The 41,139-nt window shown below is 65.5% G+C and carries 36 protein-coding genes and 1 pseudogene; 14 read left to right on the top strand and 23 right to left on the bottom strand.

Features of this window, described 5'->3' with window-relative positions; translation table 11 throughout:
- From CH276_RS29045 to phoU, 4 genes and pseudogenes are all read left to right on the top strand, one after another.
- A pseudogene (locus tag CH276_RS29045) lies at window positions 1-148 on the top strand (acyl-ACP desaturase); the annotation flags it as partial.
- 122 nt (window positions 149-270) lie between these two features.
- A complete protein-coding gene (gene dusB / locus CH276_RS19020) occupies window positions 271-1,410 on the top strand; it encodes a tRNA dihydrouridine synthase DusB (protein WP_032395893.1) in 1,140 nt (379 codons plus the stop codon).
- A 120-nt stretch (window positions 1,411-1,530) separates the two neighbouring features.
- Window positions 1,531-3,453, top strand: a complete 1,923-nt coding sequence (locus CH276_RS19025) for an LCP family protein (protein WP_094632561.1) — start codon at window positions 1,531-1,533, stop codon at window positions 3,451-3,453.
- Window positions 3,454-3,519: 66 nt separating this feature from the next.
- Window positions 3,520-4,194 (top strand): phosphate signaling complex protein PhoU, encoded by a 675-nt coding sequence (phoU, locus tag CH276_RS19030; protein ID WP_032395895.1) that lies wholly within the window; start codon window positions 3,520-3,522, stop codon window positions 4,192-4,194.
- Window positions 4,195-4,328: 134 nt separating this feature from the next.
- Here phoU and pstB read toward each other — a convergent pair whose 3' ends face one another.
- The 6 genes from pstB to CH276_RS19060 form a co-directional block, all read right to left on the bottom strand.
- Window positions 4,329-5,105 carry a phosphate ABC transporter ATP-binding protein PstB gene (gene pstB / locus CH276_RS19035; RefSeq protein WP_032395896.1) on the bottom strand — a complete coding sequence of 259 codons (777 nt, stop codon included), beginning with the start codon at window positions 5,103-5,105 and terminating at the stop codon, window positions 4,329-4,331.
- 37 nt (window positions 5,106-5,142) lie between these two features.
- A complete protein-coding gene (gene pstA, locus CH276_RS19040) occupies window positions 5,143-6,051 on the bottom strand; it encodes a phosphate ABC transporter permease PstA (protein WP_032395897.1) in 909 nt (302 codons plus the stop codon).
- 3 nt (window positions 6,052-6,054) lie between these two features.
- Window positions 6,055-7,092 (bottom strand): phosphate ABC transporter permease subunit PstC, encoded by a 1,038-nt coding sequence (gene pstC / locus CH276_RS19045; RefSeq protein WP_045196637.1) that lies wholly within the window; start codon window positions 7,090-7,092, stop codon window positions 6,055-6,057.
- Between the two features lie 87 nt (window positions 7,093-7,179).
- Window positions 7,180-8,280 (bottom strand): phosphate ABC transporter substrate-binding protein PstS, encoded by a 1,101-nt coding sequence (gene pstS / locus CH276_RS19050; protein ID WP_032395899.1) that lies wholly within the window; start codon window positions 8,278-8,280, stop codon window positions 7,180-7,182.
- 202 nt (window positions 8,281-8,482) lie between these two features.
- Window positions 8,483-9,388, bottom strand: a complete 906-nt coding sequence (mshD, locus tag CH276_RS19055) for a mycothiol synthase (protein WP_094632559.1) — start codon at window positions 9,386-9,388, stop codon at window positions 8,483-8,485.
- A complete protein-coding gene (locus CH276_RS19060; protein WP_032395901.1) occupies window positions 9,389-10,150 on the bottom strand; it encodes a winged helix-turn-helix transcriptional regulator in 762 nt (253 codons plus the stop codon).
- Window positions 10,151-10,280: 130 nt separating this feature from the next.
- On the opposite strand from CH276_RS19060, the gene CH276_RS19065 reads away from it, so the two are divergent.
- The 5 genes from CH276_RS19065 to CH276_RS19085 all read left to right on the top strand — a co-directional run bounded on the left by CH276_RS19065 (window position 10,281) and on the right by CH276_RS19085 (window position 13,397).
- On the top strand, window positions 10,281-11,060 hold the full coding sequence (locus CH276_RS19065; RefSeq protein WP_045196641.1) for an LmeA family phospholipid-binding protein: 780 nt from the start codon (window positions 10,281-10,283) through the stop codon (window positions 11,058-11,060).
- Window positions 11,057-11,476, top strand: a complete 420-nt coding sequence (locus CH276_RS19070; RefSeq protein WP_094632557.1) for a thioredoxin family protein — start codon at window positions 11,057-11,059, stop codon at window positions 11,474-11,476. The genes CH276_RS19065 and CH276_RS19070 overlap by 4 nt, the downstream gene beginning before the upstream one ends.
- Before the next feature lie 253 nt (window positions 11,477-11,729).
- Complete coding sequence (locus tag CH276_RS19075) at window positions 11,730-12,215, top strand: DUF4395 domain-containing protein (RefSeq protein ID WP_032396296.1); 486 nt, start codon at window positions 11,730-11,732, stop codon at window positions 12,213-12,215.
- A gap of 38 nt (window positions 12,216-12,253) precedes the next feature.
- Complete coding sequence (locus CH276_RS19080; protein ID WP_032395904.1) at window positions 12,254-13,090, top strand: sulfurtransferase; 837 nt, start codon at window positions 12,254-12,256, stop codon at window positions 13,088-13,090.
- A gap of 1 nt (window position 13,091) precedes the next feature.
- Entirely contained in the window at window positions 13,092-13,397 is a 306-nt protein-coding gene (locus CH276_RS19085; protein ID WP_032395905.1) for a DUF1416 domain-containing protein, read from the top strand.
- Between the two features lie 78 nt (window positions 13,398-13,475).
- Here CH276_RS19085 and CH276_RS19090 read toward each other — a convergent pair whose 3' ends face one another.
- Window positions 13,476-14,966 (bottom strand): cutinase family protein, encoded by a 1,491-nt coding sequence (locus CH276_RS19090; RefSeq protein ID WP_094628466.1) that lies wholly within the window; start codon window positions 14,964-14,966, stop codon window positions 13,476-13,478.
- Window positions 14,967-15,348: 382 nt separating this feature from the next.
- Between CH276_RS19090 and CH276_RS19095 the strand changes: the two genes are divergently transcribed.
- Window positions 15,349-15,990: an FABP family protein gene (locus CH276_RS19095; protein ID WP_045200287.1), complete on the top strand. Its 642-nt coding sequence runs from the start codon at window positions 15,349-15,351 to the stop codon at window positions 15,988-15,990.
- A 195-nt stretch (window positions 15,991-16,185) separates the two neighbouring features.
- Here the strand turns inward: CH276_RS19095 and CH276_RS19100 are convergent, their stop codons facing one another.
- The 6 genes from CH276_RS19100 to CH276_RS19125 form a co-directional block, all read right to left on the bottom strand.
- On the bottom strand, window positions 16,186-17,772 hold the full coding sequence (locus CH276_RS19100; RefSeq protein WP_141214749.1) for an ATP-binding cassette domain-containing protein: 1,587 nt from the start codon (window positions 17,770-17,772) through the stop codon (window positions 16,186-16,188).
- On the bottom strand, window positions 17,765-19,456 hold the full coding sequence (gene cydD / locus CH276_RS19105; protein WP_094628482.1) for a thiol reductant ABC exporter subunit CydD: 1,692 nt from the start codon (window positions 19,454-19,456) through the stop codon (window positions 17,765-17,767). The genes CH276_RS19100 and cydD overlap by 8 nt, the downstream gene beginning before the upstream one ends.
- Window positions 19,450-20,487 carry a cytochrome d ubiquinol oxidase subunit II gene (gene cydB / locus CH276_RS19110; RefSeq protein WP_094628468.1) on the bottom strand — a complete coding sequence of 346 codons (1,038 nt, stop codon included), beginning with the start codon at window positions 20,485-20,487 and terminating at the stop codon, window positions 19,450-19,452. The genes cydD and cydB overlap by 7 nt, the downstream gene beginning before the upstream one ends.
- A gap of 9 nt (window positions 20,488-20,496) precedes the next feature.
- Window positions 20,497-22,053, bottom strand: coding sequence for a cytochrome ubiquinol oxidase subunit I (locus CH276_RS19115; protein ID WP_094628484.1), 1,557 nt, complete (start codon window positions 22,051-22,053; stop codon window positions 20,497-20,499).
- A gap of 131 nt (window positions 22,054-22,184) precedes the next feature.
- Window positions 22,185-23,051: an aminodeoxychorismate lyase gene (locus tag CH276_RS19120; protein ID WP_094628470.1), complete on the bottom strand. Its 867-nt coding sequence runs from the start codon at window positions 23,049-23,051 to the stop codon at window positions 22,185-22,187.
- Between the two features lie 34 nt (window positions 23,052-23,085).
- Complete coding sequence (locus CH276_RS19125) at window positions 23,086-24,384, bottom strand: dicarboxylate/amino acid:cation symporter (RefSeq protein ID WP_094628472.1); 1,299 nt, start codon at window positions 24,382-24,384, stop codon at window positions 23,086-23,088.
- 110 nt (window positions 24,385-24,494) lie between these two features.
- Here CH276_RS19125 and ygfZ point away from each other — a divergent pair, with 110 nt between their 5' ends.
- The 3 genes from ygfZ to CH276_RS19140 all read left to right on the top strand — a co-directional run bounded on the left by ygfZ (window position 24,495) and on the right by CH276_RS19140 (window position 26,694).
- Window positions 24,495-25,616 carry a CAF17-like 4Fe-4S cluster assembly/insertion protein YgfZ gene (gene ygfZ / locus CH276_RS19130; protein ID WP_094628474.1) on the top strand — a complete coding sequence of 374 codons (1,122 nt, stop codon included), beginning with the start codon at window positions 24,495-24,497 and terminating at the stop codon, window positions 25,614-25,616.
- The gene (locus CH276_RS19135; protein ID WP_032395912.1) at window positions 25,613-26,251 is read left to right on the top strand and encodes an MOSC domain-containing protein; all 639 of its coding nucleotides are present in this window, start codon (window positions 25,613-25,615) and stop codon (window positions 26,249-26,251) included. Before ygfZ ends, CH276_RS19135 begins: the two co-directional genes overlap by 4 nt.
- Window positions 26,252-26,499: 248 nt before the next feature.
- Window positions 26,500-26,694, top strand: coding sequence for a DUF3073 domain-containing protein (locus CH276_RS19140; RefSeq protein WP_082073787.1), 195 nt, complete (start codon window positions 26,500-26,502; stop codon window positions 26,692-26,694).
- Window positions 26,695-26,785: 91 nt separating this feature from the next.
- Here the strand turns inward: CH276_RS19140 and purM are convergent, their stop codons facing one another.
- The 10 genes from purM to purL form a co-directional block, all read right to left on the bottom strand.
- A complete protein-coding gene (purM, locus tag CH276_RS19145; RefSeq protein ID WP_032376541.1) occupies window positions 26,786-27,886 on the bottom strand; it encodes a phosphoribosylformylglycinamidine cyclo-ligase in 1,101 nt (366 codons plus the stop codon).
- A gap of 86 nt (window positions 27,887-27,972) precedes the next feature.
- Window positions 27,973-29,610 (bottom strand): ABC transporter ATP-binding protein, encoded by a 1,638-nt coding sequence (locus CH276_RS29190; protein ID WP_094628476.1) that lies wholly within the window; start codon window positions 29,608-29,610, stop codon window positions 27,973-27,975.
- Window positions 29,607-30,575, bottom strand: coding sequence for an ABC transporter permease (locus tag CH276_RS19155; protein WP_032395914.1), 969 nt, complete (start codon window positions 30,573-30,575; stop codon window positions 29,607-29,609). The genes CH276_RS29190 and CH276_RS19155 overlap by 4 nt, the downstream gene beginning before the upstream one ends.
- Complete coding sequence (locus CH276_RS19160) at window positions 30,575-31,561, bottom strand: ABC transporter permease (protein ID WP_045200293.1); 987 nt, start codon at window positions 31,559-31,561, stop codon at window positions 30,575-30,577. Before CH276_RS19160 ends, CH276_RS19155 begins: the two co-directional genes overlap by 1 nt.
- 105 nt (window positions 31,562-31,666) lie before the next feature.
- Entirely contained in the window at window positions 31,667-33,307 is a 1,641-nt protein-coding gene (locus tag CH276_RS19165; RefSeq protein WP_045200295.1) for an ABC transporter substrate-binding protein, read from the bottom strand.
- A 142-nt stretch (window positions 33,308-33,449) separates the two neighbouring features.
- The gene (gene purF / locus CH276_RS19170) at window positions 33,450-35,012 is read right to left on the bottom strand and encodes an amidophosphoribosyltransferase (protein WP_032396301.1); all 1,563 of its coding nucleotides are present in this window, start codon (window positions 35,010-35,012) and stop codon (window positions 33,450-33,452) included.
- A 127-nt stretch (window positions 35,013-35,139) separates the two neighbouring features.
- Complete coding sequence (locus CH276_RS19175; RefSeq protein WP_032395916.1) at window positions 35,140-35,526, bottom strand: sterol carrier family protein; 387 nt, start codon at window positions 35,524-35,526, stop codon at window positions 35,140-35,142.
- 5 nt (window positions 35,527-35,531) lie between these two features.
- A complete protein-coding gene (locus CH276_RS19180; RefSeq protein WP_094628478.1) occupies window positions 35,532-36,122 on the bottom strand; it encodes a CPBP family intramembrane glutamic endopeptidase in 591 nt (196 codons plus the stop codon).
- The gene (locus CH276_RS19185; protein ID WP_230596874.1) at window positions 36,119-37,846 is read right to left on the bottom strand and encodes an alpha/beta hydrolase; all 1,728 of its coding nucleotides are present in this window, start codon (window positions 37,844-37,846) and stop codon (window positions 36,119-36,121) included. Before CH276_RS19185 ends, CH276_RS19180 begins: the two co-directional genes overlap by 4 nt.
- 83 nt (window positions 37,847-37,929) lie before the next feature.
- On the bottom strand, window positions 37,930-40,221 hold the full coding sequence (purL, locus tag CH276_RS19190; RefSeq protein ID WP_094628480.1) for a phosphoribosylformylglycinamidine synthase subunit PurL: 2,292 nt from the start codon (window positions 40,219-40,221) through the stop codon (window positions 37,930-37,932).
- Window positions 40,222-40,335: 114 nt separating this feature from the next.
- Here purL and CH276_RS19195 point away from each other — a divergent pair, with 114 nt between their 5' ends.
- Window positions 40,336-41,100 (top strand): nucleoside phosphorylase, encoded by a 765-nt coding sequence (locus tag CH276_RS19195; RefSeq protein ID WP_230596830.1) that lies wholly within the window; start codon window positions 40,336-40,338, stop codon window positions 41,098-41,100.
- The last annotated feature ends 39 nt before the right edge of the window (window positions 41,101-41,139 follow it).

Raw genomic sequence — 41,139 nt, forward strand, 5'->3', positions numbered from 1 at the left:
CAACGACTTCACCGGCCGCGGCGAGAACAAGCGCGAGGAACTCGCCGCGTTCCTCGAAGACCTCGAGCGTCAGGCCACCAAGTTCGAGGAGATGCGCGACCGCTCCCTCGCCCGCGAACGCGCGAAGGCCGAAGCACGCGCGTCGTAAGCTCAGATCGGCTGGTGTGCCCGGTACCGACTTCGGTGCCGGGCACCACTGTTTTCGGGCCGTCGCTCTCGGCCCACCGCCGTCACCATGATCACGTTCCCTCCGTTCCAAAGGCTTCTCTCATGACACTGCAGATCGGCTCGCTGGAGTTGGCCAGCCCCGTCGTCCTCGCACCGATGGCCGGCGTCACCAATGTGGCGTTCCGCACGCTGTGCAGGGAGCAGGAGTTGCAGCGGGCGGGCAGTACCTCGGGTCTGTACGTGTGCGAGATGGTCACCGCACGCGCGCTCGTCGAACGCCAGCCGGCGACGATGCACATGACGACCTTCGGCCCCACCGAAACCCCGCGGTCGCTGCAGCTCTACACCGTCGATCCGGACACCACGTACGACGCGGCGAAGATGATCGTCGACGACGATCTGGCCGACCACATCGACATGAACTTCGGCTGCCCGGTTCCGAAGGTCACCCGAAAGGGCGGCGGTGCTGCGCTGCCCTACAAGCGGAACCTGTTCGGTCGTATCGTCGCCGCGGCCGTCAAGGCGACCGAGGGCACCGACATTCCCGTCACCGTCAAGTTCCGCGTCGGCATCGACGAGAACCACCACACTCATCTCGATGCAGGTCGAATCGCCGCAGGCGAGGGCGCGGCGGCAGTGGCACTGCACGCCAGAACCGCCTCTCAGCGTTACTCCGGCACTGCCGACTGGAACGAGATCGCGCGACTGAAGGAACACGTCTCCGGCATCCCGGTACTGGGCAACGGCGACATCTTCTCGGCGTCCGATGCGGTTCGCATGATGGCGGAGACCGGGTGCGACGGCGTCGTCGTCGGGCGTGGTTGCCTGGGTCGGCCCTGGCTGTTCGCAGAACTCAGCGCCCGCCTGAACGGCAGGCCCGAACCCACTCCACCGACCCTCGGCGAGGTGGCCACCATCATCGCCCGGCATGCCGAGCTGCTCGCTCAGCATCACGGTGAGAGCAAGGGTCTGCGCGAGCTGCGCAAGCATGTGTCCTGGTATCTCCGCGGGTTCCCGGCGGGGTCGGATCTTCGGGTCTCGATGGCGTTGGTGTCCACTCTCGGCGAACTGGACGACCTTCTGGCGCAACTCGATCCGACCGTTCCGTTTCCCAAGGACGCCGAAGGCCCCCGTGGTCGGCAGGGCTCGCCGGGCGCGGTTGCGTTGCCCGACGGTTGGCTCGACGACCCGGAGGACGTCTGCGTTCCCGCCGGTGCCGATCTGATGCATTCCGGCGGCTGATTCACGGCTGACCAGCAGCCCCCACCTCGCACGAGTGGACCATGCCGCTCGAGTCAGTACTATGGCTGGGATTGCCGAGTTGACGGCGCGTGCGTGTGATGGAAGGCCAGGTTCGAATTCGTGGGAGACGATCGAGAGTCGGGCCCGTCTGTGCCCGAGGGTCGCGCCCCATGGGAGCGCCCGCTGTCTTCAATCGGACGTTCCGGACAGCGCCCACCTCGCTCCGAACGTCCTGCAACACCGGACGCAGAGCAACCACCGCAGCCCGGAGACAGCGGCAGGCTCGGCAAACGATCACCGCGTAACGCCGACACCGTCTCGGTCGCCGAGTTGGTGGACAAGATGTCGCGCTCGGGATCGATGCGGCGGGTGCCTGACGAACGTCCCGAAGTCGAAGAGCCGACCGAGGTCATCGCCCCCATCACCGATTCCACTCCCTCGCCTGCCCGGGCAGTGCCGCCGACTCCGCCGCCGCATGCCGCACCGGAACCGGTGGGCGCGCCCGCAGCGGATCGACCGACTCTGACGCGGTTGGCGATGAGTCGGGTACGTCGCCGCCGTCGGGTACGGATGATCGGCCGGAGCCTGGTCTCCCTCGTCGCGATCCTGGCGGTGGCCTTGACCGGAGTGGTGTGGGGATACCTACGCAACACCGATCAAGGATTTCTCCAGGTCGCCGCTCTCGATCCCGATTCGACCGACGTCGTCGACGCCGCAGGCCAGTACGGTGACGAGACGTACCTGATCGTGGGCACCGACACCCGCGCCGGGGCCAGCGGCGAGGTGGGAGCCGGAACCGTCGCCGACGCCGAGGGATCGCGCTCGGACACCGTCATGTTGGTCAACATCCCTGCCGACCGCAGTCGCGTCGTCGCGGTGTCCTTCCCCCGCGACCTCGACGTGACGCGGCCGGAGTGCGAGCAGTTCGACAACATCACCAATACCTACACCGGGGAGATGTTCCCCGAGGCCTACGGCGACAAGCTCAACGCCACCTACGCCCTCGGCGGCCCGAAGTGTCTGGTCAAGACCATCCAGAAGATCTCGGGCCTACGCATCGGACACTTCGTCGGGATGGACTTCGCCGGGTTCGAGTCCATGGTCGACGAGGTCGGCGGCGTCGAGGTCTGCACCGCGCAACCCCTGTTCGACTACGAACTCGGAAATGTCCTTCCCAACGTCGGAACACAACGTATCGACGGCCGCACCGCGCTGAACTACGTTCGGGCCCGCAACGTCGAGTCCGAGGGCAACGGCGACTACGGCCGCATCAAGCGACAGCAGCGTTTCCTGTCGTCGCTGCTGCGGTCCGCGCTCTCGAACAACGTGCTGCTCGATCCCGGCAAGCTCAACGGGTTCGTCAACGCGTTCACCTCGGACACGTTCGTGGAGAACGTCAAGACTCAGGACCTGGTGACACTGGGACGCTCGCTGCAGAACGTGGACGCCGGCGCGGTCACCTTCCTGACCATCCCCACCACCGGCACCAACGACTACGGCAACGAGATCCCGAACGACGACGCGATCGGTGCGATCTTCCAGGCCATCATCGACGACGCTCCGTTGCCCGGCGAGGAACGAGCGGAGCCGGTGACACCCGAATCACCCGCACCTGCCGCCGTACCCGACGCGCCACTGTTGGCCGTGGACCCGTCGACCGTGTCGATTCAGGTGTCCAACGCATCCGACATCGCCGGGATGGCGCAGACAGCGTCCGACGAACTCGCGGTCTACGGATTCCAGATCCTGACGGTCGGCAACTTCTCGGGCACCGCAGCGCAGACCGTGGTGCGCTACTCCCAGGATCAGGAAGCTGCCGCTGCGACGGTCGCGTCGGCGATTCCCGGCGCTGCCATCGAGTTGGCACCGAGCCTGAACAATGTCGTCGAGGTCGTGCTCGGCTCGAACTATCCCGGATACACCCAGTACCCGACGGCGTTCGGTACCGAAATCGATCCCACTCAGGTGGAAGGAACCACCCAGAGTGCGCCCCTTCCGGAGGATCTCTCGTACACCAACGCAGCCGACGACACGTGCGCCTGACTTCATTCATGCTCCGTTAACCCTCGGGACAGGGAACTGGTCGGTGTGAGCTACTAAACTTCGCTCATGCGCGTCGCCTACAACGAACAGATGAACGAGCTTGCCGATCTCCTCGGAGAGATGGCGAGCCTGGCTGGTGCGGCCATGGAAAAGGCCACTCAGTCCCTCCTTCAAGCAGACCTGGTGCTCGCCGAGCAGGTCATTTCCGAACACGACAGGATCACCGAACTCAGCGCGGTGTGCGAGGAGAAGGCCTTCACCCTTCTCGCCCTGCAGGCTCCGGTCGCAGGCGATCTCCGTTCGGTGGTGGCCGGCATTCAGATCGTTGCCGACATCGACCGTATGGGCGCGCTCGCACTGCACGTTGCCAAGATCACCCGCCGCAGGCACCCGAACCACGCCCTCCCCGAGGTCGTCAACGGGTACTTCGCCGAGATGGGTCGCCTCGCCGTCCAGATCGGCGCGTCGGCTCGTGAGGTCCTCGAGACCCGCGATCCCGAGCGCGCTGCCAAGCTGCAGGAGGAGGACGAGGCGATGGACGATCTGCACCGTCACCTCTTCACGGTGTTGATGGACCGCGAGTGGAGCCACGGGGTCGCTGCTGCGGTGGACGTGACCCTGCTCGGCCGCTTCTACGAGCGGTTCGCCGACCACGCCGTCGAGGTCGGCCGTCGAGTGATCTTCCTGGTGACGGGTGAGCTGCCCATCGACCTGAGCCACAACAACATCCCCACCTCGTAGGCCTGCCCTCGTCGAGAACCGAGTAGTGCTGCGCTGCAACGCTACTCGGTTCTCGCATCGGGACAACGAGCGCAGATGTCGAAGAAGCCCCCGCCGAGCCTGTGCTCAGCGGGGGCTTCTTCGTTCGTGTGTGGTTATCCGAAGCGGCCGGAGATGTAGTCCTCGGTGGCCTTCTGCGTCGGGTTGGAGAAGATCTTCTCGGTGTCGTCGATCTCGATGAGCTTGCCGGGCTTGCCGGTCGCCTCGAGGTTGAAGAAGCCGGTCTGGTCGCTCACACGGGCGGCCTGCTGCATGTTGTGCGTGACGATCACGATCGTGAAGTCCTGCTTGAGTTCCTGGATCAGGTCCTCGATGGCGAGGGTGGAGATGGGGTCAAGAGCCGAGCACGGCTCGTCCATCAGCAGGACGTCGGGAGAGACGGCGATCGCGCGAGCGATGCACAGACGCTGCTGCTGACCGCCGGAGAGGCCGCCACCGGGCTTGTCGAGGCGATCCTTGACCTCGTTCCAGAGGTTCGCTCCCTTGAGCGAGCGCTCGGCGATCTCGTCGAGTTCCTTCTTGCCGCGGCCGCCCTGCAACTTCAGGCCCGCAACGACGTTGTCCCGGATCGACATCGTCGGGAACGGGTTGGGGCGCTGGAAGACCATGCCGATGGTGCGACGCACACCCACGGGGTCGACGCCGCTGCCGTAGATGTCCTCGCCGTCGAGCAGCACCGAACCCTCGACGCGCGCACCCGGGGTGACTTCGTGCATACGGTTCAGCGAACGCAGGACGGTCGACTTACCGCAGCCCGACGGCCCGATGAACGCGGTGACGCTGCGCGGCGGTACGGCCAGAGTGACGTCGGAGACGGCGTGGAACTTGCCGTAGTAGATGTTGACGTCCTTGAGATCGAGACGCTTTGCCATGTTCTTCGTTCCTTAGAGTTCGCTGGAGTCGGGTGGGTCAGAAGTTCTTGGGCGAGAAGAACTTCGAGACCAACTTCGCGCCGATGTTGAGTATTGCGACGATCAGGATCAGCGTCAGGGCTGCTCCCCACATGCGCTCAGCGGTGAGCACGCCGGTTCCTGCTTTCTGCAGGTCGACCATCATGAGCGGCAGAGACGTCTGCGGCCCGGAGAAGATGTTGAAGTTGATGGCGGTGGCCGATCCCACCAGGATCAGCACCGGTGCCGTCTCGCCCATCACGCGGGCCAGGGCGAGCATGATGCCGGTGACGATGCCGGACAGGGCCGTGGGAATGACGATCTTGGCGATGGTCTTCCACTTCGGGACGCCAAGGGCGTAGGACGCCTCGCGCAGGTCCTGCGGGACGATGCGCAGCATTTCCTCGGCCGAGCGCACGATCACGGGGATCATCAGGAGCACAAGGGCGAATGCGACGGCGACACCGGAGCGCTGGAATCCGAAGGTGGCGATCCACAGTGCGTAGATGAACAGGGCCGCGACGATCGACGGAACACCGGTCAGAATGTCGACCATGAAGGTCGTCACTCGAGCCAGTCGTGTACCGGCCCCGTACTCGACGAGGTAGATGGCGACGAAGATGCCGATCGGGATGGAGATGATGGCGCAGAACAGTCCTTGCAGGAGTGTTCCGACGATGGCGTGGTAAGCGCCGCCGCCTGCGATGAACTGGGTGACGCCGGCCTGCGAGTTCTGCCACCAGGTGGGCGAGACCACGGCGGACAGACCGCGTGAGATCACCGTGTAGAGCACCCAGATGAGCGGTACGAGTGCGACGAGAACCGAGAGGCTGACGAGGATCGTCGCCGTGAGGTTGGACGCTTTACGCCGTGCGCTGACGCCCTGGAACGTCGGTTCCTTGACGGGCTTGTCCATGGTTGCGGTCACGGGTCAGTCCTTCTTTCCGGCGATGGCGGCGCGGGCACCGGCGTTGACGACGAAGGTGAGGATGAAGAGCACCAGACCCGCGGCGATGTAGGCACCGGCTTGGAGCGGGTTGTTGAACTCGCCCGCGGCCAGCGCGATCTTCGTGGCAAACGTGGAACCGCCGTCGAACAATGTTCCGCCGAACGTTGCCTGAGTGCTGCGGATGATGATGTAGAGCGCGATGGTCTCACCGAGTGCACGACCGAGACCGAGCATGGAGCCGCTGACGTAGCCGGACTTTCCGAACGGAATGACCGTGGTGCGCACGACCTCCCAGCGGGTGGCTCCGAGGGCGAGAGCTGCTTCGATCTGCCCCTTCGGCGTCTGCATGAAGACCTCGCGAGTCACCGCTGCGATGATCGGCAGGATCATGACCGCGAGCACGATGCCACCGGTGAAGATGGTGCCACCGCCTGCGATGGAGACCGAGCCGGTGCCGAAGAGCGGGAACCAACCCAGGTTGGCGTTCAGCCACTCTGCGAACGGGCTGATGGCGGGCGCGAGGACGTACAGGCCCCAGAGGCCGAAGACGATCGACGGAACTGCGGCCAGGAGATCGATGACGTAACCGAGCGGTCCCGCGACTCGCTTGGGTGCGTAGTTCGTCAGGTAGATGGCGATGCCGAGTGCGACAGGCATCGCGAGGATCAGCGCGAAGAGAGACACCGTGACGGTGACCAGGAAGAGATCGAGAACGCCGAACACCATGGCCGAGGTGTTGGAGGTGTCCCACGCGCCGTTGTAGGTCAGGAAGTTGACCGTGTTGTTCGACAGTGAAGGGATGGCACGCCAGAGCAAGAAGATGCCCACGGCGGCGATCAGGGCGATGATGAAGATGCCCGAGCCCGTGGCGAGGCCGGAGAAGATCCTGTCACCGGGACGTGTGACGGTCCCCGTCTTGTTCTTGTCTGACAATTGTGGTTCTTCCGGTTTGTGCGCGGCACCCGCGGTGGGCACGGTAGCCGCAGAGGGGACGCCGGTCATCGAGTGGGTGTCGCTCATACCGCTCACTGTCTCGTGTGGAGGTCGAGGACGGTCCTGCTTCGGCTCGCGTTGCCACGAGCCGAAGCAGGGTTACGTCTCATTGAATCAGGCGATTGCTTCGATAGCGGTGGTCAGACGCTCCTTGAAGGACTCGGGGAGCGGCACGTAGCCGGCTTCCTCGAGGCCCTGCTGACCCTCGTTGGCTGCGCTGAGCAGGAACGACTTGACTGCTGCCGAGGTCTCGGGGTCGTAGCCCGCCGAGCAGACGATCTCGTAGGTTGCGAGAACCAGCGGGTAGGTCTCGGCCTCGTTGCTGGCGTACAGCGCGTCGATGTCGATGACGAGGTCGTTGCCCTCGCCGGAGAACGTTGCCGCGTCGATGGCTGCGGCAGCCGACTCGGTGGTGAGCTCGACCGGTCCGTTGCCGAAGTCGACGGCAGCCGTGCCGAGGCTCTCCTGGTCGGCGAAGCCCTTCTCGACGTAGGTGACCGAGCCGGGGGTGGCCGCGACTGCCTGGGCCACGCCCGAGGATCCGTTGGCACCTTCGCCGACGCCGCCGGCCCAGTCGGAGCTGTGGTTCAGGGTCCACGCCTCGGGAGCCGAAGCGGCGAGGAAGCGCTGGAAGTTGTCGCTGGTGCCCGAGGAATCGGAGCGGTAGACGGGGGTGACCGCGGTGGCCGGCAGGTCGACGCCCTCGTTGAGTGCGGCGATGGCGGGATCGTTCCAGGTGGTGATCTGGCCGGTGAACATGCGCGCGATGACGTCCGGGTTCAGCGCGATGTTGTCGACGCCGTCGAGGTTGTAGGCCACGGCGACCGGTCCGAAGACCAGCGGAAGGTTCCACGCCGGGTTGCTGTCGCAGCGGGTGGCCGCCTCGACTGCCTGCTCGTCCTTGATCGCGGAGTCGGAGCCGGCGAAGTCGACCAGTCCGGCGACGAACTGTGTGCGGCCGTTACCCGAGCCGCTGGTGGTGTACTCGACTGCCTTGCCGGCACACACGCCGGAGTAGATCGAGGTGAAGTTGGACATGGCGTTCTGCTGCGCGGACGAGCCTTCGCCGGTCAGCGGGGATTTGCCCTCGCAGGTAGCCGAGGAGTCGGATGCGCCGTCCGTGGTGGCGACGTTGGCGTCGCTACCGCATGCGGTCAGCAACATGGCACTGATGGCCACTGCACTCATGAGAGCACCGTTGCGCTTGAGGTTCACCTGTTTCCTCCGGGGAATCTGTAGGCCGTGTCCACGGCTCGGACCTGAGCGGCCGCGCTGTGACTGTGTGGGTGCCGGCTCCGAAAGAAACCTCGCACCAGGCGACGTAGGTTGTCGCCCATCGAGAAAGGTAAGGGCAGGTGGTAGACGTTTACCCCCGCATAGGTGAACGGGAGATGAACACCGCAGTCGGTGTGTCCGTTCACGCACTGCGCGCGTAAGCGGCATCCACGTGGTAGTTCTCGAAGCCCAGCTTGGTGTACGTGTGCACGGCAGCGGTGTTGTCGGCCTCGACGTAGAGCATGATCTGGCCCAGTTCTCTGCTGCGTAGATAGTGCAGGCCGGCCAGCGTCAGCACCCGCCCCAGACCACGACCCTGCGACTGCGGGTCGATTCCGACCACGTACACCTCGCCGATGGCCGGTTCCACACCCTCGGCCCGGTGGACCTTCGTCCAGTGGAAACCGAGGAGGCGGTCACTGCCCTCCTCGAACGCCAGGAACAGGCCCGCCGGATCGAACCACGATTCTTCTCGTCGTGCGTCGATGTCACGATCGGTCCAGCCACCCTGTTCGGGATGCCACGAGAAGGCCGCATTGTTCACGCGCAGCAGCTCGGCGTCGTCCTGATGCCCCCGGTAGGTTCGGAGCGAAATACCCTCTGGCACAACAACATCCGGAAGATCGGGATGCCCGGACGAGCGACGCATCTGGAGCAACTCGCGAACGACCTGCAGCCCGAGCGCCGCAGCGACGGACCGTGCGGCGGGCAGATTGCCGTGCGCCCAGATACGGGTATCGGAGCCGACATCGAGTGCCTGAGAAACCAATTCGCGCCCGACACCGTGACCGCGGAAGGAAGGGTCGACGACGGCCTCGGCCATCCCGTCGGCGATTCCGACGTAGCCCACCACACGATCGCCCTCGGTCGCGACGAACCGAACGACCTCGTCACCGTCGTCGATGGCCTTCACGGCCTGCTCCGACAACGGCGCAGTGCCGTCGGCTTCCGTTGCGCGCGAAAGGATTCGATGAATCTCGTAGGAAACTCGGGAAGACGGTGCTCCGCCGTCGATCGAATGGACGTCGAAGGCAGGATCCGAACTCATCTACGAGAGAGTACTCTCTTGCTCGAACTCGAAATCCGCATCGTCGGAATCCCCGCCGGCAGCATCCGATGCCACTGGTCCACCCTTGGCATTGCGCGCCGGACGAACAGCCTTGTATCCCACGTTCCGCACGGTTCCGATGAGCGACTCGTACTCGGTACCGAGCTTGGCGCGGAGGCGTCGAACATGGACGTCGACGGTGCGTGTACCACCGAAGAAGTCGTAGCCCCACACTTCCTGCAGGAGCTGGGCGCGAGTGAAGACCCGACCCGCATGCTGAGCCAGATACTTCAGCAGCTCGAATTCCTTGTAGGTCAGATCGAGCGGACGGCCTCGTAGACGCGCGGTGTACGTGCCTTCGTCGATGACCAGTTCGCCGAGCGTGATCTTGCCCGAGGTCTCCGGGCTGGCAACTCCCCCGCTACGGCCGACCAGCAACCGCAGCCGAGCGTCGAGCTCCGCGGGGCCGGTGCCGGGGAGCAGGATGTCGTCGAGGCCCCAGTCGGAGTTCACCGCGACGAGTCCGCCCTCGGTGAGAACTGCCACGACGGGGATGGCCGATCCGGTACTCCCCAGCAGGCGACACAGACCACGAGCAGCAGCGAGATCGGTGCGCGCGTCGACCAATGCGATATCTGCCGAACCGGCTTCGAGAAGCGAGGACACCTCGGTGGGCACCGGGCGTACGTGATGCGCCAGGAGAGCGAGGGACGGCAGAACGCCCTCCGGATGGGGATCGGAGGTCAGTAGTAGGAGCTCCACTGCGTCTCCATTCTTACTGCTGGCCGGTCCAGCCCAGGCTGGATTGGAGTGATCGTCAAGGACACAGACTAGCTTGTCCGTACAACCGGCCGAAGAGGGCAGTACGCGATCCGTCGGTCACAATGGACCCGTGCGCACACTTCTCATCGGACTCGCCAGCCTGCTGGCCCTCGCGCTCGTGGTCGATTTCGGCGCAGCGGCCTACTCGGAGTACCGGGTCTCCCGCGCGATCCGAGCGGGCGGTGAGCTCACCTCGGACCCTCAGGTGATCGTGCACGGATTCCCGTTCCTCACCCAGGCGGCGGACGGCCGCTATCAGAACATCGAGATCCGAGCGCAGGACGTGCCGACCGACTACGTCGGCTCGACGACGATCGAGGCCAATCTCCGCGGCGTGCACATCGCGCTGTCCGACCTGATCGACAACAACGTTCGAGCGATCCCGGTGGACGAGCTCGACGGCCGCGTCCGTATCGAGGCGACGGACCTCGGCCGGTTCCTCGGCATCGTCGACCTGCAGGTTTCCGCCCCGCCGGCCGACAAGTCGGACGGTACCGGCGGTTCCGGTGGGTCGGGCAAGACCACGACCGGTGGCGTCGTGCTGACCGGAACGGTTCCGGTCGGCCCCCTCGAGACGACGGTGAGCGTCAAGGCCGATCTGTTGCTCGAAGGTGACAGCGTCGCCATCGTGGCGTCGGACTTCTATTTCGGCCCGGAGGGTCAGGCAGATTTCTCGATCCCCGATTTCGCCGAGCCCACGGTGCTGGGACTGTTCACCAAGACCATCGAGCGTCAGAGCCTGCCCTTCGGGCTCCTCCCGACCGACGTCTACGCGGAGGGCTCGCAGATCGTCATCGAAGGGTCGGGCGAGAACGTGACCATCGACCTCAACGAGATCGAGAAGCCGTGACAGGGATCACAGTTCTGGTCGTCGTGGCGATACTGGCCGTCGCCACCGGATTATTTCTCCGCAGCCGATCGGGTGCAGTGCGGGCAGTGCGTACCACCGAATCCGAGACCGACGCTCTGTACCCACTTATGCTCGACGCGGGTGCCGCGACCGACTCCGCGACGGTGCTGCACTTCTCGGCGGACTGGTGCGGGCCGTGCGCAGCTGTGCGACGCGTCGTCGGGCAGGTGTTGGAAGGGCGAAACGACGCCCGGGAACTCGAACTCGACATCGACGCCCATCCGATCCTCGCCCGCGAGCTGGGCGTGCTGTCACTGCCCACGACGTTCGTCCTCGACAGCGCATTGCAACGGCGCTCCAGAATCGCGGGGGTGCCGTCCGCTGCGGCGCTACGGTCCGCGCTCGACGACCTTTGACCGGCCCTCCCGAGACCGACGGTAGGACCCGACGCTGGTAACGGGTAGGATGCTCTTCGTGTTCTCCCGCCGCGAGCTGATGCTCACCAGTCGACGCACAGTTGATCTGTGCCGACTGGGCGGTTGTTGCTGTCGCTGCTGCTGATTTCCTTCTGCCGCCACGCCCATGCGTGATGTCCGGCCCGATGATCGAAATCCACGTCCGAGCACTGCCCATGCGGCGTGCCCCGGCCTCGCACAGGAGTACATCTCGATGTCGACACCCGACACCAGAACCACCACCGACACCACCGTCGACCAGGTCGATGTTCGCGGACCGCGCTTCGCCGCATGGATCACCACCGCCGTCCTGGTCCTCGTTCTCGTCCTCACCACGTTCTCGGTCCCCGCGGCGGCGATCCTGCTCGGGCTACAGGCGATCGTGTTCGGAATCGGAGCCGTCCGCGGACCCAAGCACAGTCCGTACGGCACGATCTACGCGACATTCGTCGCACCGAGGCTGTCCCCCACCAGCGAACGCGAGCCGGTGGCACCGTTGAAGTTCGCCCAACTGGTGGGCTTCGTGTTCGCCGCCGTCGGAGTTCTCGGCTTCGCGCTCGGCGCTCCCGTCGTCGGCACCGTGGCCACGGGCTTCGCGTTGTTCGCGGCCTTCCTCAACGCCGCATTTGCGGTATGCCTCGGCTGCATGATCTACCCCCTCGCTGCGCGACTGCGCACCACCTCGCGCACCACTGCTTGACCTACACCGATCCATAGAGAAACACCGAAAGGAACACCATGGCTCGCTCCGACGTCCTGGTCTCTGCCGACTGGGCCGAGCAGAACCTGAACGCACCGAAGACCGTCTTCGTCGAGGTCGACGAAGACGCAAGCGCCTACGACGGCGGACACATCGAAGGTGCGGTCAAGCTCGACTGGCGCAAGGACCTGCAGGACCCGGTTCGCCGCGACTTCCTGAACCAGGAACAGTTCTCGGACCTGCTGTCGGCCAAGGGCATCAGCAACGACGACACCGTCGTCCTGTACGGCGGAAACAACAACTGGTTCGCGGCCTACGCCTACTGGTACTTCAAGCTGTACGGCCACAAGGACGTCAAGCTCATCGACGGTGGCCGCAAGAAGTGGGAGCTCGACGGCCGCGCGCTGTCCAAGGACGTCGTCAGCCGTGAGACCACGCAGTACCGGGCCGAGGCACCCGACCTGTCGATCCGCGCGTTCCGCGACGAGGTCATCGACGCCATCGGCAACAAGAACCTGATCGACGTGCGTTCGCCCGACGAGTTCTCGGGCAAGATCCTCGCCCCGGCTCACCTTCCGCAGGAACAGGCGCAGCAGCGTGGCCACGTGCCGTCCGCGATCAACATCCCGTGGAGCACGACCGCCAACGAGGACGGCACGTTCAAGTCCGACGAAGCGCTCGAGGAGCTGTACAAGACCAAGGGCTACGACGACAGCAAGGCCACCATCGCCTACTGCCGCATCGGCGAGCGTTCGAGCCACACCTGGTTCGTCCTCAAGGAGCTTCTGGGCAAGGAAGACGTCAAGAACTACGACGGCAGCTGGGTCGAATACGGCTCTCTCGTCGGAGCACCCATCGAGCTGGAGGTTCGCTGATATGTGTGGAGCACCCGTGCAAGGCCAGACCATCCCCGCAGGCGTCGACGTCGAGAAGGAGACGGTCATCACCGGCCGCGTCCTCGCAGGCGACGGTGAGCCCGTAGCCGGCGCATTCGTGCGTCTGCTCGACGGCAGCGGCGAATTCACCGCAGAGGTCGTCGCGTCGGGCACCGGAGACTTCCGGTTCTTCGCCGCCCCCGGACAGTGGACGCTGCGTGCACTGTCGGCATCGGGCAACGGCGACACCGTCATCGCTCCCGACGGCGCAGGCGTGCACTCGGCGAACGTCACCGTCGGAGTCTGATTCCGCCCGTTCGTATCTCACGAGAAAACCCCCGCACCTGCTCGCAGGTGCGGGGGTTTTTCGCTCTTCCGGAGGCCTCTAGTTGGGAACGGGTGCCGGGGCCGCCGGATCGGGAACCGTCGAGTACTGCGGCGGGAACATCCCTTCCGGTACCGGAATTCCCTGGGACTCGAGGAACGCGCCGAGGTCGCTGATCTGGGTGACCGTCCCCGGCTCCGGCAGCAATCGAGGTTCGGCCGGGGCCTCGGCGGGCGGGTCCTGCGGTGCGGCGGCGTCGGGAGCAGGTGCTTGTTTCTTCTCGCGCTCCGTGCGGGCGAGGTCCGTCACCCACGCGACGATCTTCTCGCTCTCCCACTCGTAACCGTCGTTGGGGTCGTTGTACCAGTACGACAGGTGCTGCAGGAATCCGAGCAGCAGGTACGGCCCGAGTACGACGTCGGCGATACCCTTGTTGTTCTCGACCATTCCTTCGCCCTCGGCGCTCAGCTTGGCCTCGACGGTGTCCGCACCCGGCCCGAGTGCCCAGTTGAGGTCGGCGAGCAGCTGGTCGGGGGACAGAGCCGCCACCGCCTTGGCGTCGTCGACCTGATACTGCTGGTCGGACACCTTCACCAGGACCTGTAGCAGCGTTTCGTCCGATTCGAGCCACGACTTGTTCGTCGCGATGTCGACGATCGCACGAGTGGCGATCGTGGCCACCGTCCGGGCGAAATCGGCCACCGTCTGAACGGGGTTGAGCAGGGTGAAGCGCATCTGGCCCAGAACCCCCAGGGCCAGCTGCAGCAGTTCGATCTTGTCGGGCGCATCGCACGAGAGATCCCAAGGTCGGCACGACCAGGTGACCTTGTCGGTCAACGTTCCGTAGTCCCGTGGCGACTGGTCCATGAATCCACCGAGCGACTCGCCGGGCTCGTCGTCGAAATTCGGCACCCCGGCCGGCCGGTACGGCGATCCGACCATCATCACTCCGGCGATGTCGTCGGCGGTGACCAGCGCGTCGGGATTGCGGTGGCCGATCTCGACGGCCATCCGGTCGAGTATCTCGCCGCCGACGCTGTACCCGACCAGAACGAACTTCGTCCTGTCACCGCACTTGGTCTTGTACTCGTCCATCAGACGATTCGTCGACGCGATGCCTTCGGCGATGGTGTTCTGATAGGTCGAAACGTCGTCGAGCACACCGACGCCGTACGTCGATGCGTAGGGAACGTACAGCCAGCCGACCGTGCCTGGGCTGCCTGCATTGACCTCACCGGTGGGAACCGTGACGTTGCCGACCCAGTTCGACGCCACGGTCGACGATTCCTCGTTCAGAGGATTGCGCCCCGAATCCGAGTCGGTGGCACCGGACACGGCGAGCATCAACACATCCGGGCAGTCCTGCGCGTAATTGTTGGGGTCGATGTTCGGGCCCTGCGACGACCCGAAGTCGGACGAGCCGGCATCCGCCGATCCCGAATCCGGGGCGGCGAGCGCGGCTGCCGGTGCGGCAAGAGCCAACGCCAGTGCACACACCGCGGATTTGAACGACACGGATCCGAACGACGATGTCCGTTTACGACGCAGCATTGTTACGGAGACCTCCCCAGCCTTCGACAGAACACAGTGAAAAACGTCGAGCCCTCGCCCTCGAGCACCCGACGCCCCCCGAAGAAGGTACCTGCTCGCCGGGCTTTCTCCATCAATACGAGTGATCCAGCGCACTGACGGCCCCGAAGTTGGGTAGATGTCACCAAGGACACAGCCCGGATTCGGGCCGCTGTTCTCGACGACGATCGCAGCGGGTTAAACTCGCTCTCGTGGTCATCTTCTTCGAGGTATTGCTGGCGCTTGCGGCAGTAGCCATCATCGCGTTCTCGCTGTATGTCGTCTACCGACTGGTCAACGACGAATCGTGACAGAACCGGTTGCGGGTCGACCCGGCAGTGCTGACGAGGGGCTCGATACCCCCATCACCAGTGGCGACGAAGCAATAGCGGCTGCCGAGCAGAAGTTCGCCGACGCGTCGACGCGGAACGTTCCGGTCCTGCCGGACATCCCGCATCCCGACGACACGGCCAACCTCCGCCTCGGCCCCGATCTGCACCCGTCGATGCTCGCTCTGTTGCCGCTCGTCGGCGTGTGGCGCGGTGAAGGCGAAGGCCACGACCCCGAGTCCGGTACCGACTACCCCTTCGGTCAGCAGATCGTCGTCACCCACGACGGCGGTAGCTACCTGAGCTGGGAATCACGTTCGTGGCGACTCGATTCCGACGGTAACTTCGCACACCCCGATCTCCGCGAAACCGGGTTCTGGCGCATGAGCGGTGGCAACGGGCTCAAGGGTTCCGAGGACGAAGAGGTCGTCGAGCTGTTGCTGACACACAGCACCGGCGTCGTCGAACTGTATTACGGCCATGCACTCACCAAGTCGTCCTGGGAACTGGCCACCGATGTCGTCATCCGTAGCACATCGGGTGCGTTGGTCGGCGGGGCCAAGCGGCTCTACGGCATTGTCGAAGGCGGGGATCTCGCGTACGTCGAAGAACGAGTCGTCGCCGACGGCCCATTGGCACCGCGGTTGTCCGCGCGCCTGACTCGTTACATCGGCTGACTCTTCAGCACTACCCACTGCACGCGAACGGCCCCCGAGCCATACCTGATGTCAGGTCCCGACCGGACAGGTCGGGGGCTCGGGGGCCGGGTAGCTGTCTGGGATTCGCTTGCCGCTCGCGCGGTCTTCGCAGTGAATCCGTCAGCGATTGCGGCTAGCTGACAGCCACCTCACGCGTCCTAGAGTTCATCAACTTCAGACCACCTCCTCTCTCGTGTACTTCACAACGTACGCCCGAGTTTCCGAGTCGGCAAAGAGTTTTTTCGCACTGTCCGAGCCGAGGTCGATCACCTGGTCGGCGTCGGTGCGCTCCGGCAGTTGATGGGTGACGACCACCACTGTTCGGTCGGCTCCGAACAATCCTCCGTCCGTGGTGAGCAGCTGGCGCAGTATCGATTCGCCGGAGATTCGGTCCAGGTGCTCGGTCGGTTCGTCGAGCAGCACGATCGGTGCCGTGCTGAGCACGGCTCGCGCGAGCAGCAGTCTGCGGCGCTCTCCCCCGGAGACGGCCTGTGCGCCGCCCACCAGGGTGGTGTGGACTCCGAGAGGCAGAGCGTCGAGCCATGGACCGAGGCCGACTTTCTGCAGTGCCCTTATTGCTTCCTGTTCGTCCACATCGCCGCGCACCACTCGCAGGTTCTCCAGAATCGAGGTGTCGAACAGGTGCGCGTCCTCGGCGAACAGCGCTGCCTCCGAACCGCATTCCTCGGCGAACTCCCGCAGCATCGTGCTCTTGCCCGATCCGCTGGGTCCGATCAGTGCGCTTCGCGCAGTGGTGCGGTCAAGTGCCTCCGAGGGCACATGACCACGCCACTGCGGCGGAGCCGCATCGAGCATGGCCAGGATTCGAGTTGCCGCGATTCGTCCACGCATCAGGGCGATTGCCGCTCCGGGCAGTGCCGCCGTCGCTTCGAAGGCGGCCAGCGGAACCAGCACGACGATGGCCAGGGCCATCGGTGTCATGCCACCTGCGGTGCCTCCGGTCGGTCCGTACAGCCCGATGCCGACGAGCAAGGACCCGATCACCGATGCACCGATCGACAGCGGACCGGCGGCATCGGCCAGCGCCGACGGTCGTGCCGCCCGGTCGCGTGCGAGAACCGAGTCCTGAGCTGCCCCATTGGCTTCGGTGAGCGTCGCGTCGAGTCGTCCGGCGACCCGCAGCTCTGCGGCGTGGTCGAGTGCCCGAACGGCCGTCTCGGTGAACCGCGCGTCGGCGTCGGCTCCGGCCTCTTCGGCGACCCGTGCCGACCGCGCCGCCAGGATCGGTGCGCCCACCCCCGCGATCAGCAAGGACACCGCCAGGATCGACGCGGCGGCAGGCGCGATAGCGGCGACCAGTCCTACGGCTGCGAGCATCATCACGACGCTGACGCAGATGGGAACGATCGCGCGTACGACGACGTCGCCGAGCACGTCGACGTCCGCCCCGGTGCGAGCCAGGACGTCACCGCGCCGCAGAGTGAGCGCGCCCTGCCCGTTCGCCAGTCGTTCGTAGATCCTCGTGCGCGCTGCCGTCGTACCGCGCAGGGCCGCGTCGTGTGTGGTCAATCGTTCGAGATAGCGAAACACCCCGCGGGAGATGCCCAATGCACGAACGGCCACCACTGCGACGGTCAGATCCAGCACCGGAGGCATCTGCCACGCTCGGGTGATCAACCATGCCGACAGTGCGGCGAGAGCCAGTGCGCTGCCGAGAGTTGCCACGCCTGCGGCCACGGCCAGTGCCACCCGCCGTGGGGAGAGCTCGAACAGGGCCAGCGCGCGTCGTAGATCAGACATGATCGAACTCCCGTGCCACCTCTGAGCTGCTTCGCACCTCGACGACGCGGTCTGCGGCGTGCAGTACCGAGCGCCGGTGACCGACCATCACCACGGTGACCCCGCGATCGGCCGCATCTCGAAGGGCCTGCAGCACAGTCCGTTCGCTCGCCGCATCCAGGTGCGCCGTGGGCTCGTCCAGCACCATCACCGGAGCAGCGGAGACGAACGTTCGGGTCAGGGCCAGACGTTGCAGCTCGCCGAGCGAAAGACCGACTCCACCCTGACCGACGCGAGTGTTCCAGCCGTTCGGGTGCTCTCGCAGTACGGCATCGAATCCCGAAGCGCGGCAGGCCGCGTCCAGTGCGGCGGCGTCGGGCATGCCGTGGAGGGTGACGTTCTCGTGGAGCGTGCCGGGCAGCAGTATCGGCCGCTGCGGAAGCCAGGCGACCTGTGCCCACCATCGGTCGAGATCGAGATCGACCACGGGCACACCGCCGACCAGAACCGCGCCGCTCGTGGGCGTCGTGAGTCCCAGAACCGCGTGCAGTGCAGTCGATTTACCCGAGCCGTTGGGCCCGGTCAGTACCGTGATGGTGCCCGGGCGGCACAGCGCACTCAACTGGGCCGGAGCGTCGCCGTCCCGGCTCGCGACGGTGAGTCCGGCGAGTTCGATGTCCGCGGTCGCAGCGTCGACGGTCCGGCGGCCGGTCGGCTGCGTCGTACGCCTGTCCAGGACTCGGAAGGCGCGCTCCGCGGCCTCGACGCCGTCCTCTGCTGCGTGGAACTGGGTCCCCACGGCGCGCAGCGGGAAGTACACCTCGGGCGCCAGGATCAACGCGATGATGCCCGCTTCGAGAGTCATCTCGCCGAAGACCAAGCGCAATCCGATGGCGACGGCCACGAGCGCGACACACAGGGTCGCGAGCAACTCGAGCACCATCGACGACAGGAAGGCGATCTTCAACGCGCGCATGGTGGTTCGTCGGTGCGCGTCGCCCAGTGCGCGGATGCGAGCGGCCGGTCCGTGTTCGCGACGCAGCGCGCGCAAGGTCGGCAGGCCGGCCAGAAGATCGAGCAACTGTGCAGACAGCCTGGTCATCGTGGAGAGCGTCGCCGCGGCTCGGCCCTTGGTCAGCAACCCGATCAGAATCATGAAGATCGGAATGAGCGGCAAGGTCACCGCGATGACCACCGCCGACGTCACGTCCTGGGTGACGATGACGATCAGAACCAGCGGAGTGACGATGGCCGCGGACACCAGCGCCGGCAGGTATCCGGTCAGGTACGCCCGCAGACCCCCGATTGCTCGGGTCACGACGACGACCAATTCTTCCCGCTCGCGGTCGAGCTCGCGAGGCTCGAATCGCGTTGCTGCAGTGAGCACCTCCACTTCCAGCTCGGCCACCACACGTGACGCCGACCGGTGCGCGTAGCGGGACTGAGCTCCGGTTGCGAGCACACGGACGGCCACTGCGCCCGCCAGCACCGCCAGTTCCGTCGTCCAGGCGGACAGCGATCTGGCCGTCGGTTCGGTGATGACCCCTGCCAGCACAGTTCCGATTGTCAACGCGCTCACGATGATGCAGAGCGTGACGACGGTCGACAGTGCAACCGTGACGATCAGGTAGCCCCGCGCGGATCGAGAGTACTTCCACAGTCGGGGATCGACCGGTCCCCGCGTGCGAGCGGAGGCGGTCACGATTTCACCGTCAGTCCGATCGAGTCCGGGATGTGGGCACTCGAAATGCGTTGGCGGAAGACCCAGTACGTCCACCCCTGGTATCCGATGACGATGGGTGCGGCGAACGCTGCGGCCCAGGTCATCACTTTCAGTGTGTACGGGCTGGACGACGCGTTCGCGATGGTGAGATCGAAGGCGGCATCCGTGCTCGACGGCATGACGTTCGGGAACAGGGAGGCGAACAGCAGCACCACAACCGCAACGATGGCAATGCTGGTGAACACGAAGGCCCAGCCTTCGCGCACTCTCGCCGTCAGCGCGACGACGAGGAGCAGGGCCACCGCTGCCACGCCGACGAGTACCCAGGTCCATGTCTTGCCGTGGGCGAGTTGGGTCCACACAGCGAATGATCCGCCGACGAGAACTGCCGGAATTGCCAATCGCGCTGCGATTTTCACCGAGTCCTCGTGCACGTCTCCCGAGGTCTTGAGTGCGATGAACACCGCGCCGTGCAGCGCGAACACCAGTGCCATCGTGGCTCCGCCGAGCAGTGCATAGGGGTTGAGCAGATCGAAGAAGCCGGCGGTGACCTTCTTGTTCTCGTCGATGGCTACGCCGCGCACGATGTTGGCGAAGGCAACGCCCCACAGCACCGCCGGTACCCACGAGCCGATACCGATGCCGATGTCGCAGCGCCTGCGCCACACCGGATCGTCGATCTTGCCACGCCATTCGATGGCGCAGATGCGCAGGATCAGTGCCACCAGGATCAGCAGCAGCGGGAGGTAGAAGCCGGAGAACAATGTTGCGTACCACTCGGGGAACGCTGCGAACAGCGCGCCGCCTGCGGTGATGAGCCAGACTTCGTTGCCGTCCCAGACCGGGCCGATCGTGTTCAGTACGGTGCGTCGACGCTTCTCCCCCGTGGCGGAATCGGGGTGCCGCCCGAGAATGGGCATGAGCATTCCGACGCCGAAGTCGAACCCTTCGAGCACGAAGTAGCCGACGAAGAAGAAGCCGATGACGAAGAACCAGAATTCGGGCAGTGACATTGCTATCCCCTAGTAGGCGAACGAGAGCTGTTTGGGCTCTTCGTCTTCCGATTCCGGTGGGTCGACGTGCGGATGCGCGTCGTGTTCGAGAGGCCCTTCGACCACGTAGCGTCGGAGCAGGTAGAACCACACACCACCGAGAGCGGCATAGAGCAGTGTGAACGTCACCAGTGAGGCGAGAACGAGGCCGACGGGGTGGTCCGAGACACCTTGGTCGACGGTGAGCCGAATCTGATCGACGCCGGACAGGTTGGGTGCGACGACCCATGGCTGGCGGCCCATTTCGGTGAAGATCCAACCGGCGCTGTTCGCCAGGAACGGCGTCGGAATGGCCAGCAGTGACAACCGCGAGAACCACTTCTGGTCGGGAATCCGGCCACCCCGAGTGACCCACAGTCCCGCGATCGCAAGCAGTGCCGAGCCTGCGGCCAGTCCGATCATCATCCTGAATGCCCAGTAGGTGACGAACAGGTTGGGCTTGTAGTTGCCCGGGCCGAACTGCTGCTCGTACTGCTCCTGCAGTTGGTTGACTCCCTGCACGGTGGCACCGAAGTCGTTCTCCGCCAGGAACGAGGTGAGGCCGGGGATCGAGATAAGGTGGACCACGGACTCGCAGTTGTTGTGGGTGCCCACGGTCAGGAGCGAGAAACTGGCTCCGGTCTCGGTGTCGCACAACGATTCTGCGGATGCCATCTTCATCGGTTGTTGCTCGAACATGAGCTTGCCCTGGATGTCTCCGGTGATGGCGAGGGCGCCGCCCGCGACGATCATGACGATGAAGGACATGCGCGCTGCCGACCTGAACATCGAACGCGAGTCGGTGGCCGGGAGCGGAGCCTGCGCAGTGACCCCATCGGCAGGGAGCGGAGCCTGCGCAGCGACCCCGGTGGCCGGGGCCGGGAGCGTGTCGAACTCGTTCTCGGTCTTCGCTTTACGAGCCTCGCGGACCATCCACCAGCCGGAGATGCCTGCGACGAAGGTCGCGGCGGTGAGGAACGCTCCGGCCACGGCGTGTGGAAATGCTGCCAGTGCAGTGTTGTTGGTGAGCAGTGCCCAGATGTCGGTCAGTTCGGCGCGGCCGGTCTCTTCGTTGTAGATCGCGCCGACGGGATGCTGCATCCAGGAATTGGCGGCGATGATGAAGTACGCCGAGGCGTTCACGCCGATGGCGACGAGCCAGATCGTGGCCAGGTGAACGAGTTTGGGGAGTCTGCTCCATCCGAATATCCACAGTCCGAGGAACGTGGATTCGAGGAAGAAGGCGACGAGGCCTTCGAGTGCGAGCGGAGCGCCGAACACGTCACCGACGAAGCGGGAGTATTCGCTCCAGTTCATGCCGAATTGGAATTCCTGGACGATGCCGGTGGCGACACCGAGGGCGAAGTTGATGAGGAAGAGCTTGCCGAAGAACTTGGTCAGTCGGTACCAGGAGTCCTTGCCGGTGATCACCCACATGGTCTGCATGGCAGCCACCATCGGAGCGAGGCCGATCGTGAGGGGAACGAGTATGAAGTGGTAGACGGTGGTGATACCGAACTGCCAACGTGAGACATCCAAGGCGTCCATCAGGGCTCCGAACTCTTCCACCCGTACTGTGACGGGTAACACCGCAGGTCAGGGCGTTGGCCCGCGACGAATTCGACAGTACTACTACGAGTAGTAGTAGGGAAGAGTCCTTCGGCAGAGTCGTTGGACTCCTACCGAGTTTCGGCCGTCTCCACGGCGGCATCGACCATCGATCGAACGTCGTCGGTGTGCCGCCGAGTGCCGAGCGGGACGCCGTTCATCGTCGTGACCCGCGCGGCGAGAGTGACGCTCGAGACCAGCCAAACACCATCTGCGGCAATGAGATCCGCCGGATACAGGTGTCCGCGTTCGCACGTCCATCCGGCGGACTCGGCTACGGAGAACAACCCGGCGACCGTGGTTCCGGCCAGGATGCCCTGTTCGACCGACGGTGTGACGAGAGTCTTACCGCGCGCGAGCACCACCGTCGAGCGCGGACCTTCGAGCACCCGCCCCTCGCTGCTGAGATAGATGACGTCGTCGACGCCCTGAGCGGACGCGTGCCGGAGCGCGGCCATGTTGGTGGCATACGACAACGTCTTGGCCCCCGCGAGCTGCCACGGCGCTCGGGACGAGAAGTCCACCGAGTAGCCGCGGTCGAGCGTGATCACCGACACCCCGTCGGTGCGCGCGGCCCTCACTCGCTCGGGCAGCGCTCCCACCGTCACGTACGCGGTGGGGTCACCGCCGCCCTCGCGTCCGCGGCTGAGAACCAGACGCAGGACTGCCTCGTCCTCGGACTCTCGCGCCCACAGGCCGACGGACTGTTCGACGACGGCGCGCCACTGGTCGAGATCGGGAATGGGCAGGTCCAGTGCCTTCGCGGACGCCACCAGCCGAGCCAGATGCAACTCGACCGCACACGCCGCGCCGTCGCGCACGAGCAGCGTCTCGAACACCCCGTCGCCGCGCACCGCGGCCAGATCGTCGGCGAACAGCAACGGCCGATTCGCGTCGTGCACCCGGCCGTCCAACGTCACCACTACCGACTCCGACATGCCCGTCACCCTAGAGGGGAGCGGACGCGTTCGATCAATCCGCTCGGTCGGCCGCCGCCATCGCGTCGGCGTACTCGTCGAGGTCGAGATCCTCGGCGACGACGACCTTGGTGCCGTTGTAGACGTCGCGGTCGATCTCGTCGTCGGCGTTGGCGACGAGCATGGCGACGAACGTGTCTCCGTTGACGTTGAGGAACGTACGGAAGATTCCGGCGAACCAGTCGACGGCGATCAACAGGCCGACGGCCTCGAACGGTAGGTCGAGCGAGGTCGCGAGGAACATCGCGACGACGGGGAATCCGCCGGGCACGGTGATGGTGCCCATGTTGAGCAGAACCGCCAGACCCATGCCGAGCACGATCTGCCCGAGACTCAACTCGATGTTGCCTGCCTGCGCGAGGAACATCACCACGATCATGTAGTTGAGAACGGCACCGTACGAGCCCATGGTGAGCCCGATCGACAGCGTGAAGTTGGCGACCTTCTGGCTGACGCCGACCTTCTCGACGGTGTTGCGCAGCACCGTGGGGAAGGTGACGGCCGAGCTCGTGGTCGTCACTGCGACGGCCGTCTGCTCGGTGAGCTTGCTGGGCAGCTTCCACGGGTTCAATCGGGTGCGCATCGTCACGACCACGACGAAGAGCGCGAACAGAATCAGCACCCCGAGGAGCGTGGTGCCGAGGTAGCTCAGTGCAGTGGAGACCACGGAGAACCCGACGTCTCCGGCGAGCGCGGCGAGCAGACAGAACACGCCGACCGGGGCGATGACCATGACGAGCCGGATCATCGTCAGGACGATCTGCTGAATCTGGTCCATGAACGAGAGCACCTGGGTGTTGCCGGTCTTGGTGATGTGACTGCGCAGCGCGATACCGAAGAGCAGCGAGAAGACGATGATCGGCACCATCGTCGCCGTCGACATGGCGTCGAACACGTTGGTGCTGACGAAGTTGAGCAAGGTGTCCTGCCAGCCGAGCGCCTCTCCCGCCGATTCCTCGAGCGACGGATCGAGCTGCTGGGTGAACACCATGCCCGCGCCCGGGCGGACGATGCTGCTCAGCACCCAGGCCAGCACGGCCGCAACCACCGAGAACCCGATCATCCACTTGAAGGTGCGGAAGGCGATCCTGCCGGTTCCCGCTCCTGCCATCGATCCGGTGGCGACGATGACCGAGGCCATCACCAGCGGGACGATCGACATCTGGATCAGTCGGATGAACAGATCGCCGATGAACTTCAGGTTCGCGGCCCATTCGCCGACCACCAACCCGAACACGATGCCGCCGATCGCGGCGAGGCCGATCTGCGCGGCTGGATGCGCCAGTTTCTTCATGGATCGACACGGTAGGTAGGCGTCGTCGCGGTGCCGTGTCGTCGCCGTTTCGGGGGTGTAAAGGGACCGGTCATCGAGTTGCCTCGCCGACGGGCTCCTACTATGGAGCTGTGTCCGACACAGTCACGATCAGCCCGAGTCCACTTCTGACACTTCCCGGCGCAGTGCCCTCCCCCGACGACAGCGTCGATGCCGGGGTGGCCTGGCACTACGGCAATCCGTTCGGTGAACAACGCGACGCGGTCAGCGGCGCTGCCGTCATCGATCGGTCCCACCGCTTCGTCCTCGCCATCAGCGGAGACGAGCGCCTGAGTTGGTTGAACACCATCTCGAGCCAACTCGTGACGAACCTGGCCGACGGCAGCTCGGCCGAGAATCTCAGTCTCGACGTCAACGGCCGCATCGAGCATCACTTCGTGCAGACCGACCTGGCCGGCGTCACGTACATCGACACCGAGCGCGCAGCCGGCCCGGATCTGCTCTCGTTTCTGAAGAAGATGGTGTTCTGGGCCAAGGCCGAACCCCGCCAGGCCGACGAACTCGCCGTTCTCACCGTCCTCGGATCCGACTCGTCGTCGGTGCTCGGCAAGGCCGACCTGCCTGCTCCGACCGAGATGTACGGTGCTTCGCCGATCGACGGCGGCGGTTTCGTTCGGCGTATGCCCTGGCCGGGAAAGAATTCGTACGACGTGGTGATCCCCCGCGAGAACATCACCGACTGGTTCGTCCGGCTGCGCGACGCCGGAGCCGCTCCCGCCGGAACCTGGGCGTTCGACGCGTTGCGCGTGGAATCGTTGCGTCCGCGCGTAGGAGTGGACACCGACGAGAAGACCATCCCGCACGAGGTTCGCTGGATCGGCAGCGCCGCCGAGTTCGGCGCGGTGCATCTGGAGAAGGGCTGCTACCGCGGGCAGGAGACCGTCTCCCGCGTGCACAATCTCGGTCGCCCGCCGCGGCACCTGGTGCTGCTGCATCTCGACGGTTCTGCGGACGGTCGGCCCGGCACCGGCGATCCGGTCACCGCGGGCGGACGCTCCGTCGGCCGCCTCGGTACCGTCATCGATCACTTCGAGCTGGGGCCGATCGCACTGGCTCTGCTCAAGCGGACCGTTCCGGTCGATACCGCCCTCGAGGCGGGTCCGTGTGCGGCGTCGATCGATCCCGATTCGATCCCGTCGTACGACGACGTCCAGGCCGGTCGCGCTGCGGTGGACCGCCTGCGCGGCCGGTGATCGGCACCGTTCTCGCTGTCTGCGTTGTGCACGCCGATGTTCCGTTCGGACGCCGCGCGGTGGTCGACAGTGGCATCGACAAACGGCCCGTCGACGGGCCGGTGGACGTCCACGAGCTCGGCATCGGTGGTGATCACTGCCGCGACACGAAGTTCCACGGCGGACTCGATCAGGCCGTCTATGCCTACGACGAGGACGAGGCGAGGTACTGGGCCGATCAGCTGGGCACGCCCGTTCCTCCCGGACGTTTCGGTGAGAACCTGCGGACCACCGGTGTCCCGGTGACCGATGCGGTGATCGGCTCGCGGTGGCGAGTGGGCAGTGTGGAGCTGGAGGTGACGATCGCCCGCAAGCCCTGCGGAACGTTCGCACGGTGGATGGGCGAGCCCGGTTGGATCCGTCGCTTCACCGCGCGCGGTGATGTGGGTGCGTATCTCCGAGTGCTCGAACCCGGGGTCTTCGGCGGCGGTGACGCCGTGAGCGTGACGTCGGTCCCCGAGCACGGGGTGACGGTGCGGATGCTGTTCGAGGGGAGGGATCACGCAGCGATGCAGACTCTGCTGGACGCGCCGGGATTGGCACCGAAGGTGTACCGCGACGCCGCTGCAGCGCTCGAATCGTTGCGGCGACCATGACGCGCAGCACTACCGATTTCGTGTCGCAGAACGAAGATAGTTTGCCTCTGCACGGATATGCGCAGGTACAGGCGGCATCGACCCCCGGCCCGGGCGTGTCGCATCACCATGCGCGCCCCCAACACGTGGTGCCGTATGCGCATCGCAGCGATTCGCGCGCTAGAGTGTGTGCCAGGAAGAAATACCAACTCTAACGGGGCCGCCAAATTTCCCCAGGCCGCCCCGCAAGTCCGCGAGGGGGCACCGCCATGGGCCGAGGCAGGGCTAAGGCAAAGCAGACAAAGGTCGCTCGTGAGCTCAAGTACAGCTCGCCGACAACGGACTTGGAGAGTCTGCAAAGAGAGCTCTCCGGTGGTTCGTCCAACTCCCATCGTGGCATCCACTCTGACTCGGATGTGCATTCCCGAGTCGAGGAAGACGAGTACGAGGACTGGCGACGCTAGTACTGTGCACGACAACGACTGAGGGGGAGCCGCACAGCGGCTCCCCCTCACTTGTTCGCCCGATGTTCGGACGATCAGAACCTTGCCGCGGTCAGAACCGCGGATGGTTACCCAGCAGCAACGCACGCTCGTCGGCGACGTCCTTACCGGTCGCCTTCTTCACCGTGCCGAGAGTCCAGCAGTCGATGTGGCGTGCGGTCAGCACTGCAAGTGCTCGGTCGACGTCCTCGGGTGCCACGATGGCCACCATGCCGACACCCATGTTGAACGTCTGCTCCATCTCGGCCCGCTCGACGCGTCCGCGCTGAGCGATCAGCGAGAAGATCGGAGCCGGGCTCCAGGTGGTGCGGTCGAGTTCGGCGACCAGACCCTCGGGCATGACCCGTGAGAGGTTGTTCGCCAGTCCGCCGCCGGTCACGTGGCAGAACGTGCGGACGTCGGTCTCGGCTGCGAGCGCGAGGCAGTCCTTGGCGTAGATCTTGGTGGGTTCGAGCAGTTCTTCACCGAGCGTGCGGCCGAATTCCTCGACGTGTCCGCCGAGATCCATGTGGTTGATCTCGAGCAGCACCTTGCGGGCGAGGGAGTAGCCGTTGGAGTGCAGACCCGACGATCCCATGCCGATGACGACGTCACCGGGACGCACCCGCTCGGGTCCGAGGATCGAATCCGCCTCGACGACGCCGATGCCGGTGGCCGAGAGGTCGTAATCGCCGTCGGCCATCAGTCCCGGGTGCTCGGCCGTCTCGCCGCCGAGCAATGCGCAGCCGGCGATGATGCAGCCTTCTGCGATGCCCTTGACCAGCTCGGCGACCTGCTCGGGAACGACGCGGCCCACGGCGATGTAGTCCTGCAGGAACAACGGCTCGGCACCACAGACGACGAGATCGTCCACGACCATGGCCACGAGGTCGAGGCCGAGGGTGTCGTGCTTGCCGAGGGCCTGCGCGACGGCGACCTTGGTGCCGACGCCGTCGGTCGAGGCCGCCAGGACCGGCTCGCGGTAGTCGCCCTTGAGTGCGAAGAGACCGGCGAAACCGCCGAGACCGCCCATCACCTCGGGCCTACTGGCCTTCTTGGCGAGCGGCGCGAACAGCTGCACTGCTCGGTCTCCTGCGGCGATGTCGACCCCGGCCGCCGCGTAGGAGGCACCGCCCGAGTGAGTTGCGCTCGTGGGTTGGGATTCCTCGGTCATTCGGCTCCAGCCTGTGTACTAGTTCATGTCAGCGCCCGGTGCGGCGCGGCCCCAACGGTACCGGAGTGCCCGGTCAGGAGAAGAACTCACGTGTGCAGGCGCTTGCCGGGAATCGCAGCCAACAGCTTCTTCGTGTAGTCCGCCTCCGGGGATCGCAGAATCTTCCACGGTGTTCCCTCTTCGACGATTCCCCCGTTGCGCAGCACCACCACCCGATGCGCGACGCGGTCCACCACGGCGAGATCGTGACTGATGAACAGGCACGCGAAACCGAATTCCTGCTGTAGCGCCTCGAACAGGTCCAGCACCGCTGCCTGCACCGAGACGTCGAGGGCACTGGTCGGCTCGTCCGCCACCACCAGATCCGGACCGAGCACCAGTGCCCGCGCCAGGCTGACGCGTTGCCGTTGCCCACCGGAGAGCTCGTGTGGGTAGCGCTTGTCGGTGCCCGACGGCAGTTGTACGGCGTCGAGCAGTTCGGTGGTCCTCGCGGCGACCGCATCCGTGGAGCCGTACTTGTGCACGATCATCGGCTCGGCGATGCATTGCCCGACGGTCAGTCGCGGATTCAGTGACGCCGACGGGTCCTGGAAGACGAAGCCGAATCGCTTGCGCAGCGGCTTGAGCTTGCGTTCGCTCACGCCTGCGATGTTCTGTCCCATCACCGTCACGCTGCCACTCGTCGGCTTCTGCAGTGCTGCAACACATCTGCCGATCGTGGACTTGCCCGAGCCGGATTCTCCCACCAGTCCGAGGGTTTCGCCGCGGTGGATGGTCAGCGAGACGTCGTCGACGGCCCTGAACGCAGGTGAGCCGACGCCGCCGGAGAACTGCACCACCAGTCGCGAGACGTCGAGTACCGGTTCACCCGAGGTGTCGACCGTCTTGTCGGACTCCACCGCGGCCAGTGTGGGCACCGCGGCCAGCAGCTTCTTGGTGTAGTCGTCCGCGGGTGCGTCGAAGAGCTGCGCCACCGGGGCTTCCTCTACGACGCGACCGTTCTGCATGACGACGACGCGGTCCGCCAGATCCGAGACGACGCCCATGCTGTGGGTGATCAGCACGATGGCGCAGCCGAGCCGGTCCTTGAGATCGCGGAGCAACTCCAGGATCTCGGCCTGCACCGTGACATCGAGGGCGGTGGTCGGCTCGTCGGCGATGATGACCTTCGCCTCGCACGAGATGGCGATCGCGATCATGACGCGTTGCTTCTGCCCGCCCGAGAGTTCGTGCGGGTAGTACGAGAACCGCTGCTCGGGACTGGGCAGACCCACCATCGACAGCAGTTCGACGGCTCGCGACTTGGCGTCCTTGGCCGACATCCGCTTACCGTCCGCGCCTGTGTGCGCACGCAGCGCCTCGACGATCTGATATCCGATGGTGAACAGCGGATCGAGGGCGCTACCCGGTTCCTGGAACACCATCGAAATATTGTTGCCGCGCAACTGCGCCCACGCCTTGTTGCTCAGCGTCGTCACGTCCTGGCCACCGAGAACCACGTGTCCCTCGACGCGTGCGGTGTCGGGTAGCAGTCCGATGGCGGACCGGACGCTGACGGATTTGCCCGATCCGGACTCACCCACCACCGCCAGGACCTCGCCGGGATACACCTCGAACGAGACCTCGGTGACGGCGTCGACTTCGCCGGCATCGGTGGCGAACGTGACGGACAGCGACTTCACCGACAGTGCGGACTCGCGTGGAGTCACAACGCTCGATGTCATACCTTCACCGCCTTCTTGAACTTCTTGCGGGTGCGCAGCAGCGGATTGAGTGTCTCGCTTGCGCTTTCGCCCACCATGGTCAGGCCGAGCACCACGAGCACGATGCCCAGGCCGGGGAACACCGACGTCCACCAGATGCCGTTGGAGATGTCCGGCAGCGCCTTGTTGATGTCGTAGCCCCACTCCGAGGCGGAGGTGGGTTCGATACCGAAGCCGAGGAATCCGAGCCCGGCGAGGGTCAGGATGGCCTCGGCTCCGTTGAGGGTGATGATGACCGGCAGTGTCTGCACCACGTTGGCGAGGATGTGCCGGAACAGGATTCGTGGAGTACCGGCCCCGGTGACCCGGGCGGCGTCCACGTACGGTTCGGTCTTGACCGCCACCGTGGCGTTGCGTACCACGCGGAAGTACTGCGGCACGAAGATCGCCGTGATGGCGATTGCCGCGGACGCGATACCGCCGAAACTGGACGACTGTCCGCCTGCGACGACGATCGAGATGACCACCGCGAGGAGTAGCGACGGAAAGGCGTACATCGCGTCCATGAACAGTACGAGGACGCGATCGAACCAACGGCCGATGTAGCCCGAGGCCAGGCCGAGCGGAACACCGATGATCAGCGAGAGCACCAACGACGATGCGATCACCATCAATGCTGTTCTCGCACCGTAGATCACGCGGGAGAACACGTCCTCGCCGCGGACCGACGTGCCGAACCAATGCTGCGCGGACGGAGCCGCCTGGCGGGCGAAATCCTGCCCGGCGTCGCTGGTCTGCGAGAACCCGTACGGCGCGAGGAGCGGAGCGAACACTGCGGCGACAACGAACCCGACCATCAGGGCCAACCCGACGATCAGGGTGACGCGTTGCAACCCCGACGTGGACTTGACGAACGCGACGCCCGGAAATCCTCGGCGGTGCGGACGGGTGGGAGGGACGTCGGACAGCACGACTTCGGTGCTCATCAGAACCTCACTCTCGGGTCGATGAGTGCGACGATCGCGTCGGTGACGAAGCTGACGACGGCGACCACCACGGCCAGGAACGTCACGATGCCCTGCACCGCAACGAAATCGCGGGCCTGCAGGTACCGGGCGAGTTCGTAGCCCAGGCCCTGCCACTCGAAGGTTGTCTCGGTCAGCACCGCCCCGCCGAGCAGTACGGCGATCTGCAGGCCGATGACGGTGACGATGGGAATCATGGCGTTACGGAACGCATGCCGTCGCGTCACCGTGCCCTCGCTCAATCCGCGAGCGCGTGCGGCGTCGACGAAGGGTGCCTGCAGGGTCTGGATCAGGTTGACGCGCACCAGCCTCAGGAACACTCCGGCCGTCAGCAGACCCAGAGCGAGTGCGGGAAGTACCGCATGCTCGAGCACGTCCACGGTGTAGCTCGTCTCTCCGTAGAGGAACGAATCGACGATGAGGATGTTGGTCTTGGGCGAGACGTTCTGCAGTGCCAGTTCCACGTTCGTGCTGGCTCGTCCAGCCACCGGCAGCCAGCCGAGCTTGACCGCGAACAGCAGCTTGAGCAGCATGCCGACGAAGAACACCGGTGCCGCATACGCCAGGATCGCGAAGATGCGCAGCGAGGCGTCACCGAATCGGTCCCGATGGGTGGCGGCGAAGAAGCCGAGCGGGATGCCGACCGCGAAGGCGACCAGCAGTGCCCAGAACGCCAATTCCAGTGTCGCAGCACCGTTGACGAGCAGAACGTCACTGATCGCGCGATTGTCGGTGGCCGAGCGGCCGAAATCGCCGCGCAGCAATCCGGTCAGGTACTCCCAGTACTGCGTCAGGATCGGCCGGTCGTAGCCGGCTTCGGCCTTGCGCTGGGCGATCTGTTCGGCGGGTAGGCGGCCGCCGAGGGCGGCGGTGATCGGATCACCGATCACACGCATGAGAAAGAAGACGACGGTGACGAGAATCCAGGCAGTCGGAATGATCAGCAGAAATCTGACCCCGAGATAGCGGGCGAGCGCGCCGTACCGTGACGGCGCGCTCGCCTGCTGCGCTTGCTTCTCCCCTACCGGCGCGTCCGCGGTAGTGGGCACCGGTCAGCTCTTGGCGAGAGTGACGAAACGGAACTTGAACGAGGCGTCGAGAGTCTCGTCCACACCGCTGATCTCGTCGGTGGCGACGGCGATCTGCTTGCCCTCCAACAACGGAAGCGTCGGCAGGTAGTTCGTCGCGAGCTCGGTCTGAATCTGACCGATGATCTGCATCCGAGCGTCCTCGTCGGCGGTCGTGCGTTCGAGATCGAGCAGCGAGGTGATGGCCGGGCTCTCGAAGTGCGACTGCAGGAAGTTGTCCGGCGCGAAGAACGGCGTCAGGTAGTTGTCTGCATCGGGATAGTCCGGGAACCAGCCCAGCTGGTACACCGGGTAGGCGTCGGCGACGCGTTCCTTGGTGTAGGTGCTCCACTCGGTGGACTGCAGGTTCACGTTGAACAGGCCCGTCGCGTCGAGCTGGCTCTTGATCGCGGCGTATTCCTCGCTCGAGCTCGAACCGTAGTGATCCGGGTTGTACTGCAGGTTGAGCTGAACGGGAGTGGCAATGCCTGCGGCGGAGAGGAATCCAGCCGCCTCGTCGCGGTTCGGCGTGGTGCCGTAGACATCGCCGTAGGCGGTGTTCGCGCCGGCCAGTCCGGTGGGAACCACGGAGTACAGCGGGGTGTAGGTGCCCTTGTAGACGCCGTCGGACAGCGCCTGACGATCGACCGAAGACGCAATTGCCTTGCGCACGGCCAACTTCTGCTCCGGGGTGTCGCCGGGCATCGTGTTCATGTTGAACACCATGTAGCGCGATTCGCCGCCGGGTCCCTCGTGCACCGTCAGTCCGTCCACACTGCCGAGCGATTCGACGTCCGTCGGGGTCAGCGAGCGCCACGCGACATCGATGGCTTTGTTCTGCACGTCGAGCTTGAGGTTGTCGGAGCTGGTGTAGTACTTGACGTTGATCGAGGACGTCTTCGGCGTTCCGAGAATGCCGTTGTAGTCACCGTTCGCGGCGAAGCTGACGAGGGAGTTCTTGGCGTAGCTCGAGATCGAGTACGGGCCCGCGAACGGAGTACCCGCCACGATGGCGTCGTCGTCGAGAATCGAATCGGCCGGGAAGACGGTCTGATCGACGATCGGTCCTGCCGGGGTCGCCAGAATCTGCGGGAAGGTCTGGTCGTTCGCAGCCTTCAGGGTGAATTCGACGGTCTTCTCGTCGGGCGTGGCGATGCTGTCGAGATTGGTGAGCAACGACGCGGGGCCGTTGGGGTCGTTGATCGCGACGATCCGATCGAACGAGTACTTCACGCTCTCGCTCGTCAGCGGGTTGCCGTTGGCGAACTTCAGGTCGTCCTTCAACGTGCACGTGTAGACGGTCGGCTCGGTGAAGTCGCAGCTCTCGGCCGCGTCGGGCTCGAGTTCGGAGCTACCGGGCGCGAAGTTCATCAAGAACGGATACGTCTGGTTCATCACCATGAACGAACCGTTGTCGTACGAGCCGGCCGGGTCGAGCGATGTCACCTGATCGGTGGTGCCGACCGTGATGGTCTCGCCGCCGCTGTCGCCGGATCCTCCGGCGTCGGTGCGTCCCGAGCCGCAGGCTGCGGCCGTCAGTGCGAGTACCGACAGTGCTGCCACTGCAGCGGTCTTCCTGCCGTGCTTGCGCACTGCAGTCTTCGATGCCGCGCTGTAGCGCTGCATGCGTCCGTCGTCGGGCGACAGGGTCATCTGAATGCCTCTATCCAAATCGGTGTGTCCTATGTAACTCGGGACAGTACCGACGGACTGTTTCCAATATGTGGCATTGAGAAAACCCCGCTGTTCCCTTGCAGGAACGCCCAGCTCACGGACGACTAAGAGCGCTCACATTCGCGTCGTTGTCCACCGGCTGCCCGGCCGCCGAGGACAACAGACCTTCGAGTACGTGCTTGCCGAGCGCATTGTCCGCAGGCAGATCGATGGGGTACTTGCCCGTGAAACAAGCTGCGCACAAGCGTGATTCGGGCTGCTCCGACGCGGCGATCATGCCGTCGATGGAGATGTACCCCAGCGAGTCGGCACCGATGGCCTGGCGGACGCCTTCGAGGATCCCGTCCTCGGAGTCGACACCGTTGGCGATCAGCTCTGCGGGAGAAGCGAAGTCGATGCCGTAGAAGCAGGGCCAGCGCACCGGCGGCGACGCGATACGCACGTGAATCTCCAGCGCACCGGCCTCGCGCAGCATCCTGATCAGGGCTCGCTGGGTGTTGCCGCGAACGATCGAATCGTCCACCACCACCAGTCTTTTGCCCCGTATGACCTCTTTGAGAGGATTGAGCTTGAGTCGAATACCGAGCTGGCGGATGGTCTGCGACGGCTGAATGAACGTGCGGCCCACGTAGGCGTTCTTCATCAGGCCCTGGCCGTACGGAATGCCGGAGCCCTGCGCGAAACCGACCGCAGCGGGAGTTCCGCTCTCGGGCACCGGAATCACCAGGTCGCCGTCGGCCGGATGCTCCTTGGCGAGGCGTCGTCCGATCTCGACACGCGTCGAGTGCACCGAACGGCCACCGATGACGCTGTCCGGCCGAGCGAGGTACACGTACTCGAACACGCAGCCCTTGGGCTCGGGGGCCGCGAATCGTGAGGACCGAACGCCGTCGGCATCGATCGCGAGGAGCTCACCGGGTTCGATGTCGCGGACGAACGCGGCACCGACGATGTCGAGTGCAGCCGTCTCGCTGGCCACCACCCAGCCGCGATCGAGGCGGCCGAGGCACAACGGACGGACGCCGTGCGGGTCGCGCGCGGCGTAGAGGGTGTGCTCGTCCATGAACGTCAGGCAGAAGGCACCCTGCAGCTGCGGCAGCAACTCCATTGCAGCCTGCTCGATGGTGCAGTCGGCGGCCTTGTGGGCCAGCAGCGCGGTCACCACGTCGGAATCCGACGTGCCGTTGCCCTGCAGCCGGTCACTGATCAGCCCTGCGTCGCGTGCCTTGGTGGCGAGCTCGGCGAAGTTCACCAGATTTCCGTTGTGGCCGAGTGCAATCCCGGTCCCGGCGGTGGTGGTGCGGAAGATCGGTTGCGCGTTCTCCCACGTGACCGATCCACTGGTGGAGTAGCGGCAGTGTCCGATGGCGACGTGCCCGGGCATGGCACCGAGTGTCTGCTCGTCGAACACCTGGCTGACGAGCCCGAGATCCTTGAACACCAACACCTGGGAACCGTCGGAGACGGCGATGCCGGCAGCTTCCTGACCACGGTGTTGCAGCGCATAGAGGCCGTAATACGAGAGCTTGGCCACATCCTCGCCCGGTGCCCACACTCCGAAGACTCCGCACTCCTCGCGCGGCTCGTTCTCCGGTTCGTCGAGCGGTTTGCCTACCAGAAGATTCGGACTGTCGACCGACAAATCGGCGTTGGTCACGGGCATTGCTCCCTTGGGGGTACGGGGCGGGGGGCCATGCCCGAGTCTACGGGCACACGGCCCGAGTCAACGCATCGTGTGGATGGGAGATTCCCAGCAGGTGAACGCGTGTCCGAATTGGAGCCGATCACCTGATGGACATCAGTGGCAGCCAGCGCCCCACCTCGGCCGCCCTACTGCCCGACGCATCGATCGAGCCGTCGGCGAGTGCGTCGGCGAAATTCCGGATTCCGGTCACCACCTGCAGCCACGTCAGCGCATCGGTCTCGACCACGTTCGGCGGAGTTCCGCGGGTGTGGCGCGGCCCCACGATGCACTGCACCGCGACGAACGGCGGCACCCGCACCTCCACCGAGGATCCCGGCGCGTTCTGGCCGAGAGTTCGGGCAGTGGTGCGTACCGCTGCGGCAATCTGCGCCCGCGCAGGCTTGTCCGCCTCGCCCTTGATCCAGTCCTCGACGGCCAGCACGGCGTCGCGCACCTCGGCGGGGCCAACTTCCTTGTGTGGTGGCACTGCGTCTAACTCCTGTCGTTCGCAGCGAGATGCGCCAGAACGGCGCCGCCGGCATTGAGGAAGTAATGCAGCAAGGCCGGCGCGAGCACACTCCCGCTGCGGGCTCGCAGCCACGAGAACACCACCCCGGCCGCGGCCGTCGCCACGACCGTCCCGACCACGGTGTCACCCGCCGCCCGGGCCGGGTGAATGTGCCAGAGCCCGAAGAAGATCGGCGACAGAGCGGGCGATGCAGCGTCGAGCACGCCGCGAAAGAGCAACTCCTCGGTGAGGACCGTCCCCACCGGGATTCGAAACAGAACCCACTCGGCCAGCTCGTCCTCGGACGGCCGAACCCGGCGTCGCAACGCCGGAATCGCAGCGACGACGGCAGATCCGATCACCGGAACGGCCGATGCCGCAGCGCCCCACTTCACGCCTGCAACCGTATTGCGCAATCCCAGTTGCGCGGCGCTGCGGCCCGATACCGCCCCGACGGCCACCGCGAACGAGGCGTTGGCCACCGCCCTCGCGCGGGCATCGAGACCGAGCGCGGGAAGGACGTAGGTACTCCAGGCCGTCGTCGCGGAGCCGATCGCCAACGCCTCGGTGGTCACTTCTCGGGACCGTCTCGGCCGGCGAATTGCTCCATGACTCCGCGGACTCGTTCGGTGTCGCGGTCGGTCCACCCCTCCGGCGCGGCGACGGCAACCCAGCCGTCGAGCACGAGGGTTCCGTAGTTGTGGCCGTGCCCGTCGGGAACGCCCGCAGCGTTGGTCAGGTCGGCGGCCACCTGCCAGAAGGTGACGACCGGGAACCACCGCATACTCGGCAGCCGGTCCGGCCCGGGTGGCTCGGACAACCAGTCGGGACGCTCGAACAGCAGATCGGGTGACCACCAGACCACCGGATCCGACGCGTGCTGGACGTAGAGGATTCTCGGTTCGTACCAGGGCTGATCCTCCGGCGGGATGCCCGACGAGTTGTCGGCGAATCGGACTGTCAGGCCCTCGGAGTAGACCGGCCGAACCTCGGGGCTTCCCGGGTCGCGTCGGCTGACGAACTGACTCCAGATGCGGTTGTTGTTCGGTGGCCCGACCCACAGCACGCCGTCGGTGGTGTCCCGGATGTCGGCCAACCCGTCGAACGCGCCCTCGCCCGCCTGGGTGCCGAGGCTCTCGCCGTAGACGTAGAACTTGGGGCGGGTGGCCTCCGGTTCCTGCAGCCAGCGGTCGTGCACCTTGTCGATCAGAGCTCTGCCCGCCTGCGCGGCCTTGTCGCCCTCCGCGATGAAGGAGATCCAACTCGGCAGGTAGGAGTACTGGGATGCGACGGTGGCGACATCGCCGTCGAACATGAGCTCTTCGGCTTCGATGGCGGTGGGATTGACCCATCCGGTTCCGGTGGTCGGAACGACGACGAGAGCCGCGCGCTGGAATGCCCCGGTACGTTCGAGTTCTGCGACCACGATGTTCAGTCGCTCGTCCTGGGTCTCGGCGGTTTCCAGGCCGGCGTACGCCCTGATCGGCTCGAGACTGGGACGGCCGGTGGCCCGCTCCATCTCGTCGGCGCGCAGTCCGCTGGAGACGAAGTTGCGGCCCTCGAATCCGAGGGTGTCCCACGGTGCCAACGAGTTCGGACTACCGGAGCGTTCGTCGGCCACGGGTTGTTCTGCACCGTCGCGGGTTTCGTCGTTCTGCAGGCTGAAAGCCGAGTTGGTGACCTCGGAGACGGCCCGGAGCAGGACGCCCTGAACCAGCGCTACGGACAGCACGACGAGGACGACGACTCCGAGCGCGTTGGCAACTTCGCGTGGCATCTTCACGACGCGGTTTATCTGCCGGGCGAGCAGACGAACGAGGTCGCGCAACACCCGCCACACCGAAATCAACAGCGCCGCAACGGCGATACTCAGTGCACCGGTTCGGAAGTATCCCGTGGTGGTGGTGCCCTCGGCGTCCATCAATGCGGCCAGCTCACGCTGCCATTCCGCCGAGATCGCCAACATGATCATCGACGCTGCGATCGCGAGGACGGGTACGGCGACCTTGACGGCGAGTTCGATCTTGCGCGGCAACGGCCACCATGATCGGGACGAGAGCCACCAACGGGTGACGGCCCATCCCACCGCCACACCGAATGCGTAGCCGATGGCCGCGTTGATACCGCCGATGATGCCCTGGAACAACCATCCCCGCGGGAGCAGTGACGGAGTCAACGACCAGCAGAAGAACAACGCGCCGAACGCAATTCCGGTGAAGTCCAGGCGCAGCAGGCCCCAGGCCCACATGACGAACGGGTGCTTGTCCGGTGAGGGGACCGAGAACTCGACCGTCGGCAGGTGGTAGCGGTGATGCTCGTTCTGCTCGAGTGCGGAGTCGGGCTCGGCGAGCTGCTGCTCCGATGTGTGTCCCCCCACCTCGGTCAGCCGAAGAGTCTGGGAAGAGTGCTCTCGAACGTCTCGCGCAGTTCCGTCATCGGGACGGAGAACTGCCCTTGCACCTCGATCGAATCCGAGCCCTCGTCGACGACGCCGATGCGCACCCACGGCAGACCGCGGGCGGTGCACATGCCGGTGAAGCGAGTCTCTTCCGTGCGCGGTACGGCGACCAGTACGCGGCCCGAGGACTCGGAGAACAGTGTCACGAACGGATCGGCACCCTCGGGAACGATGATGCGGCAACCGGTTTCACCGGCCAGAGCAGCTTCGACGACGGCCTGCGCGAGGCCACCCTCGGAAAGATCGTGGGCTGCCGAGACCAGTCCGTCACGCGAGGACGAGAGCAAGATGTCTGCCAGCAGCTGCTCACGGGCGAGATCGACCTTGGGCGGCACGCCGCCGAGGTGGTCGTGCTCGACCTGCGCCCAGATGGACCCGTCGAACTCGTCGTGGGTGTCACCGAGCAGGATCAGCGTCTCGCCGGGCTCGAGTCCGAGGCCGGTGGGGATGCGGCGATGCACGTCGTCGATGACGCCGAGTACACCGACGACGGGCGTCGGCAGGATCGGCTCTGCACCGGTCTGGTTGTAGAAGCTGACGTTGCCGCCGGTCACGGGAATACCGAGGGTGACGCAGCCGTCGGCCAGTCCGCGCACGGCCTGCTGGAACTGCCACATGACGCCCGGGTCCTCGGGCGAGCCGAAGTTCAGGCAGTTGGTGACGGCCTTGGGCGTCGAGCCGGTGACAGCGACGTTGCGGAACGCCTCGGCGAGCGCGAGCTGCGCGCCCTGGTAAGGATCGAGTGCGGTGTAGCGGCCCGACGCGTCGGTGGCCAAAGCGATTCCACGACCGGTCTTCTCGTCGATTCGGATGACGCCTGCGTCGGCGTTCTCGGCGAGGACGGTGTTTCCGCGCACGTAGCGGTCGTATTGCTCGGTGATGAATCGACGGCTGCACAGCTGCGGCGAGCCGATCATCTTCAGCAGCGTCGCCCGCAGCTCGTCACCGGTTTCCGGACGCTTCAGCGACGCCGTGGTGTTCGCGACCAGATCGTCCTGGGTGGCGGGTCGCTGCACGGGACGGTTGTACACCGGTCCCTCGTGCGCAACGGTCTTCGGCGGAACGTCGACCACGGTCTCGCCGTGCCACGTGATCTGCAGATGCTCACCGTCGGTGACCTCACCGATCACGGTGGCCAGGACGTCCCACTTGCGGCAGACGGCCATGAACGCGTCGACGTTCTCGGGCGTCACCACCGCGCACATGCGCTCCTGGGATTCGCTCGAGAGCACCTCGGCGGGCGTCATGCCGGTGGCGCGCATCGGCACCTTCTCCAGCTCGATGTGCATGCCGCCGCTGCCCGCGGACGCGAGTTCGGAAGTGGCACAGGACAATCCGGCACCGCCGAGATCCTGGATGCCGACGACCAACTTGTTGGAGTACAGCTCGAGGCAGGCCTCGATGAGCACCTTCTCGGTGAACGGATCGCCGACCTGCACGGCCGGGAGCTTCTTGCGGCCCCCGCCGGTCTCATCCCCATCGAAGGTCTCCGACGCGAGGACGGACACGCCGCCGATGCCGTCGAGACCGGTTCGTGCGCCGAACAGAATGATCTTGTTGCCCAGGCCCGACGCGAACGCCAGATGCATGTCCTCGACGCGCATGACGCCGGCACACAGAGCGTTGAGCAGGGGGTTACCGGCGTAGGAGGCGTCGAACACCGTCTCGCCGCCGATGTTCGGCAGGCCGAGGGAGTTTCCGTAGCCGCCGACGCCTGCGACGATGCCGCTCAGAACGCGGCGCGTATCGGGTGCATCGGCGGCACCGAATCGCAGCTGGTCCATGACGGCGATCGGGCGCGCGCCCATGGCCATGATGTCGCGGACGATGCCGCCGACGCCGGTCGCGGCACCCTGGTAGGGCTCGACGTACGACGGGTGATTGTGGCTCTCGACCTTGAACGTGACGGCCCAACCGTCGCCGACGTCGACGACGCCCGCGTTCTCACCGATACCGGCGAGCATCGGCTTGCGCATCTCGTCGGTGGTGGTCTCGCCGAAGTACTTCAGGTGCACCTTCGAGGACTTGTACGAGCAGTGCTCGCTCCACATGACGGAATACATCGCCAATTCGGCGTCGGTGGGCCGACGGCCGAGGATTTCCTTGATGCGGACGTATTCGTCGTCCTTGAGTCCGAGTTCTTTGTACGGCTGCGCAACGTCGGGGGTGGCGACAGCGTTGGAGACGGTGTCTGTGGGTACAGAGCTAGCGGACACGAGGAATAGGTCCCTTCGATGGAGCGAAATGCCAGGGAGAGTCTATCGGGACCCGCAGACATGTACGGCATCGGTCGTGCAGGGCCGAGCGTCGCCTCGTGCGAACATCACCTGATGGACATCGCGCTGACCGAGAACGATCTGGACGAAACGGGCGTCATCGACCCGTCGATGGTGGCCAAGGGAGTCGACGTTCCGCCGAAAGCCGTCGTCTGTTTCTTCTCCGAGGTGATCGAGAGCATCTGCGCGAAAGGCGACGCCCGAGTCGTGTCGGTCATGCGCTCCGAGCACGGCGAACACCCCGTCTACGAGATCGAACGACACGGGGAGAAACTTGCCGTCTTCCACCCCGGCGTCGGTGCTCCGCTGGCGGCCCTGTTCCTCGAAGAGGCCATCGCGATGGGATGCACCCAGTTCGTGGCCGTCGGCGGCGCGGGCGCACTGTCCGACGACCTGGGCATGGGACACGTGATGGTGGTCGACAGCGCCGTCCGCGACGAGGGCACCTCGTTCCACTACCTGCCACCGGGCCGCGTGGTCGACGCCGACCCGGCAGGCGTGGCCGTACTGCAATCCGTACTGACCGACGCCGGAGTCGACTTCGTCACCGGGCGTTCCTGGACCACCGATGCGCTCTACCGCGAGACCCGTGCCCGCGTCTCCCGCCGAGTCGAAGAAGGCTGCCGAACCGTCGACATGGAGGCCTCGGCCTTCTGCGCCGTGGCCCGATTCCGCGGAGTGCGATTCGCGCAACTGCTGTACGCGGGCGATTCCCTCGCCGCCGACTGGGATCACCGCGGCTGGACCAAGGCAACAACAGTGCGCGAACAATTGTTCTGGCTCGCGGCAGATGCGTGCCTACAACTGAGCCCGATCTGAGTCTTTGGGGCACCAGCCCCCCTTCCCGCTCACCCCACC

Origin of the sequence: Rhodococcus sp. 06-470-2, from assembly GCF_002258235.1 — a bacterium.
In the GTDB taxonomy this organism is placed as follows: Bacteria; Actinomycetota; Actinomycetes; order Mycobacteriales; family Mycobacteriaceae; genus Rhodococcoides.

Bases quoted from the DNA above. Each gene is read 5' to 3' on its own strand.
- dusB (WP_032395893.1), top strand. From the start codon at position 271: ATGACACTGCAGATCGGCTCGCTGGAGTTGGCCAGCCCCGTCGTCCTC.
- phoU (WP_032395895.1), top strand. From the start codon at position 3,520: ATGCGCGTCGCCTACAACGAACAGATGAACGAGCTTGCCGATCTCCTC.
- pstB (WP_032395896.1), bottom strand. From the start codon at position 5,105: ATGGCAAAGCGTCTCGATCTCAAGGACGTCAACATCTACTACGGCAAG.
- pstC (WP_045196637.1), bottom strand. From the start codon at position 7,092: ATGAGCGACACCCACTCGATGACCGGCGTCCCCTCTGCGGCTACCGTG.
- mshD (WP_094632559.1), bottom strand. From the start codon at position 9,388: ATGAGTTCGGATCCTGCCTTCGACGTCCATTCGATCGACGGCGGAGCA.
- CH276_RS19075 (WP_032396296.1), top strand. From the start codon at position 11,730: ATGTCGACACCCGACACCAGAACCACCACCGACACCACCGTCGACCAG.
- CH276_RS19080 (WP_032395904.1), top strand. From the start codon at position 12,254: ATGGCTCGCTCCGACGTCCTGGTCTCTGCCGACTGGGCCGAGCAGAAC.
- CH276_RS19085 (WP_032395905.1), top strand. From the start codon at position 13,092: ATGTGTGGAGCACCCGTGCAAGGCCAGACCATCCCCGCAGGCGTCGAC.
- CH276_RS19090 (WP_094628466.1), bottom strand. From the start codon at position 14,966: ATGCTGCGTCGTAAACGGACATCGTCGTTCGGATCCGTGTCGTTCAAA.
- CH276_RS19100 (WP_141214749.1), bottom strand. From the start codon at position 17,772: ATGTCTGATCTACGACGCGCGCTGGCCCTGTTCGAGCTCTCCCCACGG.
- cydB (WP_094628468.1), bottom strand. From the start codon at position 20,487: ATGTCACTGCCCGAATTCTGGTTCTTCGTCATCGGCTTCTTCTTCGTC.
- CH276_RS19115 (WP_094628484.1), bottom strand. From the start codon at position 22,053: ATGGACGCCTTGGATGTCTCACGTTGGCAGTTCGGTATCACCACCGTC.
- CH276_RS19120 (WP_094628470.1), bottom strand. From the start codon at position 23,051: ATGTCGGAGTCGGTAGTGGTGACGTTGGACGGCCGGGTGCACGACGCG.
- CH276_RS19125 (WP_094628472.1), bottom strand. From the start codon at position 24,384: ATGAAGAAACTGGCGCATCCAGCCGCGCAGATCGGCCTCGCCGCGATC.
- CH276_RS19140 (WP_082073787.1), top strand. From the start codon at position 26,500: ATGGGCCGAGGCAGGGCTAAGGCAAAGCAGACAAAGGTCGCTCGTGAG.
- purM (WP_032376541.1), bottom strand. From the start codon at position 27,886: ATGACCGAGGAATCCCAACCCACGAGCGCAACTCACTCGGGCGGTGCC.
- CH276_RS29190 (WP_094628476.1), bottom strand. From the start codon at position 29,610: ATGACATCGAGCGTTGTGACTCCACGCGAGTCCGCACTGTCGGTGAAG.
- CH276_RS19155 (WP_032395914.1), bottom strand. From the start codon at position 30,575: ATGAGCACCGAAGTCGTGCTGTCCGACGTCCCTCCCACCCGTCCGCAC.
- CH276_RS19165 (WP_045200295.1), bottom strand. From the start codon at position 33,307: ATGCAGCGCTACAGCGCGGCATCGAAGACTGCAGTGCGCAAGCACGGC.
- CH276_RS19195 (WP_230596830.1), top strand. From the start codon at position 40,336: ATGGACATCGCGCTGACCGAGAACGATCTGGACGAAACGGGCGTCATC.